The following is a 57,671-nucleotide window of genomic DNA, read 5'->3' as shown; positions in this document are numbered from 1 at the left end:
TTTCGGGCTGCTTTCAAAAGACTTCAGCGTTTTTTTAAATGAATCTACCAGGAAATCGCCCCTGCCTTTCAGTTTGGACACGGTCTGGGAAGAATCCAGTAAGATAAAAGGAGCTTTCATCCCTGCAAGATCACTCCATTGATTAGAGACCTGCACACCACCTTTTTTGATGATTTCAATATTGCCGGCTTTGACAAAATGCTGGTAACCACTGCCGATCATGATGTCTACCGGGTTCAGCGAAAAATCAGACGCAATTTCTGTCTGCATGCTTCTTTCCGGTCTGTGGGCATAAAAAGCAGCCGGGGTAGCGTCGGTAATGTCTCCTGCAGAAATCAGGGCGGTTTTCATGCCTTTGGGTCTGACGAGCGTGGTAATAGAAGGTACAGCGACGAGGTTGCTGTCTACCCCGATAGCCCTGTTACGGGTTTTCTTTCCTGTTGCGAATGCCGTGGCTCCGGCTGCCGAATCAGTGATGTAATTATCAGAAGAAGCTGTTTTCGAAAATCCGATATTTAAAAATCCCGACAGGTTCAGCCGGCCGTTATTGGCGGTCAGTCCCGAATAAATCTGGGCAAGACCCATACCATCACCGATCAGTAAAATGATGTTTTTTACTTTTCCTGTTTTGTCGTTGTTCAGATAGGTCGGCTGGTAAGGAAAATAAGATTCGTTGTTTTTATACTCCGCGTTTTTTCTTTTGCTGAGGTAAGCTCCAAGCTCGGTTACCTTATCTGTATTGATGTAATCAATGCCCATATTCATCATGACTTTCCAGGCATTGACCTCGTCAGGGGAGGCCCAGAGTCTCGCAGGTTTGCCTAAAGCATGTATTTTGCTGATCACTTCAACAAGGGCTTTTTTGTCTTTTTCGACGGGAATGCCTTTGCCGTTCCACTTCGAATACTTAGCAAACGCCTGGCTGATGAGTCCGACCCTTTCCAGTTGTTCTTTGGTATAATTTACCTCAGGTCTTCCGTCAAAAAAGATGTAGGCCGGGTATTTTGAGAAATTCTCCGGCTTGGGAGTATTCCCGCTGATCACGATTTTGACGTTGCCTTTCGGGGCCAGGAATTTTTCATAGGGAGCCAGTTCCCTGACCAGGGCTGTAAGAGAAGGATCAGCAGGTGTTTTCAGATCGATCAGAAACTGAAGCGGCTTGCTTTTGTCTTTATAAATGCTTCCGCCGTTTTTCTCACAAAGAGCCACAATGGGCTGCAGATACAGCTTGCTGAATGTCCTGTCCGATTGGATGTCCTTCCATTCGTGAGACACGAAAAGAGAGTCATTTCTGTAATATAAGTCAGCTTCTACAGAACCGAACCCTTGCTGATAGGCCAGCTGAAAAGGGATGCTCTGCTCGTAGTCGTTATGTGAGTGGGCGTTGGAAGTGCTGTACTTTATGACAGACTGAGCAAAAGAAACCTGGATGCCTAGTAAAAAAAGGATAAGATATTTCATAGAATGTTTTGTTGCTTCAATAGTTAGGAAGCGAACATACAAAGATTTTTAGAATATGAAAACAATTGGTGTCCGCTCTTTTGAAATCCGCTCAGAATGTTATTGTTTTTCTACGAGGAAAGCCTTTTTCTGAACAGTGGTTTTTCCAAACATATCGGTGGCTTTTACTTCAATGAAATGTTCACCTTCTGTGAGATTGGGAACAAAAGAACCTCTCCATAAATGCGTGCTTTTTACGGCATTGCTGGGTCTTCTTCCTGAAAGCAGCTTGTCGCTGGTGTCCCATTTGAAAAGCGAGTTGAGGTAGGTTGGATCCTCATCTTCAACAAAAGCCATCGGTTTCCACGGGGTCTCATCAATCCTGTATTCTACGACATTGCTTTTGTGGCCCATAAAGAAGTTGGCGAAAATACCTGCCGAAGTCCCCCTCTGAGACGGGATTACCTTTGGAGCAAAGATCTCCATCTGGTAGTCTGCGGGTTTGCCCACCACTTTATAGTCTATGGAATATTGGTTGCCTTTGATCTTAAGAAAAGCGTAGCCTTTCGGGGTTCCATCCCTCATGGTGGAAACCGGGACGCCCATTTCGTTCAGTTCGCCTGAATACCAGTCGCCCGAAGTGGTCCCGGCGTTGTACTCATGCAAAGGCTTTGCTCCTGCCCAACCGTGTTCGGCCGTGAAAAAGTTTTGTCTCTGCAAATGAGTATGGGCAGAAATCGTGAAAACGTTAGGAAAGTCCTTCAGGATATCGAATAATCTTTTGCGGTCTTCAAGGCGGTAAGATTCCCCTTCGGTTTCCAGGGGAATATGATAGGCCAGGATAACGAGCTGATCTTTGGAGACATGCTTAAGGTCGTTCTCCACGAAATCCAGCTGATCTTTTCTGAATCCTCCCCAGTAGCCTTTCTGGTCTCTCGGATCGGGATAAACAATATCATCCAGTATAATGAAGTGAGCTTTTCCGTAGTTAAAGGCATAGTTAGCCGGGCCGAAATGTGCTTCGTATGTGTCATCAGAAAGTGAATCAGATTTGGCATCGTAATCCATGTCATGATTGCCCATGAGGTTGTACCATGGTAATCCGATTTTCTTCACCGATTGAATATAGGGGAGGTGCAAATCCAGGTTGTCTCCTACCAGGTCGCCCAGGCTCAGGCCGAAGGCTATTTGTCTGATGCCTTCTACTTCTGAAACCACCCCTTTGGCAAAATGCTGAACTTCTGTTTCTGTATAAGGCTGAGGATCACCAAAAATGAGGGCGGTAAAATTGTCCTCTTCAGGCTGTGACTCCAGGGCAAAATCTATCGAAGCGGGCAATGGCCCGGTGGGTGCCACACCTTTGTATTTCAGGGCAGGAGAACCTTCCGGTTTATGAATGTAATAGTATTTCGGGAGATTGTTCTCGTCTGATTTTACCTTGTATCCGCCTGGTTTGATGACAAAGATGATGTTGTCTTTTCCAACGGGAAGCTGGTATAAACCGTTTTTGTCTGTTTTGGTGACAAGCACCCCGTTGCAGACGCAGACGTTTTCTATTCCCTTTTCAGAGGTGTCCTTTTTGCCGTTGCCGTTAGTGTCGTTAAAAACGTATCCTTTGGCGGATTGGGCATGAATACTGAACCCGGAAAGGATAAGACCGATGCAGAGAAGTGTATTTTTCATGTGATTTCGTTTATAAAAAGCACAAATTAAGCGAGAGGAGAAAGAAGTTCTTTCTGATGCGGATTAAGGTTTTGTTAATTCGGGGCGGAACAAAATAAAAACCGGCCCCCAATGTCAGGAAGCCGGTTTATTGGTTTTTAGTTGTTGATTTCTAAGCCAAATATTACTCACTTTTCCCGTACAAGACCGGGATGATTGTTTTTCAGAAATTGTATTTGTTTTCAGTAAGCATCGCATCTGCAATTCTCCTTCTTGTATCTTTGGTGTTCAAAGGTTCCACTTTTGTGAATCTTTTCAATCCCATCAGCATCACTCTCAGCTCATCACCTTCGGCAAATGACTGGATCGCTTCCCTTCCGGCTATCTGACAGGCGGCTACCGCATCCTGGAGATTAACCAAAGCCATGTCTTTTTGTAAAGAAACGGCCCCCTCACCCTTGATACTGATCAGTTTTTCAGCTCTTAAAAGGGCGGATTCAGCATTGTATATTTCGATGATCATGTCTGCCACGTTCATCAGGATTTCCTGCTCGTGCGAAAGTTTCATCATGAATTTCTGAACTGCCGCACCTGCAATCATCAGGGCAGCTTTTTTCAGGTTTTTCAACACTTTCTTTTCTGCTCCGAAAACAACATCGTCGTCGCTGCCGCCGAAATCAGGAATAGACATGATTTCTTTTCCTACGGCTGTTGCAGGACCCATCAGGTCAAGCTCGCCTTTCATGGCTCTTTTCAGATACATGTCCAGTACAAGCATCCTGTTGATCTCGTTGGTTCCTTCAAAGATCCTGTTGATTCTCGAATCCCTGTAAGCTCTTTCCATCGGAGCATCGGCTGAGTAGCCCATACCGCCATAGATCTGAACACCTTCATCAGCTACCAGGTCAAGCACCTCAGAACCATACACTTTCATGATGGCACATTCGATGGCAAATTGTTCCAGGGCTTTTAACTTGGCTTCGGCGTCTGTCAGGCCTTCGCCTTTCAGGGTGTCTATCAGGTCGTCTATGTTTTGTCCGGCCCTGTAATTGGCAGATTCACAAACCCAGATTTTAGTGGCCATCTGGGCCAGTTTATGTTTGATGGCTCCGAATCTTCCGATCGAGATGCCGAATTGTTTGCGTTCGTTGGCGTAGTTAATCGCCTGGTTCAATACCCCTTTTGATCCACCCACTGCTGCGGAGGCCAGTTTGATACGACCGATGTTAAGGATGTTAACCGCGATTTTGAAACCGTTTCCTCTGGCCGACAACATGTTTTCAACCGGAACAACACAGTCATTGAAGAAAACCTGGCGGGTGTCAGAACCTTTGATACCCAGTTTTTGCTCAGGCTCGTTCATGGTAATGCCACCGAACGATTTTTCGATGATGAATGCGGTCAGGTTTTTGTCGTCTTCGATTTTGGCGAATACGATAAAAATATCTGCAAAACCACCGTTGGTGATCCACATTTTCTGTCCGTTGATTTTATAGGTCTTGCCGTCTGCACTTAACTCAGCTTTGGTTTTGCCTGAGTTCGCATCTGATCCTGAATCCGGTTCTGTTAAGCAGTAAGCCGCTTTCCAGGCACCTGAGGCCAGGTTGGGCAGGTATTTGTTTTTTTGTTCTTCGTTACCGTAATATAAGATAGGTAAGGTGCCGATCCCGGTGTGGGCTGATTGAGCCACAGAAAAGGAGTGTCCTGCACCCAATACCTCTGCCACGAGCATAGAGGTATTAAAATTCATTCCGAACCCACCGTATTCTTCAGGAACAGCCGTACCTAATAAACCCAGTTCTCCGGCTTTGTCCATCAATGAAGACATCAGATCGGGAGATTTGGCTTTGTCAATTTCTTCCAGGCGGGGATGAATCTCTGTTTTCAAAAAATCCCTGCAAGTATCTGCAATCATTTGTTGTTCTTCCGAAAATTCTTCCGGAATAAAAACCTGGTGTGCTTCTGTTTCGCGGATCAAAAATTCGCCACCATTTAATGAAGTTTTTTCTGCTGTTGCTGACATTATCTTAAGGTATTTAATAAGTTCGGATAAATAGTATGCAAGCATACCATCACAAAATAAGGAAATAAAAAATTGTTATGCAAGCATACCAATACATTTTTTTTGACTGAACTGACTGAAAGGGCTTTAAATTTGAAATATCTGATGCGAATGGCATTAATAATTATAAAAAACCGACAGAAAATGATGCTGATTCCTTTAATTTTACGGCTGTTAATCAGAAAGAATTGAAAATAGACAAGGGTTCAGAAGGCATTGTTTACATGGTCATTGCCGCATTTTGTTTTTCTGTTTCCGGAGCCTGTACCAGGGTTTTGGGAAAAGACATCAGCTCTGTGGAACTGGTGTTTTTCAGGAATTGCATCGGAGTGATTTTCATCTTTTATTCGGTCAACCAACGGCCGCTGGTCCAGATCGGAGGAAAGCCTTTTTTGCTGATCTTCAGGGGGATTACCGGGACGCTTGCCCTTTATACTTTCTTTTACAGCATCACCAAAATCGGGCTTGGAGTGGCCATCACTTACCAGCAATCTTACCCGGTTTTCCTGGCAGTCTTTTCGGCGGTGTATCTTAAGGAAAAAATGAAACCCAAGGAATGGATAGCTGTGATCATCGGCTTTGCAGGGATATGCCTTATTTTTCTGCCACAGATTTCAATTGATATCTTTTCACTAAAAAACCATAGCATCGGCCTTCTGAATGCGGTATTAACGGCACTCGCCTATCTCAGCATCAAAGGACTCAGTAAAATCTACGATTCTAGGTCTATTGTTCTTTCTTTTATGTTGTCGGGCATTCTGTTGCCGGTTTTCTCTTTGATGGCCGGGTATTATATTGAATCTGATTACCTGGGATTCCTGGTCGGGAAATTCACGATGCCTGACGGGATACAATGGGTCTGGATATGGGCCCTCAGCATTTCGGCCCTGATCGGACAAATCTATCTGACCAAGGCTTTCACCTATGGAAAAGTAGGGCCGGTTTCGGCGATGGGCTACAGCAATATTGTCTTCTCGGTCTTTTTCGGGGTGCTTTTGGGCGACGCCATTCCTCACCTGACCAGTTTTATGGGCATTGCCCTCATCATTTTTTGCGGGGTGGTCATCGCGTATTCGGGTAGTAAGGTGAAGGAAGGGTGATGGGAGACAGGAACAAGGAGTATGGAAAATGGAGCCGTTGATGAAATAAAGCCACAGGATTTATAAACACACTTCTCATTGTGACGATTCTGAGAAATTACAGAATTTTTCCTACTTTTGACGGGAATATTTTAATCACAATGATCATGAAAAGAACCATCCTGTTTTGTATTGCCCTTGCGATTTCAATGAGCGGATTTGCTCAATCTCCACAACTTAACATCCCGGCTCCCAATGCCCACAAGAACAAAACGTATTGTAATCCCATGGACATTAATTACCAATATAACTGGGAGCAGGTCAACGACAAGATTTCTTACCGGTCCGGAGCTGACCCCGTGATCGTGAATCATAAAGGGGAATATTATTTGTTTCATACCATCCAGGGAGGGTACTGGCATTCGAAAGATTTGTCAGACTGGAGATACATTACCCCGAGCCGCTGGCCGATGGAAGACATGTGTGCCCCGGCCGCCTGGTCAAAAGACGATACGCTTTTTCTGTTTCAGTCGACTTTTCAGCAAAGACCGATCTTTTATACCACTACTCCTGAAAACGGCAAACTGCATTTTTATAACCGATGGCTGCCGCAATTGCCTAAAGATATCGGTCCGTGGGACCCGGCCTTGTTTTATGATGAAGAGTTAAAAGAATGGTATATGTACTGGGGCTCGTCCAATACCTATCCTTTATTCGGAGCTCAGCTGGACAAGAACAAAAAGCTGACCTATAAATCAGATTATAAACCCCTGATTTACCTTGATCCCAAAAACCATGGCTGGGAGAGGTTCGGGCAAGACCACAGGTCTGAAATCACGCCCTTTACGGAAGGAGCGTGGATGACCAAACACAATGGGAAATATTATCTGCAGTACGGAGCCCCCGGCACAGAATATAATGTATATGCCAACGGAACCTATGTCGGGGACAACCCCCTGGGGCCGTTTACTTATGCATCCTATAACCCGATTGCTTACAAACCCGGAGGCTTTATGCAGGGAATGGGCCATGGGTGCACTTTTAAGGATAACTACGGTAACTACTGGAACATGGGCACTCCCTGGATAGCAGTCAACTGGAATTTTGAAAGAAGAATCGATATGATTCCCGCCGGTTTTGATAAAGATGGCCAGATGTTCGGCAACAGCCGCTTCGCCGATTTTCCTCACCGACTTCCAACGAAGAAATGGACAGACAAAGATGAGTTGTTTACAGGCTGGATGTTGTTGTCTTATAAAAAACCAACAAAATCCTCTTCTCAGAAAGAAAGTAAATTTGAATCCGGCCTGATCACAGACGAAAACCCGAGGACATTCTGGGTAGCCGGAAGCAATAAAAGCGGCGAGTGGCTGAGTATCGATCTGGAAAAGAAATGCACGATCAATGCCCTCCAGATCAATTACACCGATTATAAATCAGACATTTATGACAGCAACCAGCCTAAGGTTTATATCCAGTTCAGGATTTACGGATCCAATGACCAGAAAACCTGGGTAAAAATTGCAGACAATACCAATGAGAAACGTGACCGTCCGAATGCTTACATTGAATTGCCGAAGCCTGTCAATTTCAGATACATCAAATTCGAAAACATACATGTGCCGATGCCAAACCTGGCTGTGAGTGATATCCGTATTTTCGGAAATGGTGGCGGGCTTGCACCGGCCACCCCTCAGAACCTGAAAGCCGTGAGGGATAAGGATGAAAGAAATGCCTTTATCAAATGGGATAAGGTGGAGGGGGCTACCGGCTACAACATCCTTTGGGGTGTGGCACCTGATAAATTGTATCAGACCTACCAGATCTGGGGTGATGAGCCGAATGAAAAAGAGGTCAGGGCACTGAATCTTGGGGTTAAATATTACTTTGCGATTGAGGCATTTAACGAAAATGGCGTGAGCAAGGCCACGGGCGTTGCCGGGGCTATCTGAAAAGTATTGTTTTTGATGAATTTTGCGAAAAAAAAGAATTAATCGTGGTTCTTTTTTGAAACCTTCGTAATTTTGCAGCCGGATTTGAAAAATCAGTAAATGATGTTGATTTTCAAGGCCTTAAGAATTGGGGAACAAAAATAACAATTAACAAAAAATTCAGATGTCTGCAGTTGTTGAAACCGCGAGTTTACTCGCCGACAGAATTAACGCGTTGGAAGAATCAGCCACGCTGGCCATGTCGAAAAAATCAAGGGAGATTGCTGCCCAGGGCCACAAAGTTATCAATTTATCTATTGGGGAGCCTGATTTCAAGACCCCGAAGCACATTTGTGATGCGGCTAAGGATGCTATTGATGCCGGATTCCATTCTTACACACCGGTTGCCGGGATTCCAGAGTTGCGTAAAGCTATTGCAGACAAGTTTAAACGTGACAATAATATAGATTGGAAACCTGAAAACGTAATTGTTTCTACCGGAGCCAAACATTCACTGGCTAATGCGATCCAGGTGCTGATCAACCCGGGTGACGAAGTGATCATTTTTGCTCCGTACTGGGTTTCTTACTCAGAAATGGTGAAACTGGCTGATGGTAAAGCGGTGGTTCTGGAAGGTGCTTTTGACAATGATTTCAAAGTTACCCCGGAGCAATTTGAAGCGGCCATCACTGACCGTACCAAAATGATCATGTATGCTTCACCAAATAACCCGACGGGATCGGTTTACAGCGAAGCTGAACTGAGAGCGATTGCAGCGGTTGTGGAAAAACACGAAAACATTTTCGTCCTAGCGGATGAAATTTACGAATATATCAACTTCAGAGAAGAAGGACATTTCAGCATGGGCTCTATCCCTGCTATCAAAGACCGCGTAATTACCGTAAACGGTATGGCGAAAGGTTTTGCCATGACCGGCTGGAGAATCGGATTTATTGGTGCTGCTAAATGGATTGTTGACGGTATCGACAAATTACAGGGTCAGGTGACTTCAGGAACCAACCACATTGCCCAGAGAGCTTCTGTGGTAGCGTGGGATGACCTTACAGCCGCTGAAACCATGAAAAGAGCTTACCTGGTAAGAAGGGACTTAGTGATCGGCTTGCTGAAAGAAATCCCTGGTTTCAAAGTAAATGTACCTGAAGGAGCGTTTTATGCCTTCCCTGATGTAAGTTACTATTTCGGAAAATCAGACGGAGAGGTCACCATCAAAGACAGCGATGACTTGTCGATGTGGTTATTGGAGAAAGCTTATGTTGCTACTGTAGCGGGATCAGGTTTCGGAGCTCCGAACTGTATCCGTATCTCTACTGCGGCCTCTGACGAAGCTTTGAAAGAAGCGGTAGCCAGAATCAAAGCGGCTGTTGAGACGTTGAAGTAATCGATTCGTTCTATAAAATTAAAGACGCCTTTCCTGGGATCCGGGGAGGCGTCTTTGTTTATCCGGAATGAGGTGTTTACAGACATGACTTGAGAAGCAAAAAAAGAAAATTAATTTCCTAAAATTTTAGGAAATACGAAAATGATTATTACATTTGTATCATGAATTACAAAGAAGCGAAAGAAGAGTTTATTCAATTGTGGGGAAGCCTCGGGACCAACTGGGGGATCAACAAAGCCATGGCTCAGATACATGCCTTGCTGATGGCCAGTGAAAACCCGATGACCACCGATGAAATAATGGAAGAACTTCAGATTTCAAGGAGTAATTCAAATCTCAACATCAGGGCGTTGCTTGATTGGGGATTAGTTTATAAAAAGCATGTTCCTGGTGACCGTAAAGAGTATTTTATAGCAGAAAAAGATATTTGGGAAGTGGCTGTGAAGATCATCAGGGAAAGAAGAAGAAGAGAGGTTGATCCTGTAATCAAAGAGCTTAAAAGCCTTTCTAAATTTGATGCGGTAACTTATGAAGAGAAGAACTTCAAAAAGCTACTTGAGCAGACATCGGAACTTTCTGAAAAAATGAACAATATCGGGGGTATGGTAGAGAAAACAGATAAGTTGAAATTTTTTAAATGGATCATCAAAGGGTTCTGATTTTTTTAAATTTAATTTCCTAAAATTTTCGTAAATACAAGAAATATGGTTCTGTATATTGTAGTCAGCGGCATTATTATTTTCCTTTTGGGAAGGTTCCTTTTCAGGCAAGGATCACGGTGGACCTATGAGTTTATAGAGTCTGTTGAAAACGCCAGAAGTGTTAACAAGCTCCTGCTGTTGCTTTATTATTTATTCAACGCCGGTCTTCTGTTATACTCTGTGTTCATCTGGGAAAACGCCCCCGATTTTCTGGATCGCATTATTTATTCGTGTCGCAGGATCGGTCTGGCGGTGGCGATTCTCGGGGTACTTCACTATCAGAACCTTGTTATTATTCTTTTAATTTTTCACTTCAAATCAATCAAATCATGGAAAATCTGAATTTCGTTGCCTACTGGATTTATTTATTCTTTGTGATCGCCCTTACCCTTATTGTTGCTCATATACTATTCAGAAACAGCTTGAATTTTATGAATGAGATTTTTCAGACGAGACCGCATCTGGCAGAATCTACCAACCGTTTATTCCGGGTTGGCTTTTTCCTGCTAGCCTTTGGGATTGGGTTATGGTATTTAAAAATAAATACCACCATGGTGACAAAAGAAGTCTTATTTGAAATACTCAGTGTCAAAGTAGGGGCATTTACATTATTTCTTGGCGGACTTCTATTCGGAAATCTGTACCTCTTTTTCAGAGGCATGAGAGCCAGCCGGAAAAACCGTGTCATGGAGCCGAAAGTTTAATTGCCAGAAAGCCCTTTTCTAGATATAAAACAAGAACAAAAATGAAAATGATTATAGCCGGCGGCACAGGGTTTCTGGGAGAAGCACTTACTGCCTTTTTTGAAAAAGAAAACTATCACGTTGTTGTATTAACCCGTAATCCTCAATTGCCCCATCATGTATTCTGGGATGCCAGAACAGAAGGACCCTGGGAAAACGAAATAGATGGAGCGGATGTCCTGATCAACCTTGCAGGAAAATCGGTGGACTGCCGGTATAATCAGAAAAACAAGGCAGAGATATATGCTTCAAGAATAGAAAGCACGAATGTCCTCCAAAAAGTGGTGGCACAATGCCAGAATCCTCCCAGGGTTTGGTTAAATTCCAGTAGTGCCACCATTTACATGCATGCTGAAAATGCCCTCATGAAAGAGGCAGACGGAATAACCGGAGATGACTTTTCAATGAATATCTGTAAATCATGGGAGGGTGCTTTTTTTAATAAAACAAATGAAACAACACGGAAAGTGGCCCTGAGAACCTCTATAGTACTAGGCAACTCTGGAGGAGCCTATCCAAAGTTAAAACTGATAACCAGGTTAGGTTTGGGGGGTATGCAGGGCCGGGGAAATCAAAAATTCAGCTGGATTCACTTGGATGATTTTTGCAGTGCTCTTGATTTTATCATCAAAAATGAAAACATTGAAGGCGTTGTTAATATCACCTCTCCCGAACCGGTAAGAAACGAAAATCTGATGGCCATCATGCGGCGTACGTTAGGTATTCCTTTCGGGCTGAATGCTCCGAAATTTATACTTGAACTGGCCGCCGTTTTTATGCAAACAGAAACAGAGCTTCTCCTGAAAAGCAGGAATGTTTTTCCTGAAATTTTGTTAAAGAACGGTTTTGAATTCAGGTACAGAAATATTGCCGAAGCCTTAAGGCATTTATCTTAGGAGCTCAAAGTATCTTACACACAGATTTCTTAGTATCGAAGACCCCCTTCAACAGAAATAAAACCATTTAAGGAACACTTTTCCAGGAAATTGATTTATTTGCCTGATCGTTTTACGTTCAACAGATAGCAACAAAAATCGGATCGCAAATGAAAATCCTTATTATCGGTACCGGGAAAATCGGAGGATATGCAGCATACAGTCTGCTGAAAAACGACAGAGTTGAAAAGCTTGTCATTGCGGGGAGTAACCTGCTCAAAACCTCTGGTATCTGCCAGGATTTAAGAGATGCATATCCAAAGCGGAATATTGAAACTGTCCAGCTAAGCCAGGTTAATGAAACGTTCGATCTGACCATCCTCTCCTTTTCCACTTTGAAATGGAACCCAGGCATTGATATAAATGACCGGCTGATTGAGGCGAAGGCAAACATCGGAGTTCTTGATGAAATCAATAAGGATATCGGTTTTGAGCGATTAGGGACGATCGTTGTGGTGAGCAATCCTGTGGATATCCTGACCACCTATATAGCTTCCAAGTGGGAGAAGGCGAACGTCATAGGCTTTGGTCTGTCGATTGACGAAAAGAGAATCACCAGGGTGGTGAATGACCTCTTCAAAAAGGATTACTCAAGGGTTCCCTGCATCGGAGAACACGGCGTCAGCATCATTCCCTTACTGAGTCAGCTTCAGATGGATTGTGAAGAAGCCATGTATGATAAAATTAAAAAACGGAGTTTTGAAGCCACTTCCACCATCATCAGGAATGTTTCAATTCCGGTTTATGGCCCTTTATCCGAAATCGAGGTTCTTCTTGAAACCATCATTAACGAAGAAAGTAAAGTAATATCGGCCGGTTATTTTCTGAATGATCCCCTTTTCGGAGAATCGGGGGTTGCTATAGGGTTGCCGGTAAGATTTGATAAGGGTAAAATAGCAGGACATGATCTGCCTGAGATTTCAATGACAGAAACGCAGTTATTTAAAAAATCGGTTAATCATATAAAGCAAAATTATAATACACTTGTCGGTTAACACCTTTATCAAACAAGCCATCGGGATATGCAGCGGCCTTAAAAAAAGCTTTTCCGGCAACAAAAAATTGACTTATTTGCCTGACAATTAAAATCTGAATTCAGATGAACAAAAATATTGAGAAGCTATACAGTATTGCTGAAAAAGAGGAGAGGATCATTATCGGCTTGATGTCAGGAACATCCATGGACGGCCTTGATGTGGCTTTATGCCGTTTCAGAGGAAGTGGCCCGGATACCGAAGTGAGGGTGCTGAACTTTGAAACCGTGAGCTTTGATGAAAGTGTAAAAGAAGAAATCCGGAAGGTATTTGCAAAGCCGGTTATTGAGTTTGAGCAACTTTGTTTGTTGAATCCATGGATTGGCAATATGCATGGGGATATTGTGAATCAATGTCTTAAAACATGGGGTATTGCTCCTGAGGAAGTCGATTGCATTGCCAGTCATGGGCAAACGGTTTTTCATTCGCCTAAAATTCTGCACAAGAGGGAGAAATTCCCGAACGCTACTTTGCAGATTGGAGACGGAGACCACATGGCGGTCAGAACACAGATCATCACCCTTTCTGATTTCAGGCAGAAACACTGTGCGGCTGGTGGGGAAGGAGCCCCGCTGGCAGTGTACGGCGATTACCTGATTTTATCTAAAAAAGGAGAAGATCGCATTCTTCTGAACATGGGTGGCATCTCCAATTTTACGATTCTGTATGGCGATCTTGACCCGAATAAAGTGTTTGCAACGGATACAGGAACGGGAAATACCTTGCTGGATGCCTTTGTAAATCATCATTATCATATCGCTTACGACAAAGACGCAAGCTTGTCGAAACAGGGAGAAGTGAATGCCGGTTTGCTCAGGGAATTAAAAAAGGATGATTTCTTTGAAAAGCCATTTCCCAAAACCACCGGACCTGAGCTTTTCAATCTCGGCTATCTTGAAAATGCACAAAAAAGAAGTAAAACGGAAGATATCCGGAAAGAAGACATTCTGGCGACCCTTTGCCGGTTTTCTGCTGAAACCATTGCCGAAGCTTTGAAAAAGACAGTGGAAATTACGGAGAATACCAGGATTTATATGAGCGGGGGCGGCATGCACAATCCGCTTTTAGTTCAATTTTTGAAAGAGCTTCTGCCGGCGGCGACATTCTCGGCCTCTGATGAAATCGGGGTGTTGGGCGATGCCAAAGAAGCCGTGCTTTTTGCCACCCTGGCTAACGAAGCCCTGGCCGGAGGAACTACCAATTTTGGCAGCAGAAGAGGTGTGCCGAGCGTCTCTATGGGTAAAGTTTCTTTCCCTGATTGAAAAAATGATTCCATTTCTAAGGATTTTTGTGTAGATTTAGGTCAATTTTCTTTAACATGACAACAATCAGCAGAAGAGAAATATTAACAACTTTTCTCCCGACAATCACAACAAATCGTCAGGAAGTCTCCTTAAGCCTTGACCCGTTCGAGGAACCGCTTACGCTTATTCAGGTTTACCATTTACTCAGGAGGGCTACTTTCGGCGTTTCTCATGATGTTGCTATGAGCTTCGTCGGAAAGAAAGCCTCAGAGGTAGTGGATCGTCTTTTAAGCAATGCGGAAGCAAAAAAAAGCCCGGCAGCACCCTACTGGGCCAATACAACCATCAGAGATTCCGAATCAGATAAACTGGCTAAGTACCAGTATGAGTATAATGAGGATCTGATGCAATGGTGGATAAAACTGATGAGTAAAGACTCAGACAGCATCCTTGAAAAGATGGTTTTATTCTGGCATGGTCATTTTGTGTCGCAATATGACATTTGCAATATCATCATAGCCCCGATCATGTATCGTCAGAATGATCTTTTCAGAAAAATGTACCTTGGCAGCTTTGCGACATTCCTGGAAAAAATCACAATTGACGGAGCAATGCTTTTGTATCTCAATGGCAACAGCAATATAAAGGATGCCCCCAATGAAAATTATGCCAGGGAGCTGATGGAGTTGTTTTCAATGGGTATAGGAAATTATACAGAAGACGATGTTAGAGAGGCCGCAAAAATACTTACAGGCTGGAAAATCGTGATTTACAGCAACCAGGGAGAGGCTTATCTGCCCACTTTTGATGTCAATAAATTTGACACTGGTACCAAAACTTTTTTCGGAGAGAAATTCGAAGTGAATTATCCTGTCAACAAGGAAAATGTTTATAAGAACTCTATTCAGCAGCTGATCGCCGTGATCCTCAAAAAGAAAGGCAAGGAAGTGGCCAATTTCATGTGCAATAAGTTGTACAGGGCATTGGTCTATTCAAATCCTGAGAAGGTTGATCAGCAGGTAATTACCAATCTTGCCAATATATTTGTTTCTTCCAATTTCGATCTTAAGGCTGTTGTTTCTGCCATTTTGAAAAGCAAGCACTTCTTTGACCCGCAAAACATGGGGGTACAGATCAAATCACCCGCAGAAACCGTAGTCGGATTTGCCAAAAACTTTGTGGTGGAGGAGCTGTTTCAGAGGCAGATGATGACACAAATGGGCATGCAGCTACTGAGTCCGCCTAATGTGGCCGGATGGAAAGGCTACAGAAGCTGGATGACCACCAAAACATATCCTTATGCCATTAAATATCTGACAGAAATCATCAACAACCAGTCGAATAACTACCTGGCAGACTGGGCCAGAAAATTCGGCACTTTTGATGATCCGTACAAACTGACGATTTCAATGGCTACTTTCTTTCTGGGCAAAGTTCCTGATGACAAAAGGATGACCAGATTCACGCAGATATTGCTGGCCGGAGCTCCGGATTATGAGTGGTTTCAGCTTTCAAAAAACAGCGACACCGCAGGATTTAAACTGAAAGGTTTGTTGAAAGAAATTGTTAAAGCCCCGGACTTTTATCTTTGTTAATATATGGACAGAAGGAAATTTATACAACAATCGTCACTCGGACTTGGGGTCATCTCCAATTTTAAGGTAGACAAAATGGAGGTTTCCGCTTTTCAGCCGGAAGTCACCGCCACAGAAAATGATAATGTACTGGTAGTCATACAACTATTCGGAGGCAATGACGGGATCAACACCATCACACCTTACGAATGGGACAGATATTATAATGATTTCAGGCCGCAACTCCATATTCCGCAGAGTGCAGTTACGCCGATCAGTAAAGAAAAGGGACTGGCCATGCACCCCTCTTTAAAAGTTGGGGTAAATGAAGGAATCCTGGGTCTGCACAAAGCCGGTAAACTTTCCATTATCCAGGGGGTAGGATATGATATTCCCAGCTATTCCCACTTCAGGTCAACCGACATCTGGTTTAGCGGGATTGTCCCTGCCAATGACGGCCAGTTATTAAGAACAGGGTGGATGGGCCGTTATTTTGACCGCTACGATAACCAGGAACTCCCTGAGAGTCCGTATTGTATCCACATCGGCAAAAACCCTTCTCTGATGTTCCAGGGGGATAAATCAGAAAAAGCAATCCTGGTAGAAGACCCGGAAGAGTTTTTTAACCAGGGGAAGGTCATAGATGACCATGAAATAGAAAATCAGAACGCCTCGTATTTTTCAAGCGAGTTTGACTACATTAATAATATTGGTGTCCAGGTCAATCACTATTCCAAGAGTATTAAAAAGGCCTTTGATGCCGGTAAAAATATTGAGAGCTACGTAGATAAGTCTTTATCTAACCAGATGAAACTGGTAGCGAGGCTGATTGACGGAGGGCTTAAGACCAAAGTATTCTTCGTTGAGCTTTTCGGATTTGATACGCATGCAGGTCAGGGTGGCCTGGATGGTGTTCACTCCCGCCTTCTGGCAGAAGTAAGTGAGGCCATCGGATCATTTCAGTCGGATATCGAGAAGCTTGGATTTTCGAAAAAAGTAATCGGCATCACCGTTTCAGAGTTCGGAAGAAGACCATATGAAAACGGGAGCATGGGGACCGACCACGGCACCTCCAATGTCATGTTTGCTTTTGGTGATGAGGTAAAAGGGGAGATTTTCGGATCACATATGGCTTTTGTGCCCTTTAGGGATCATGAAAACCTTTATTTCAGATATGATTACCGGAGTATTTACTGGGAAATTCTCCGTACCTGGTTTGGAGCCACGTCTGAATATGCCGAGAAGGTGCTGGGAGGAAAATTCGCCCTGGTGGACGAAAAAGGATTTATTGGTAAAACAGTCATTGACAAAACGCTTCCGCCGCCGCCTATTGTGCCTGTGGCTAATAATAATGACCCCAAATCGCCCAACAATCCTAATAACCCGGCTAATATAACGGAACAGGATTATTTCCAGATGTTCCCTAACCCGGTGGTGGACAACAAGGGGGTATTAAGTATGGTTTTGTATGCCGGGGGAAGTGTAACGATTACGCAGAATCATATTTCAGGGCAAGGCCTCGGAGAGATACATGTTAAAAACTACAGACCAGGATCATATGTGCTGCCGATAGAACTGAGAGGCGGGCCCGGCATGTATATCCTGCACATCAGGGTAACGAACAGAAACCACTTCCTGAAGATACTGAAGATATAGCAAAAGAGGCCCGGAGGCCTCTTTTTTATTGATGTTTTTTGAGCTTGTCTTTGAAGACTTTCTGAAACTTGTCCACTTTGGGTTTTACCACCAGCTGGCAGTAAGGCTGTTCGCCGTTTTCATTGAAATAATTCTGGTGATAATCCTCAGCCACGTAAAATACGTGATAAGGTTCAAGCGTAGTCACAATTTTGCTATTGTACGCTCCGGAAGCGTCTACCGCCTTGATAATTCTTTCTGCCGTTTCTTTCTGCTGCTCATTGTGATAGAAAATGGACGAGCGGTATTGTGTACCCACATCAGCACCCTGTCTGTTCAGTGTGGTAGGGTCATGGGTTTTGAAGAAAACTTCCAGCAAACCCTCAAAGTTGATTTTGGTCGTGTCGTAAGTTACCTGGATCACTTCCGCATGACCTGTCTCGCCTGTACAAACCTGCTTATAGGTCGGGTTTTTTACTTCCCCGCCTGAGTAACCAGACTCTACTTTAATAACACCCTCAAGTTGCTGAAAAATAGCTTCAACACACCAGAAACAACCTGCTCCCAGTGTAGCTACCTCGGTTCCCGGCTTCAATTCGATTTTTGTATCCATTTCTTTTGTTTTCTTATTTTTGTTTTGTGCACATGACATAAAGCTGTTGCCGAACACTAATATTGCCGAAAATAACAAAAAAGCCTGTTTCATATTTTTATTGTTTTCAAGATAAACGTTTTTTTGAGACAAAAAGATGAAATTTTAAGCAAAACCTTGTGCTTGAATGGCATCAACACTTTAACTTTCATACTTCAAATAAAGTTTCAACCATTAATACATTCATGGCATGCTGAAGATGAAATGTCTTATCGTGCCACAAACAAACTAAAATAATGCGTAAAATCTTTCTTTTAATTTTCATTACCCACCTGGCTTTTGCCCAGCAGGAAAAGATTCTGGTGAGCGACCTTACGAAAATCAAACAGGTTGTATCCATCAATGCGTCACCTGATGGTAAAAAAGTAGTTTATTCATTGAAGACCTCGGAGGCGAATGCTGACAAACCCTTTGAATTTGATTATCAGACACACCTGTTCCTGATTGATCTTGCGGATGCTAATAATCACAAGACACTGACCAGGGGCAAAGAAAGTGCTTCACAGCCGGTTTTTGCTCCGGACGGCAAGAGCATCGCCTTTGTGAGAACCGTGAAGGAAAAATCACAGATTTTTATCATGCCGCTGGATGGTGGTGAAGCCTGGCAGCTGACCAACTCAAAGTACGGAGCCGGAAGCCCGGCCTTTTCTCCGGACGGTAAAAAGGTGTTATTTTCATCAGGGGTGTCTTTTGCTGAATTGTATAAGGACTCACTGCTGAACCCTTCCAAAGCAGGTCCTAAGTGGAGCATGGAAAAACCCGGGTTTGCGAAGAATGAATTCCTCGTTAAAGACAAAAATGTAAAAGCCAATCCGGACGGGGACCTGGCCCAGATCAGGGCTTACCTTGACAAGGATGTGGAGGATAAAAAGGCCAAGGTGATCAACAGGCTTAATTTTCACGGAGAGGCCAGTGTGGAGCCTGAGCTGAGATTCTCACATGTGTATGTGGTGGACGTAAAAGAAAATGCGGTAGAGAAACCACTGACCGGAGGATTCTGGTCTTATAATGGAGCACAGTGGACGCCTGATGGCAAGAAGATCATATTGACAAAGGGAAAAGATGAAACCGAACATCCTGACCGTGAACAGGAAATCGTGGTGATCAGCATGGATGCAGATGGTAAAAATGCCAAAGTGATTGCATCCGAAGACGGCAAGAGTTTCGGCGGCGTAGCCATTTCTCCTGATGGAAAAAGGCTGGCAATGATCATGAATTCACCTAACCTGCTTTCTTTCGGACAATTGTGTGTGGCCAATGTGGACGGTTCAGGGCGTCAGCTGGTTGATTTTGACAGAGTGCCTTCAGGAATGACCTGGGCACATGATAACAATGCTGTTTATTTCACTGCGGCATCCAACGGTGGTTTCCCGGTGTTTAAACTGGACGCCAATACCCGCAAGATCGAAAGACTGAGCGATTATGACTCGGGAATCTCAGGTTTTGACCTGACCGGAACACAGATCATATTTGCAAAAAATGACATAAAGACACTTTATGAACTTCACCTGGCGGACCTGAAAATGCAGAACGCCCGTAAAATCAGTTCTATCAATGAAGATTGGCTGAAAGGCAAAAAGCTGAGTTATCCTGAAAAAAGATCCTATAAAAACAGCCTGGGGCAGCAGGTGGATTACTGGATCATGAAGCCGACTTTCGCAGAGCCAGGTAAAAAATATCCTTTGGTACTTCAGCTTCACGGCGGACCTACGGCCATGTGGGGGCCTGGCGAAACATCGATGTGGCACGAGTTTCAATATTTCTGTGCACAGGGTTACGGGGTTGTTTACCCTAATCCCCGCGGTTCGGGAGGATATGGGAAAGACTTCCAGTTTGCCAACTACCGTGACTGGGGCACAGGCCCGCAGGAAGATGCTCTGGCAGCCTGCACGGATGCTGCAAAAGAAGCCTGGGTGGATACCGCCAGGCAGGTCATTACCGGTGGATCTTACGCTGGTTACCTGACTGCCTGGATCATTTCGCATGACAACAGGTTTAAGGCAGCTTTTGCACAAAGAGGAGTATACGATCTGACGACCTTTATGGGCGAAGCCAATGCCTGGAGACTGACCCCTAACTATTTCGGCCTGCCATGGGAAGATGATAAAGTGACCAAAATTCACGAGAATTCACCGTATTCCTATGTGAGCAAGATCAACACACCGTTCCTGATCAAACACGGGGAAAGTGACCTGAGAACAGGTGTTTCACAGTCTGAAATGATGTTCAGAAGTCTGAAATACCTGGGCAGAGACGTTGAATACGTCAGAATGCCGGGAGCAACACATGAGTTGTCAAGGTCGGGGAATGTCAGGCAGAGAATTGACAGAATCCTGAGAATTTATGAGTTCTTTGAGCGGTTTGTAAGTACACCAAAATAAGTGAAAAGAGCTGCCGGTAACCCGGCAGCTCTTTTGTTATTACAGGCCTGGTGGTTTAATTCCTCCGTGTTCATTTTCATACTTTTAATTTATGAAGTTTTTTGGTAGTACTTGCGTTTTACCCAATCCCCCCTATAAAACTGCCGCTTATATAAATTTGATAGCTACTATTATATATCGTGTCGTAAAATTGCAATCTCAATTTACTCTAAACGATTATGATAAAAGCTCGTTACTATTTTTTGATGATCATGTTAGGTATGGGGTTTTCCGGGTATTCCCAGACCAGGGTTTCCGGAGCTGACGACGGAAACGCCCCTTATTCATTGCTTGACTGTATTCAATATGCTTTAAAAAACAACGTGTCGCTCCGCCAGGCTGAAACCCAGGTGGAATCAGGCCATGTTCAGTTGCAACAATCAAGATGGGCCAAGTACCCGACTGTTAACGGGCAGTTTAATGCCAACGGTAATGCCGGCCGTAACGTCGATCCTTTTTCCAACAGCATCGTTACCCAGGCCATCGGAACCAACAATGTGGGGATAGGGGCTAACGTCACGGTGTTCGATGGTTTCAGGATGAAAAATACAGTGGTCAGAAATTCACTGAGCCTGGAAGCCACCAAACTGGATGTTGAAGCCTCTAAAAATGATATTTCACTTCAGGTTTCACTGGCTTATCTGAACGTGTTGTCGACAGAAGACCTCATCGAAGTAGCCAAAAAACAATTGGAAGTCACCAAATTCCAGCTGGAAAGAACACAAAAGCTGGTGGATGCCGGATCATTGCCTGAAACCAACCTGTTTGATCTTACTGCCCAGCAAGCCAACGACGAGCTTCAGCTGATCAACGCTGAGAACAACCATGAATCAGCCATTTTATCCCTGAAACAAGCGATGAATGCTCCCATTGAAAAAGTGGTGAGGGTTTCGAGAATGGATGTGCCGGATCCCGGAATGCAGGTTTATCCTCAGAGATCAAATGAAATATACAATACAGCGATAGGTTTTCTTCCACAGGTAAGAGCCAATGATTTCAGGATCAAAGCCGCTGATAAAAACATAGAAATTGCCAAATCAGTAGGTCTTCCGACCGTAACGGCCAGTGCGAGCTGGGGATCTGCCTACTCTACGGTGGCCAAAGAACTGATTGATAAAGGAACCGTCTATAATCCGATTTCGGTTTCTGCGGAATTTGAAGGCCAGACCATTCCTTTTGTGGTCAATTTCCCTTCGCAAAGCTATGATCAGAAAAATATTGCTTATTTTAACCAGATTAATAATAACCAGAACCTGAACATGGGGGTATCGGTAAGGATACCGATTTTTAACGGGTACAATCAGAAATTCCAGACCCAGCTGGCCAAAGTTCAGAAAGTTCAGGCCGAACTTCAGGATGAAGGGGTTAAACTTACCATCAGACAGAACATCGACCAGGCTTATATCGATATGCTGAACGCACGCAAAAGATACAGTGCCACCCTGGTGCAGGTGCAGGCCCTGGAGCTTTCGTTTAAAGCCGCCGACTCAAGATACAATGCAGGAGCAAGCAATTATGTAGATTACAACCTGGCCAAGACCAATCTTGACAGAGCCAAATCCAACCTGATCGTGTCTAAATATGACTATATATTCAGAACCAAGATTCTTGATTTTTACCAAAATAAACCTATAGAGTTTTAAAATTCCTTAAATAATGAAAAAGAGATCAAACAGAATATGGTGGATTTTGCTCGGTGCACTAGTGGCCATTGCAATCCTTGTTGTTGTCGCTAAAAAGGCCGGCTGGATTGGCAAAGAAAAACCGACGGAAGTAGAATTTACAAAAGTATCAAAATCCAACCTGACAGAAACCGTTTCTGCCTCCGGTAAAATACAACCGGAAGTGGAGGTTAAAATTTCTCCGGACGTTCCGGGTGAGATCATCGCCCTTTATGTAAAGGAAGGCGATTCTGTTAAAAAAGGGCAGTTGCTCCTGAAAATACAGCCTGAAAACTATGTTTCGGTAGTGGAGAGATTCAAAGCGGGTGTTAACCAGGCACAGGCAGGAGCCGAGCAATCTAAATCAGCTATTGCAAGAGCTGAATCCCAGATGCTTCGTTCGCAGATGGAGTTTGCCCGTCAGAAAAAATTATATGAAGATAAGGTTACTTCAAAATCTGATTTTGAAACCGCTGAAACCAACCTGAAGATCGCTAAGCAGGACCTGGAAGCCGCGAAATCGAGCTACGAAGCTTCAAAATTTGGTATCAGAAGTGCTGAAGCCAGCTTGAAAGATGCTTCGGAAAACCTTAGAAAAACCAATATTTATGCTCCTATGAACGGAATCGTGTCTAAACTTTCCGTTGAGCTGGGAGAACGTGTGGTAGGTACTTCGCAAATGGCCGGTACCGAGATCATGAGAATTGCAAACCTGAACAACATGGAAGTAAGGGTGAATGTCAACGAGAATGATATCGTCAGGGTAAGCATGTATGACACGGTTATCGTGGACGTGGATGCGTACAGTCTGAGCGGCAAGAAATTCAAAGGCGTGGTGACCCAGGTAGCTAATACGGCCATCGGTTCTACCAGTTCTTCCCTGACTTCTGCGAGCAGCAACTCAACAGAAGCGGTTACTGAGTTTGAAGTAAGGATAAAGATTCTACCTTCCTCCTACAGCGACCTGGTAAATGGTGCCCAGGGAAAGAAATATCCTTTCAAGCCGGGTATGACGGCTACGGTGGAGATCGTTACGGAGAAGAAAAACCAGGCCCTTACTGTTCCGATTGCGGCGGTAACGACCAGGCTTCCTGAAGGCGAAGGAGAAAAACCAAAAGAGAATAATGACGGAGACGACATGGAGCTGGGTGCAGTAAAAGAAGCCCCGGCCGGTAAAAAAGATAAACCAAAAGAGATCGTTTTTGTTAATGATAACGGGAAGGCAAAAATGAGAGAAGTGAAAACCGGTATTACCGACACTTCAGCAGGGACAATAGAAATTATTGAAGGTTTAAAAGCTGGAGATGAGATTATTTCAGGACCATTCATCGAAGTATCGAAGAGACTTAAAGAAGGATCGCTGGTAGCCAAGAAGGTTGTGGTAGTTGAAAAGAAAAAATAATTTTAGCAGAAAGTTTAGGGTTAAGTTTAAAAGACAGTCGGATTTCGGCTGTCTTTTTTTGTTTTCCGGGCAGCATTTTTTAATGGAGGGACGAATAGAAGGCTGGTGTTTTTACCAAAAATAACCCGTATATTAACCAGACAGCATCGTGAATGTTAATATTTGTAAAGTATTGAATAATATCCGTGTGGACATTCATTCATAATAATGGTATTTTTGGTGGTATTACGGTGAAACTCAAATGATTCATTTTCAGATTACTGCGATTCAATATTAAAAGTATTCTGATATAAGATGCTGATTGAAAAGATTTAAACTTTGAATAGATGAATACCCCCCTTCTTCGAAACCTGGTCATTTTTATGTTTCTGGTGACCATATCAGTTAAGGCACAACCTTCAGGTTCCGGGCTGAAAATGTCATATGTGGTTTCAATGGCCAATCCGGCTTCTAAAACTTACCAGGTGGTCTTGAAATGTGACGGGCTGTCTGAAAAAACAACCGACTTTAAAATCCCTGCCTGGATGCCCGGATACTACCAGATCCTGAAGTATGCCGACTTTATCCATCATTTTAAGGTTACTGATTCACAAGGCGGGGATATCAAATGGGAAAAAGCCAATCATAATACCTGGAGGGTATCTAACGGGGCACTGTCATCATTAGTGATTACGTATGATGTGGAAGCCAAAAGGTCTTTTGTGGCTACTAATTATCTTGACGAAGAACGGGGTTTTATTGCTCCTACGGGTATGTTTTTGCATATCGCCGGAAAAATAAAACAGCCTGTCACCATAGCCATAGAACCGTATAAAGGCTGGAACAGGGTGGCTACCGGCCTGGAACCTGTTAAAGGGAAGCCGTTTACCTATACTGCCACGGATTTTGATGTGCTTTATGACAGCCCCTTGCTGGTAGGAGCCCTTGACGAACTGCCTTCCTTTACGGTCAGAAATGTACCGCATTATTTTATAGGATATAAGCTCGGAACATTTGAAAGAGAGGCTTTTATCGGAGACCTTAAAAAAGTGGTGGAGGCGGCCGTCGATGTGATCGGAGAGATTCCTTTTTCTGATTATACTTTTATTGGTACGGGGCCGGGAGCCGGAGGGATTGAGCATTTGAACTCTACAGCGGTGTCGTTCAGCGGAGGACCGGCATTGAATACTCCGCAAGGCAGAAAAGGAGTCCTTTCTTTCCTGGGCCATGAATATTTCCATCACTACAACGCCAAGCGGATCAGGCCTGTAGAGCTGGGGCCGTTTGACTATGACAATGGCAGCAGAACCCGCATGTTGTGGGTGGCGGAAGGGGTCACGTCCTATTACGACGACATGATCCTGAGATGGGCCGGCCTGGTGTCAGGCGATGATATCCTGAAGACATTCCAGAATGGTATCCGAAGCTACGAGACTTCGCCGGGGAGGTTGTTTCAGTCGGTGACGCAGGCCAGTTACGACACCTGGTCTGACGGACCGTTCGGCCGTAAGAATGACGAGGTAAACAAGACGGTTTCATATTATGAAAAAGGCCCGGTGCTGGCCCTGATGCTTGATTTTAAGATCCGCCACGAGACCCGGAATAAGAAGTCGCTGGACGATGTTATGAGAACGCTCTATTTTGATTTTTATAAGAAAAAGAACAGGGGATATACCGAAGCGGAATTCAGAGCAGTCTGTGAAGCCGCCGCCGGGGTGAGCCTGGAAGAATTTTTTAATTATGTGTACACTGTTCAGGAGCCGGACTATAAAAAGTATTTTGCGTATGCAGGCCTTGAAATAGATACAGAAGAGAAAACAGAGAAAGAAGCCTGGCTGGGCATCAAGGCCAAAGTGCAGAACGACAGCTTGCTGATTACCAATGTCGACTGGGAGTCTCCGGCCTGGCAGGAAGGGGTCAGACGGCAGCAGGTGCTGCTCAGTATCAACGGAGAGAAAGCCGACCTGAAAACATTGGAAGAATTGGGTCAGAAGTTAAAACCGGGAGATTTGGTGAAAATTGGGGTGGTTCAGAACGGCAAGACGGTGATTATCCCGATGCTGTTGTCGCAGAAAACCTCAAAATCTTTTGAAATAAAGCGTAAAAGCAATCCGGCTGAGCTGGAAAAAACCATGCTAAAAAGCTGGCTTAAAGAATGAAAGTAGTTCAGTTTACCATACCGGTTTCTGATAAAAGCAGTATTGTAGTACAGGAGGACGTTGCCCCCCATTTTTACAATCACCTGCATCGTCATGCTGAGGTCCAGATCATGTGGATCCTCAAAGGCGAAGGAATGCTGGTGACCGGCAATTATATGCAGAGATTCCAGTCGGGGGAGATCTACCTCATCGGCCCGAACCAGGCACATGTGTTTAAAAGCGACAGTGTTTATTTTGAACCTGGCCATACTCATGAGGTACACTCTGTGTCTTTCTTTTTTAACCCGGACCATCACTTTGGCCGGATTCTGAGCCTGCCTGAACTGAGCCAGGTCCGTAAATTCATGGATTATATTACCAATGGATTACAATTAAAAGAAGAACACTATGAAGAGTCTGTGGTGTTGCTGAAAAAAATAATGGCCGCCAAAGAAAGTCTGCGGGTTGCCACTTTTATCGAAATCCTTCATTATTTTTCTACTTTGAAGGATTGGAAACCACTTTCGTCCGGAGGAAATGAACAGTTGATGTCTGAGGTGGAAGGCATCCGGATGGACCAGGTTTTTCAGTATGTCGTCAATCAATACAAGAGACAGATTTCATTATCAGAGATTTCAGATATTGCCAGCCTGACTCCCCAGGCATTTTGCCGCTACTTCAAAAAACATACCGGTAAGACATTCGTGAATTTTCTTAACGAGGTCCGGGTCAATGAGGCGTGTAAGATCATCGTTTCCGGGAAATACAACAGCATTTCTGACATTGCCTATGAAACCGGATTTGATAATGTGACCAACTTTAACAGGGTTTTTAAGAAAATCCTGGGGCAGTCGCCGAGAGAGTACAACCGTCAGTATCATTACCAATGGGTTTGATGATAATATCTGGCAACCATGTGTCAAATAACAGGAATTTCTGAAAAGACCAATACACTAATTTTACTTATCCCTGTCATATCCTGCCGCAACTCCATTAAAATTATTTATTCAAACCTGATCATCATGATGAAAAAGTACTTGTGTGTTTTATTACTTGGACTGGGCACTGCCGGATTTGCCCAAAAGAAACCTGTTACTGCATACCGGCCCACGGAAAAAGAGATCTCAGACGCCTACAAAAATATGGAAAGGCTGGATTCGGTGGCTAAAAACAAAGTGTACAAAGCCACTGTGCTGCCTCACTGGCAGCCGGACGGACAGTCGTTCTGGTACAGGAATATCCTGAAAGACAGCGTAGCGGAATACCTGCTTGTGGACATCGGCACCCAAAAAAAGAACAAGGCTTTTGATCACGAAAAAATGGCGGCATCGCTGGGTAAAATTACCGGAAAGGCCATGAATGCCTCAAAACTCAAAATAGATGAGTTTTACGGAGGGAAGGCCCTGGTTGTTAAATCCGGTGAAAACTGGTACAGCATCAATGCCGAAACCTATGAAGCAGAAAAGATAGACAAACCGGGAGTTTCTGCACCCAAAGAAGTAGGATGGACCAGACAGAGGCCCCGCTGGATGCAGGTCAGAACGGACAGTTTCTCCACAGATAAAAAACAAAAAGCATACATCCGCAGCGGGAATGTTTACATCAGCGATGCCAAAGGAAACAAGCCTGTCCAGGTCACTTTTGACGGAAACCTCCAGAAATATTACGGAGAGCTCAGCTGGTCTCCGGACAACCGTTTTATTGTGGTGTATAAGATATCGCCGCAGCAGGATAAAACCGTTGGATTTTTCCTGACGTCTTTACCTAACACCACCCGCGGGGAAGCGAGGATAAGGCCTTATTCCCAGCCAGGGGATGAAAATCCGACCTATGAGATGTTTATCATCAAAACCGCAGACAAGAGCATTTCAAAGGTCAATACAGAGATTATTGACTTTTTCGAAAATCCGGTGATCAGATGGAGAGATGACAACCGGCATTTTACTTTCGAGAAAGTGGACCGGGGGCATCAGCGTTTCAGGGTCATTGAGGCGGATGCCGAAACCGGTAAAACCGGAGACATCATCGATGAGAAGACCGACACGTTCATTTATGAGCAAAAAATATATACTTACTACATCCCGGATAAAAAAGAGATTATCTGGGTATCGGAGAAAGACGGCTGGAGGCACATGTACCTGGTAGATGAGTTGTCGGGGAAAGCTAATCCGATTACGAAAGGAGACTGGGTAGTCAGGGGCATCGACAGCGTTAATGTCAAAAGCAGGGAGATCTGGTTTCAGGCCAGCGGTATGAATCCGTCAGAAGATCCGTACCATATACATTATTACAGAATCGGGTTTGATGGAAAAAACCTGGTCAAACTGACGCACGCGAACGCCACCCACAGACTTACTTTTACGCCCGACAGAGTGTACTATCTCGATACCTACTCCAGGATGGATACCCCACCGGTAACGGAACTGAGAAAAACATCGGACGGCTCGCTGGTCATGGAACTCGAAAAAGCGGACATTTCAGATTACCTGGCTACGGGATTAAAACTACCGGAAATATTTACTGCGAAAGCCAGGGATGGAAAAACGGACCTCTGGGGAATCGTTTACCGCCCGAGCAAATTTGATCCGAAAAAGAAATATCCTGTCATCGAAAATATCTATGCAGGGCCGCAGGATTCGTTTGTGCCCAAGGCGTTCTTCAGTTACGGAGAAATGCAAAGCATGGCTGAGCTTGGGTTTATCGTAGTGCAGGTGGACGGCATGGGGACCTTTAACCGCTCCAAGGCGTTTCACGATGTTTGCTGGAAAAACCTGGCAGATGCCGGTCTGCCTGACAGGATCATGTGGATCAAACAGCTGGCTGATAAATATCCGCAGATAGATACCGCCAGAGTGGGTTTGTACGGCACCTCCGCCGGAGGTCAGAACTCTCTCGGGGCTCTCCTTTTCCATCCTGATTTTTATAAAGCGGCGGTTTCTGCCTGTGGCTGTCATGACAACCGGGTAGACAAACAATGGTGGAATGAGCAGTGGATGGGGTACCCTGTCGGAAAACATTATGAAGAACAATCCAATGTAACCAACGCTCACAAACTGAAAGGCGACCTGTTGCTGATCGTGGGCGAAGCCGACACCAATGTACCACCGGAGTCTACCTACCGTGTGGCAGATGCTTTGATCAAGGCCAATAAAGAATTTGAACTCCTGACAATCCCCGGAATGGGGCATAGCGACGGGGGCTTGTATGGCCGCCGTAAAAAGAGGGACTTTTTTGTGAAAAGCTTACTGGGCGTTAAACCACCTAACCGCAATAAATAATCATGAACATGAAATATATTTTAACTCTTTTATGGGTAACCGGCCTGCTTTGGAGCTCCGTGCCGGCAGTAAAGGCCCAAAGTAATCTGTACCTGCAGTCCAGTGATGTGCACGACCTTATGACCCAGTACAGGGCAGACATGGGCAGCCTGAGGCGTTTCTATTTTGTTGATAATTCGCCGGAAGCCCGGGAGAGATTCAGGAGCGTTACCGCGGATTATCTGAAAAAGATGGAGGCTCTTAATTTCAACAAGATGAATGAGGGCAGCAGGGTAGACTATATTCTGTTTAACCGAGACCTGAAAGAAGGCCTGAGAGAACTGGAGGTGGAAGAGAAGGAAATGAACCAGCTGAAACCCTGGTTTGGGTTTTCAGACCAGATTTATGCGATCGAAAAGACCAGGAGAAGAGGAACCGCGTTGAACGGCCCACGGACAGCCCTGGATCTTAACGAAGTGAACAAACAGATCATTCTCTCGAAAAAGAATGTGGCAGACCAGGAGCTTGACCAGAACCTGATAGCGAGGGCAATTCAAACCACTTCAGGATTGAGAAAAGCCCTCAAAAGTGTTCATGATTTTTATAATGAATATGACCCTGAATATACCTGGTGGATGGCATTACCCTATCAGAAAACAGACAGCCTGTTAAAGAACCTGGAGATTTTTTATCAGAAAAAAGGAGATGCGGTAAAGTCCAACGCCAAAGACGACAGCGGAATAAAGGGCAAACCCGTAGGCAGAGAGGAGCTCATCCGCCAGCTGCAGTATGAAATGATTCCTTATACGCCTGAAGAACTCATTGACCTGGCCAACAAGGAATTTGCCTGGTGTGACCGTGAGATGCTGAAGGCCAGTCGTGAAATGGGCTTTGGTGACGATTGGAAAAAAGCGATGGAGAAAGTAAAAAACACCTATGTGCCCGCCGGAAAACAACCGGAAATGATCATGGGTCTTTATGACGAAGCGATCGCTTTCCTGAAAAAGAAAGACCTGATTACCATTCCGCCCATAGCCGATGAAACCTGGAGAATGATCATGATGACGCCAAAGCGGCAGCTGGTCAACCCGTTTTTTACAGGCGGAGAAGTACTCAGTATCTCCTATCCGACCCTGGGCATGGAGCATGAGGATAAAATGATGAGCATGAGGGGCAACAACCCTCACTTTTCAAAGGCCACTGTACACCACGAGCTGATAGCCGGACATCACCTGCAGGGATTCATGAACAATCGCTATAAAACCTACAGGAACTTCCGGACGCCGTTCTGGACAGAGGGCTGGGCCTTGTACTGGGAATTCATCCTGTGGGACCTTGATTTCCCCAAATCACCTGAAGACAAAATCGGGATGCTTTTCTGGAGGTCACACCGCTGTGCCAGGATCATCTTCTCTTTAAATTATCACCTGGGTAAATGGACACCTCAACAATGCATCGATTTCCTGGTAGACCGGGTGGGCCATGAGAGGGCCAATGCCGAGGGTGAAGTGAGAAGATCGTTTGCCGGAGGATACGGACAACTATACCAACTCGCCTACATGATGGGCGGGCTGCAGTTTTATGCCCTTAAGAAAGAGCTGGTTGACAGTGGTAAAATGACTTATAAGCAATATCATGATGCCGTTATGCAGGAAAACTCGATGCCTGTAGAGATGCTCCGGGCTATTATTACCAAACAATCATTGCCAAAAGACTATAAAACCTCCTGGAAATTTTACAAATGACTTTCTGAGGATAAGCCTTAAAATAAGAAAACAGCGATAGCAGATATGTGGAAAACATGTCTGCTATTTTTGTTAAAACAGGGTCTTATTAAGCCTATGTTGTTCATTTTCAGTGGGTTTAGGCACTGTTCCGCATGAGGTCAGCCTGATAGCTCAATCCCCTTTCTCCTTTCATCCCTTTTTCTTTCCCCGTACAAACATTAAATATATTTTCTGCGGGAATGCTTTGGCATTCTTTTTGTCCGTTTTTATACGAAAACATTGTTTATTATACGAATGTTGTTTTCAAAGTTTTTCTAATAAATAAACGCTAAAAACAATGAAAAGAGTTGTCCAAAAATTATCTCTCGCTTTCTCCTGTCTGGTTGGTTTAGGTTTAACCACTTCGTTTGCACAGGACACCAATACCGATAATCATACGGTAACCATTACTATCCCTGAGGTCGCTCTTCTTGATCTTGAAACAACAGGAAGCAAAAGCTTTACTATGGCTTTTGTGGCCCCGGATGAAGCCGGTAGCAAGATTACGGCCCCTACTGCCACCACTACGACCTGGTTAAACTATTCATCCATTGTGGCAATCGGCACGACACGTACCGTGACAGTTGCGGCAGATGTACTTGTTGGCGGAGTAGATATCAAGGTTTCAGCTGCAGCCCCGGCGGGTGGTGGCGGAGCTTTGGGAGGGGCGGCAGGTCCACTGACATTAACGACCACTGCCACCGCTTTAATTACTTCGATTGGCAGCTGCTGGACGGGCACAGGAAACACCAGCGGACATCAGCTGACTTATGAACTGGCCTTAAAATCAGATTATGAATCGTTGAAACATGGTGCTAAACCTGTGGTTGTTACTTACACCCTGACAGACGACCTTTGATTACAGAGGGAGGGTCATGTGCTGACTCTCCTCTGGTTTTCTTTTACGCCCGGCCTTTTCTGCCGGCTTAAATTTCTTTCCTATGAAATCACTACTCGTATCCCTGCTGATAGTTTTCTATATTCCGTCTTTTGCCGGCGTTGTTATTTTGAATGGCCTGACCCATATGCACACTGTAACAGGTGGGGTAAGCATCTCCGGAAAAATTAAAGTCCAGAATAATGGAAACAAGGAAGCTAAAATCATGATCTATGAAGAAGACCTGCTGATCTCCTGTGATAAACCGGCAGATTACAGCAAAACAGCGAAACATGAACGTTCACTTGGAGACTGGATGAAAGCAAACATCGAAGAGAAGGTCCTGCAGCCCAATGAAGTTTATGATATCGACTATACCATAGCTGTTTCTAAAGAAGCCGTGGGGTCTTACTGGTCTATGCTGATGATCGAAGCCGCAGATCCTTTTAAAGAAGAGGTGAATCAGGGCGTCAAGATTGACTCTAAAATCCGGTATGCTGTCCTGATCATAGCCAATGCCGGAACCATGGAGAATTCAAAAATAGGGTTTGAACAAATGAAGATCACACTCCAGGAAAACCTTTCTCAATTGCTGAATGTCAAACTTAAAAATACCGGAATTTTCGTTGCCCCGACAAAGCTTACTGTTGAAATTTATGATGAAAAAGGAAATAAGGTAAAGACCGTCGGAACAAATGTAAAAAAGGTTTACCCTGAAAAATGTACAGATTTTGAGTTAGTTATCAAGGATTTACCCAAGGGGAAGTATGACGGCGTGCTTATCGCAGACAACGGCAAAGATCTTTTCGGAGCCAATATTAACCTGGAAATAAATGAGTAAGTCCTGAAATCGCTGAGCCCCGGATGTTTTCTCCCGCAAACCTGGCTTTCCTTTATTTTGAAAAACATAATATGGTTCATATTGACACTCTTTATCCTTTCTGCCGGGAATAGCCATTGCCAGGAGGCAATGAAAGTAAAAGTGCTGTCTTTACCTCAGAAGATCAAGCCGGGAGGACACTTTACCTTTTTCTTCGAAACCAGGGCCGGATCAGGTTTCCAGACTTCCGCAGAAACATCACTTGAACTACCCCGGGACTGGCAGATCATCGTCATGCGTAAAACAGAGCAGGCTAATCATACAGCAAGATATATGTATACCGTCAGTACCCCTTCTACGGTGCTGGCGGGATCTTATCAGGTCATCATCGTGGTCAGGTTGGGAGATAAAGAGATCCGTGAAAAGACAGAAACAGAGGTGGTTACAATAAGGAGGGTAGAGGTTGTTCCACTGACATCTTATGAGTACGTTCAGGAAGGAGACAGCCTGAAACTTAACTACCTCGTTCAGAACCTCGGTAACCACATTGAAAAAATCAAACTCAGCACCAGCAGAGGCAAGATTGAGGTAAAGAATGATTCCCTCACACTTTATCCGCACAAAAGCATTCATGTCCTGGTAAGTCAGAAAGTCCCTGAAACACAGAGTAATTTCTGGGAAATGTCAAATGATCTTTTTGTTTCTCTTACCGACTCTTCCGATATGGTTTCAGGGTTTATCAATATCCCTGTTTATTCCAGTAAAAACAAAAAAAGCGACCCCTATCTCAGGTATTCGCTTGAAGGGGGTGGCTGGTACAGTCATTTTAACCTCAATCACAAAGCGAGGTCATCTTTTCAATATGACATCAGGGGATCAGGATTTCTGGACTTTAAACAAAGGCATTTTATGGATTTTACGGTTCATGGGCCAAACCAGATCAATTTACCCGCAGTAGGGAGCTTCGATTTGTATTCGTTGAGCTATTCTTATAAAAAAAGGACTAATGTGTCGCTGGGAGACTACCCGCTGAGGGTTAATAACCTGATGGAGTTCGGGCGATTCGGAAGGGGGCTGTGGTTTGATCAGAAGATAGGGAAAACCGGAATAAGTGTTTTTTATAACCAGCCCCGGTTTTATCCTTACCAAAAAGATACCTACGGAGGGCGATTTTACTATATCCCGAAAGAAAACCTGATGTTTTCTTTCGATGCACTTTCAAAAAGAGTCAGATTTAAAGACGAGTGGTTCAATACGCAAATGTACGGAGTAACCGCCCAATACCGCACCCCTGTTTTGTCTTTCATTACCGAGCTGGCCGCTTCCCGGGCTCATGGAAAGTTGGATGCCGGTTTTTTTAACAGGATTAATTTTCAGGTAAAGAAATTCCAGGTCAGCAGTGACCAGGTGTATGCAGGTAAGAACTTTTACGGTTCATACCACAACAGCTGGCAGGCGGTCAACTCGTTTTATTATTTATTGTTTAAAAAATTAAATGTCGGCCTGCAGTCTAATATTACCAGGCTTAATCCAAGGTTTGATACCTATATCCTGAATACTTCGCCTTATTATACCAATAACAGTTTATTGCTGAACTACAACGTCGCACGTGGACACCGGCTGATGCTGAGTTATAACCAGGAAGAAAAAGAGGACCGTCAGGAAATAAAACAGTTTTATTTTAAAGAAAAATATGGCAGACTGGTCTATATGGCCGGCACAGAAAAGTTACAGGTATGGTTTGAAAACCGTTATGGTCTTGCAAGGAATTTACTGGCCGCAGGAGACGACATCAGGTATTCCACCAGTATACGGTCGGTTTTACAACCCCAGGTCAGGATTTTCAGATGGTTTTGGCTCGGTGGTTTCGGTGAGTTTCAACGCAATGCCAAATTCTCTGAGAATACCAGTCTTCAGAATTACTATTACTACGGAGGAAGCGGCCGGGCGATTGTGAATAATGTATTCAATGCCTCATTTTCTTACCGTAATAATTATGCTCCGGATGAGTTGATACAAACGAGGAGTTATATGGATTTATCGGTCGAATGGAATACCAGACATAACCGGATAAGCATCCTGGGTGGCCGGATGTTTCTGCCTTACCATTCGGCGTTAAATGAAAGCAGCCTGTTTTTTGTGGTAAAATATACCCTGAAACTTAATGTTCCGATTGCCAAAAACAAGAACCTGGGGTCTGTAAAAGGAACAATCACCGGAAGTGACCAGATGCCGAAATCAGGGATACTTGTTAATCTCCAGGATAAGAAATTCCTGACAGATGCTTCCGGCAACTTCTATTTCAATGACCTGACGCCGGATAAGTATTACCTGACCCTGGATAAATCGACGATGGGTAACGGAATAATTGCGGAAACCCGAACACCCCTGGAGGTAAATGTGGAGGCGAGAAGCGTCAGGGAAGTAACTGTGCCCCTGGTGGTATCTGGAGGTATTGAGGGGAAAATAACCCTCAAGGCAGCTAACCAGCAAACAGACACAAAACCACCCGTGATCCTGGTTAAAATATCAAATGAAAAGGAGAGTTTTCTGACCAGGCCAAATGACAACGGCTTGTTCAGCTTTAAGGAAATACAGCCGGGAAAGTGGCGGATCGAAGTATCTGTCCAGGGGAATGCCGGTCAGTATGAGATAGAAAATCCGGTACAGAGCGTCGTGGTTGAGCCGGGGGCACTTAAAGAGGTTGTTTTTACGATTCAACTGAAAGAAAGGAAGATTTATTTTTCAAACAAAAGTTTCCAACTGATTTCCAAAAAATGAGATTCCTGCTGTTTATTCTTTTATACCCGGCGATGAGCCTTACTTACGGACAGATGTCTTCTTCTGTTTCCGCAGGTGTGACCTTGCCTTCTGTGGCTTTACTGGATATTGAACCCTCAGGTTCTGTTTCTTTAAATTTCACATCGCCATCGGAGGCCGGAAATATCCTGGGGAGCAGCTCCACCAATAATTCGAAATGGATCAACATAACATCAGCAGTGGCGTCAGGCGTGACCAGGAAAATAACCGCCCGGATATCAGGCACGGCACCCGCCGGGGTCAGACTGAGGGTGTCTGCTGCTTCGGTGGCCGGTAGCGGGGCCGGAACCAGGGGTACGCCAGGTTCTGCTTTATTTCTGACCACATCTGACCAGATCCTTATCAATGGAATTGGCGGCGGATACACCGGAACGGGAAACACGAATGGCTTTAATCTGACTTATTCGCTCGATATCCAGACTTACAACCTCCTGAAAAGCGGAGCTTATACATTTTCGGTCGTTTATACCCTAGCTGATAACTGATGAAATTAAAACCAGAGATATTGAAATGGATTATTTTAGCCTTAATACTTACGTTTTGTAACGCATTAAGGGCCCAGAGCATATCAGCTTCAGGTTCGTGGACTCCTTCGGTAACGGCCATCACAGAGGCAGGAAACAATTACGCTTCCAGTACCCTGGAGAGTGCTGCGAACCAAACGCTGATATCCGTCTCTATGCCTCCGCAGGATCTTCTTTTTATCATTTCATTTGCAAACAACTACCAGGTTTGGGTCAAAAGAACAGATTCCGGTCCAAACTGGAATACTGCCGGATTACAGCTTTTCGTAAAAAGGACAGGTAGCGGTACAGGTGGGGGTACCAGCCTGCTATTAGTGCCAAGTGCTATCAATAACGGCCTGACCTATCAGCAAATAACAACATCTGATGTTCAGTTTTTTGATGGATACAACTTCGGGAACAGCACCAGGTCCGGCATCCCGATACAATACCAGATCACAGGGGTTTCCGTCCTGGTGCCGGCGGCAACCTATTCTACCACCATCACCTACACGCTGGTCGACAACTGAGAATATTTTTTGCTGAACTTAAAACCCGCCTTCAGGGCCTTTCGCGGAAGTGTCTGACAGAAAGCATGTGACCTTTTATTATTCCTTAAGAATTGGCCTCCACAAGATTCAAATTATCATTCTTCAATCTTCCTTCTCTCCTTTTCTTATTCGTAACCTTCATTTTGTCAAGAAGTTATAAGCCTGAAAGTCTTGCGTTTCATTTTTGTTTTTCTGCATTTCCGGCCCTCTGAACAGCGTCAAAAAAGACCTGGAAAAAGAGCGGCAATAATTTTTTTTCAAAGATGTGACTTTTTTTAAAATGAAAGTCTAAAACATACACAAGGTGTAAGTTTTTAAAAAACAATTAAATTAAAAAACCAAAAATGAAAAGAGTCTTTCAAAAATTATCTTTTGCACTTGTTTGCTTTATAGGCTTAGGACTTGGTTCTTCTTTCGGACAGGATACCAAGACGGATAACCACACGGTGTCCATCACCATTCCGGAAGTCGCGATTCTGGATCTTGAGCTGTCAACAAGTAAAAACCTGACGATGAACTTCGTCGCTCCTACCGAGGCGGGAAATCCGATCACTGCCCCCGTAAATAATACGACCCTTTGGTTAAACTATTCTTCGATTGTTGAGCCGACAGGTGTTGATGCGTCCCGTACCGTATCGGTTAAAACAAGTGCCCTTATTCCCGGTGTGGATATCAAAGTGACAGCCGGTGCGGATGCCGGTGCCGGAGCAGGTACCAAGGGTGTGCCTGTTGCAGCCGGAGTGACGCTGACTACCACAGACCAAAACCTGATCACAGGTGTGGGCAGCAGCTGGACAGATACCGGGGTGAGTAAAGGACATCAATTGACTTATGCGGTCAGCTTAACTTCTGCTGCCACCTACAGCAGCCTTGTAAGCGGAACGTCGACGGTTACAGTAACTTACACTTTGTCTGCAAATTAAACCGGCATAAGGGGAGCGAAGGATTAACCCTTTGATCCCCTGTGTTTTAAATACTTTGCTTAATCTTTCAAAATGACGGTATGAGATTGTCAGGACTTATATTAGTGCTTATGTCATGCTTTCCTTCTTTTGCGGGGATAGTGATTTTAAATGGCTTGAGTCATACCCACGAAAATGCCGGAGGGGTGGTTGTCAGCGGTAAAATCAAAGTGCAGAATAATGGAAAAAAAGAAGCCAGGATTATGATCTATCATGAAGACCTGATGGTTTCCTGTGATAAACCCATTGATTATGCTAAGGTAAACAGCCATGACCGTTCATTGGGAACCTGGATAAAAACCAACATTGACGAGAAGGTTTTGGAAGGCAATGAGATATATGATATAGCCTACACCATCACTCTTCCGAAAGACCTTAAAGGATCCTACTGGTCGGTCATCATGATTGAAGGGGCAGACCCCATTAAGGAGGATGTTGAAAACGGAGTCAAAATTGACTCCAAGGTGAGGTATGCTATCCTGGTGGTGGCTCATGCCGGAACCCTTGAAAATCCGAAGATAGGTTTTGAACAGATGAAAATCGTTCCGAAAGACAGCGTCTCCCAGACGTTACATGTCAAGCTCAAAAACAACGGCATTTTTGTGGCTCCTGCCAAACTGAGCATCGAGATTTACGATGCCGGCGGGAAAAAGATCAAAACTGCAGAAACGATTCTCCGGAGGATTTACCCTGAAAAATGCACGGAGTTTGAGCTGGTGGTCAAAGACCTGGCTAAAGGAAAATACGAAGGGGTTTTGATTGCCGACAATGGCAAAGACCTGTACGGGGCCAACATAAACCTGGATATCAATTAAAAAAGAACTGTATCCGGACAGTAAAAAACAGGACTCTACCCCAAAATTTTAAAATTAACATACACAGCATCTGTTTTGAAGATTGCCACAATTTTCATATTGACCCTCATTACTTTTTGTTTTACCCGGAGCTACGGCCAGAAGGAACTCAACATAAAAGTATTAAACCCTCCGCAGAATGTTAAACCGGGAGGGCATTTCACCCTGTTTTTTGAAGTTGAAAAGCAGGGCTTATCCCTTGAACATATCACAGCGTCTCTGCAGGTTCCTGAAAACTGGCAAATTATCCTTTCCCGTAAATATGAAGTGGATAATGCCTCATTAAGATATGTTTACACCATTGCTACACCTCTAAATGCCATTTCAGAAGACTACCCGCTTACTTTTAAAATCTCTGACGGTGGTGCTTTACAGGGGATTAAAACAACCGGGATAAAAGTCACAACCGTCCGCAAGGTAGAAATCATCCCTTTGTCTTCTTACGAGTATGTCAGAGAGGGTGACAGCCTGCATTTGAATTACCTCATCCAAAACCTGGGGAACAAGCCGGAGAAAATCATGGTCAATACCAGCAAGGGCAAAATCCGGTTAAAAAATGATTCCCTGCTACTGGAACCCCTCAAAAGTATCCAGGTCAGGGTCAGCCAGGTGGTGCCCAGAACCCAAAGCAATTACTGGCTGATGTCGAATGATTTGTTTGTGGTTCTTAAAGATTCTGCCAACCCGGTTTCGAATTTTCTTTCTGTTCCTGTTTATTCCAGTAACAACAAGAAAAGTGACCCGTATCTGCGTTTTCCGGTGGAGGCCGGGATGTGGTACAGCCATTTCAACATAAGGCAAAAAGCCAGTTCTTCTGTCCAGTATGATTTCAGGGGGCACGGATTCCTGGATTTTAAACAAAAGCATTACCTTGATTTTACCGTGCATGGCCCGAACCAGATCAACCTGCCAGCCATCGGTAGTTATGATCAGTACTCTCTTAATTATTCTTTTAAAAAGAGCACCCAGATTTCCGTCGGCGATTATTTGCTGGCCTTTAACAACCTGATGGAATTCGGGAGATACGGGAGAGGCTTTCGGATTGACCAGAAAATAGCAAAAACAGGCCTGAGTGCTTTTTATCTCCAACCCAGGTTTTATCCCAATCAGAAAGGTACTTACGGAGGCCGGTTCTATTTTAAACCGAAAGATAACCTCATGTTTTCGGCAGATTTTCTTTCAAAGAATGTAAAGTTCAATGGTCAGTGGTTTGATGCAAAAATGGTGGGTTTGTCAACGCTGTTTAGAAACAGGGCATTCATGATCAATACCGAATTAGCAACTTCCCATGCCAACCGGAAAAGTGATTGGGGTGTTTTTAACCGGGTTTACCTTCACCACAAAAGAATCCAGCTTACCAGCGACCTGGTTTATGCCGGGAAGAATTTCTATGGGTTTTATCACAACAGCTGGCAGGCGGTCAACACACTCAATTACTATGTTTTCAAAAAAGTGAGTCTTGGTGTTCAGAGCAATTTTACCAGGGTCAATCCCAGTTTTGACACCTATGCTTTAAATACGTCGCCGTATTATTCGAGCAACAGCTTTTTGCTGAATTATGACATGGCCACCTATCACCGGCTCATCTTAAGTTACCATATTGAAGAGAAAGAAGACCGGCAGGAAATAAAACAATTCTATTATAAGGAAAAGCATGGCCGGCTGGCCTACCTGGTCACAGCAGAGAGGTTTCAGCTCTGGGCTGAAAACCGTTATGGAATCGCCCGCAATTTATTGTCGGTCAATGATGATGTAAAATACACACAGAGCATAAGGTCGGTTATCCAGCCCCAGGTCAGAACCTTCAGATGGCTTTGGATAGGAGGCTTTTTTGAGTACCAGAGAAACGCCAAATTCAGCAACAACACGCAGCTGACCAACTATTATTATTACGGAGGCACAAGCCGGATGCAGATATCGAATGTCTTCAATGCCAATTTTTCTTACCGGAACAACTATGCTCCGGATGAGCTGATTCAAAGGAGAAGCTACCTGGATCTGACGGCAGAACTTAACCTGAAACATCACCGGCTCAGTGTAGCAGCCGGGAGGGTATTTCTGCCCAACTATATCCAGGGCAACGAAAACACATTGTATTTCATGGTTAAATATGCTTTGAAACTGAATCTACCCCTGGCAAAAAACAAAAACCTCGGCTCAATCCGGGGAAGCATATCAGGAAATGCAGACATGAGAAAATCAGGAATCCTGGTCATCCTTGGAGATAAGAAGTTTCTGACTGATGCCAATGGGAACTTCTATTTTAATGACCTTCCTCCGGATAAATACTATGTAACCATCGATAAGTCGACGGTCAATACCGGAACCATCACCGCAGTGAAGACCCCGATGGAAGTGGCGGCTAAAAATGTCAATGATATTTCTATTCCGTTGGTTGTGGCAGGTGGCGTTACGGGGAAAGTCTTGTTTCAAACCGGGGACAGTATGACCGTCGGCCATCAGAAAACCATAGTGCTGGTCAGGTTATTCAATGAGCATGAAAGCTTCATGACACAGGTCAATGACAAGGGCGTGTTTTCATTCAAGGAAATGCAACCGGGGCAATGGCAGGTGCAGGTCTCTGTTCACGGGCACCAAAACCAGTTTGAAGTCAGAAACCCCTTGCAGAATGTTGTCATAGAGTCGGGAAAACTTAACTCCCTCAGTTTCACGGTGTATCCCAAAGAGCGTAAAATATATTTTTCAGATGAAAGTTTTCAAATAAGCTTAAAAAAATGAGATACTGTCTTTTTGTGTGCTTATGCCTTTTCTCTTTTTTGGTCTGCGGCCAGTCGGCTTCAGTTTCTGTGGGTATCAACCTGCCTGCTGTGGCTTTGCTGGATGTTGAACCGGCAGGATCGGTAGCCTTGAATTTCACGGCTCCTGCAGAAGCCGGCAATATCCTGGGAAGCAGTTCCACCAATAATTCGAAATGGATCAACATAAGCTCCGCGGTTACGACAGGGCTTACCAGGCGGGTAACTGCCCAGATTTCAGGAACGGTGCCCGCCGGAGTCAGATTGAGACTGGCCACAGCCACGGTATCTGGAGGGTCCGGGGCCAGGGGAACACCCGTCACGCCTTTGTTTCTCAGTACAACGGCCCAGACCATTATCAATGGCATCGGCGGCGGATATACCGGCTCAGGCTCGGGTTTCGGATTTAATCTTACGTATTCGCTTGATATTCAGACGTACAATCTTCTGAAAAGCGGCACCTATACCTTTTCGGTTTTATATACCCTGGCCGATAACTGAGACGATCTATGAGAAAATTCATTTTAATAATTTTGCTGATTTCCTCTTTTGGAGGCCAGGCTCAGACGATTACCGCCACAGGCTCCTGGACTCCGGTTGTTTCTGTCATTACAGAAGCGGGGAATAATTATGCGTCGACTACAATTCAAAGTGTGGCTAATCAGACTTTGGTGAGCGTTTCGATCCCCAGTGTTATTCTGGGCTTATTCGCCAACCATTATACCGTATATGTCAGGAGGACGGATTCTGGACCTAACTGGAATACAGCAGGTCTGGAATTATGGGTCCGCAGGACAGGCGATGGTGCCGGCGGAGGGTCAAGTTTATTAGGAGTAAGCAATATTTTCGGAGGGGATGCCTTTCTGCAAATTACGGCAGGAGATCAGTATTTTTTTGAAGGCAACAATTTCGGTACTACTCCCCGGACAGGCATTCCGCTACAGTATCAGATCACGGGTGTTTCAGTGGAGGTGCCGGTGGCCAATTACACCACCACCATTACCTACACCCTGGCAGATGATTAGGATTTACAAACCATATATACCGGCAGGCAGGTTCTGCTTTACCTGATTTTTGATATCTTCCGTCTTTTTTGATTTGTGCTTTCTGCGGGCTAGGTGTTAGTAATTCCATAATGTTTTCCATATTTTTGCTTCATAGAGATTAATAATTTCTGTTTTCATAATTCAGCAAACATGAGCATAACAGTCATAGGAGGAGGAAGCTGGGCAACAGCCATCATCAAGATTTTGAGTGAAAAAAATGTCAAAATAAAATGGTGGCTCCGTGACCAGGCAGATGTGGATCACATTAAAAAACACCACCATAACCCGCAATACCTGAGCAGCGTGGAGTTGCATCCGTCTAAGGTTAAGCCCTATCATAACCTTAAAGAAGCACTTAAAAATACAGAATGGGTTATTCTGGCGGTCCCTTCCGCTTTTATCCAGGATGCCTTGAAAACCATTGATGCCAGCCATCTCAAAAACAAGAAGGTGGTATCTGCCATAAAGGGGATGATACCCGAAAAACACCAGCTCGTTACAGACTGGATGGAAACGGTTTTTGAAGTAGCTCCGCAAAACATCGGGGCCATAGCCGGGCCTTGCCATGCAGAAGAAGTGGCCCTGGAAAAACAATCTTACCTGACCATTGCCTCTCCGGGGAACGAATTGTCGAAGACTTTTGCGGAAATGATGAAATGCCGTTTCGTCAGGACCTCGGCTCTCAACGACCTCGTGGGGGTGGAATATTCTGCGGTCATGAAAAACATCGTGGCATTGGCCTGCGGTATCACGCATGGGTTGGGGGCGGGCGATAACTTCCAGGCGGTCATGGTATCTAACGCCATGCTCGAAATCGAGCGTTTTCTCACCAAAATTGCCCCGCTCGAAAGGTCTGTGAATGCGTCTGCTTACCTGGGTGATCTGCTGGTGACAGCCTACTCTCAGTTTAGCCGTAACCGGACGTTCGGTAACATGATAGGCAGGGGCTACAGCATCAAAACCGCCCAGATAGAAATGAATATGATAGCAGAAGGGTATTATGCTGTAAAATCCATTTTTGAGATCAATAAAAAACTCAAAGTAGATATGCCGATTACCAATTTTGCCTACCAGATCCTATACAATAACCAGCCTTTGCACAAAGAGTTTGAAATACTCAAAAAGGAGCTGAAATAGACACGGGTGGCCTAAAGGTTGGCTTTTATCTTTTCCGCGATCTCAGATAGTTCTTCCGGACTCATTTTTATCTTCGAGTTGAAGTTCATATCGGCCATGCTATTCATCGGGATAAGGTGCACATGGGCATGCGGAACCTCCAGGCCGATCACGGCAACCCCTACTCTCTTACAAGGCACGGCTTTTCTGATCGCAGGTTCAATTTTTTTGGCAAAAGCCATCAGTCCGGCATAATGCTCGTCGTCCAGATCGAACAGATAATCAATTTCCTGTTTGGGAATAACCATGGTGTGGCCCGGTGCACAGGGAAATACATCCAGGAAAGCGAAGAATCTTTCATCTTCCGCGATTTTATAGGACGGAATCTCTCCGTTAACTATTTTAGTGAATATTGATGCCATTTTTTTCGAAGGTGTTTTGCTATCCCAAAGATAGAAAGGAAAAGCACACGGGGGAGAATCCGGGGCTCTTTTTTAGAAGAGCCGTGCGAATTTAAATTCTGCAGCCGGATGGAATTATCAAGAACATTTTTTAATTTTTTTAATAAGTAAAAAATAAAATCTCTACTTTTATTAAAGTAACCAATCAAGCCCCCATTATGCAAAAAAAACGGTTGATTTCCCTTGATGTTTTCAGGGGACTGACAATCATTCTGATGACCATTGTTAATAATCCCGGAGACTGGGGCAGTGTTTACCCGCCATTGCTCCATGCAGAATGGCACGGATGTACACCCACCGACCTGGTTTTCCCGTTTTTCATATTCATTGTCGGAGTGTCTGTTTCTTTTGCCATTCCTGAAAAAATATGGAATGCCGGTACTTTTGAAAAAATACTCGTACGGTCATTAAGGATATTTTGCCTCGGTCTGTTTCTCAACTTCTTTTCGAAAATCAACCTTTTCGGATGGGAAGGGATTCCGTTTGCTGTAGTCAGACTACTCATTACCATCGCCGTGAGCTATGCCCTGATGGCCGATTTTAAAGGCAGAACAAAATTGTACCTTGTGCTTCTTATTTTCTTCTGCCTGCTGTTGCTGGCCTTTGGCGGTTTTGAAGATTTTAAAAATGTGAGAATTCCCGGCGTATTGCAACGCATCGGTATTGTTTATTTTATCACTTCTGTTTTGTATTTGCTGACCGGTTTCAGAGGGCAGGTAGCTGCAGCGGCTTTGCTGCTGATATTCTATTGGATACTGATGACCCAGGTGCAGATTCCGGGATTCGGAGCTCCAAACCTCAACAAAGCCACCAATATGGCCGCCTGGGTAGATAACGCCCTGCTGGAAGGGCACATGTATGTCGTTTCCAAGACCTGGGATCCGGAAGGCATCCTGAGTACCATTCCCGCGATCGCTTCCTGTATCATAGGATTACTGATCGGGCAGCTGCTCAACAGCAACGTTCCGAAACTAAAAAAACTGCAGTACATGGCCGGGCTGGGGGTGGTTTTGCTACTGGCCGGTATCCTGTGGGACAAGAGCTTCCCGATCAACAAACCCTTGTGGACAAGTTCTTATGTGCTGTTTGTTTCCGGTCTAGCCATTCTCTGTTTAAATGTACTTTACTGGCTCATTGAAGTCCTGAATCTGAACAAATGGACCCCTTTCTTTGTGATCTGGGGGGTTAACCCGATGATCGTATTTTTCTATTCGGGTGTTATTCCCCGTGTTTTGGGCATGATCAAACTGACTAATCCGGAGGACGCCACCGGCCAGATCAACTTACAGGCCTATCTTTATCAATACGGGATTGCCCGGTTTTTTGAAAATCCGATGAATGCCTCTCTCGCCGGGGCTCTGACCTATGTTTTGATTTGGACTTTAATTCTTTGGATTTTTTATAAGAATAAACTAATTTTCAAAGTTTAATAAAGGCGGCTCTGTAAGGGCTTATGAATGTGTATTTTTAATCGTTTATCAAACATAATATATTCAACCTGATGAAAAAATTTATAATTGTTCTGACCATGCTGACCTCTTCTTTTGCCTTCGGACAAAAAGGCAAATGGGTTAACATTTTTGACGGGAAATCAACCGCCGGATGGCATTCATGGAAAAGCAAGGAAGTAAAAGGATGGACCGTAGAAAACGGTATCCTGACCACTAAAGGCAAAAACGGAGACCTGCTGACCGACAAGGAATACGAAAACTATATCCTGGAATTTGAATTTAAAGTACAACCTAAGGGTAACAGCGGCTTGATCTACAAAGTAATTGAGGACCCTGAAAACAAAGAGCTTTTTGCCCCTTATGCCTCAGGACCTGAGTTTCAGATCATCGACGATGTCAATTATCCTGAAAAGATACAGGACAAGCAAAAGACCGGTGCTAACTATGACATTTACCCACCTAAAGACCTGACGGCCACCAAACCTGCGGGCGAATGGAACAAAGGTAAGCTGATCATCAAAAACGATCATATTGAACACTGGCTGAACGGTAAGAAAGTAGCAGACTATGAATACGGAAGCGAGATCTGGAAAAATGACCTGGCGGGAAGCAAGTTTGCGAAGTGGCCTTATGCAAAAGCTCATGCGAAGGGCCGTATTTCATTGCAGGATCACGGAGATTCAGTGTCTTTTAAAACGATAAGAATTAAGGAACTGTAATTGAAAAGATAAGGATGAAACGGGTTAACAGTGAAAATGGCTGTTAACCCGTTTTATTTTATGCTTCACCCATCTGTCCTCCGAAATTCATCGGAAAAGGAATCGGGTCGTTGCTTTGTCTGATTTCACCGAAATTATTCTCGTATTTGCTGATATTGTCCTGAAGAGCCATCAGGAGTCTTTGTGCGTGCTCAGGCGTCAGAATAATTCTTGCTTTCACTTTTGCTTTAGGCACACCGGGCATCAGCCTGATAAAATCCACTACAAATTCAGAGTTCGAATGAGCAATCATTGCAAGATTGGCATAAACACCTTCTGCCATCTCTTCAGACAGCTCAATGTTGATCTGGTTTTCATTCTCCTCTTCTTCTATTTCCTGCTTTTTTGCCATCGTATTAATTTTTTGTAATTGGGAAATGCATTTTATAAATCAAACTTACTAAATGTTTTATAATTAACATTTTTATTTGAACAGAATCTTATTAAACGGAAAAGAATGTTTTTGGTTTCCTATTTCATTCAAAAATAAGAAACTCGGGCCTTAATAATTTAATAAAGCTATAAAAATTTCATTATCAGGTTTTTTTTTGTAATTTTGCACCCCAAATTCAAAATGTAATTTCTGAAAATATTCTGGTTTGGGTACGAAACATTTACCCTTCGGGATGTGAAATTGAAAAAACTGTAAACAAATTATATTAATGGCTCGCGATTTAAAATTTACAAGAAACATTGGGATTGCCGCCCACATCGATGCCGGTAAAACCACCACTACGGAGCGTATTCTATATTACGCAGGTGTCAGCCACAAGATTGGTGAAGTTCACGATGGTGCTGCTACAATGGACTGGATGGAGCAGGAACAGGAAAGAGGTATCACAATTACTTCTGCTGCTACTACAGTAGGCTGGAAATACAGAGATGAAAACTACCATATTAACATTATTGATACTCCGGGTCACGTGGATTTTACTGTTGAGGTAAACCGTTCCCTAAGGGTATTGGATGGCTTGGTATTCCTTTTCAGTGCTGTTGATGGCGTTGAACCACAATCTGAAACTAACTGGCGTCTGGCTAACAACTATCATGTTGCCCGTATTGGTTTCGTAAATAAAATGGACCGTTCTGGAGCAGACTTCCTTAATGTTTGTAAGCAGGTAAAAGAAATGCTTGGCTCTTACGCTGTGCCTCTTCAATTGCCTATCGGAGCTGAAGAAAACTTCAAAGGAGTAGTTGACCTGGTTAACTTCCGTGGTATCGAATGGAACGAAGAAGACAAAGGTATGACTTTCAGAGAAGTGCCGATTCCTGACGATATGCTTGAAGAAGCTACTGAATGGAGAGAGAAATTGCTTGAAGCAGTAGCTGAATTTGACGAAACGCTGATGGAGAAATATTTCGAAGATCCGAATTCTATCTCTGAAGATGAAATTCTTGCTGCTCTTCGTCAGGCTACCATCACGATGAAAATCGTTCCTATGCTTTGTGGTTCTTCTTTCAAAAACAAAGGAGTTCAGACCATGCTTGATTACGTAATGGCTATCCTTCCTTCGCCGATGGACAGACCGGGTATCAAAGGAACAGATCCAAGAACCGGTGATGAAATCTTAAGAGAGCCGGATGTAAAACAACCATTTGCAGGTTTGGCCTTCAAAATTGCAACTGACCCGTTTGTAGGTCGTTTGTGTTTTGTAAGAGCTTACTCAGGCGTATTGCCTTCAGGTTCTTATGTATTGAACAACCGTTCCGGAAACAAAGAACGTATTTCTAGAATTTTCCAGATGCATGCTAACAAGCAAAATCAGATCGATGCCCTTGAGGCCGGTGATATTGCTGCGGTAGTAGGCTTTAAAGATATCAAAACAGGAGATACACTTTCTGATGAAAAACACCCGATCGAACTGGAATCAATGGTATTCCCTGATCCGGTTATCGGTTATGCGATCGAGCCTAAGAAAACAGCCGATCAGGATAAATTCTCTACTGCGATCACTAAACTGATCGAAGAAGATCCGACCCTTAAAGTTGAATCTAACGAGGAAACAGGCCAAACCATCATCAGAGGTATGGGTGAGCTTCACCTTGAAATCATCATCGACCGTATGCGTCGTGAATTCAAAGTAGAAGTAAACCAGGGTGCCCCTCAGGTAGCCTTCAAAGAATGTTTCACCAAGACCGTTGAACACCGTGAAGTTTACAAGAAACAAACCGGTGGTCGTGGTAAATTCGCTGACGTGGTATTCGAATTCGGTCCGCGTGATGACGATGAGGAAGGAAAAGAAAAGAAAATGGGTCTTCAGTTTGTGAACAACATCGTGGGTGGTGTTATTCCTCGTGAATTTATCCCTTCTATTCAGAAAGGTTTTGAAGAAGCGATGAAAACAGGACCTCTTGCAGGTTTCCCTGTTGATGCCTTCAAAGTAAGAATCTTCCACGGTTCGTATCACGATGTCGATTCAGATGCCTTCTCATTTGAAATGGCAGGTAGATTAGGTTTCCGTGAAGCTGGTAAACTGGCCGGACCTAAATTACTTGAACCGATCATGGCTGTTGAAGTACTTACTCCTGAAGAATATACAGGACCTATCACAGGTGACCTTAACCGTCGTCGTGGTATGATGAAAGGTATGGATACCAAATCAGGCTCACAAGTGATCAAAGCTGATGTGCCTCTTTCTGAACTGTTCGGTTATGTAACTGACTTGAGAACGATGTCTTCAGGTCGTGCTACAGCTAACCTTACTTTCTCTCACTACGATTTTGTACCTAACAACATCGCTGAAGAGGTTATCAAGAAAGAAAAAGGAAACTAAGAAAAGAGGTTTTCTTACATATATAAAAGCAGCTCCGTCTACACGGAGCTGCTTTTTTTATGCAATGTCACTGATCTTCGGAAGAGGACGGTTAAAGCTTATGGCTAAACAGCCGGCCAACAAAAAAGCCCTGGAAAATTCCAGGGCCTCTTGTTTCGGTATATTTTGTAACAAATAGTATTTTTATGAATACGAATTCAGCATGACCGGCATAACCAGCATCAGCATGTCTTCGTTTTCTTCTTTGTCTTTAGGAATAAGCAAACCTGCCCTGTTAGGCTGAGACATCTCAAAAGTAAGAATGTCTGTGTTCAGGTTACTCAGCATTTCTGCCAGGAATTTGGCGTTGAATCCGATCTCCATGTCGTCTCCTACAAACTCACAGCTCAGTTTTTCCGTCGCTTCGTTTGAGTAATCCAGATCTTCCGCAGAAATCGTTAGTTCGTCCGCTGTAATCTTCAGACGGATCTGGTGAGTTGTTTTGTTGGAGTAGATGGCGATCCTTTTCAGGGAGCTCAGGAACTTGGCTCTTTCAATCGTCATCTGGTTCGGATTGTTTTTAGGGATAACGTTTTCGTAATCCGGGAAACGCTCGTCGATCAGACGACAGATCATTTTGATATTTCCAAAGCTGAAAAAGGCGTTGGAATTACTGAATTCTGTTTTTACAGGAACCACATCAGATGGCAAAGACGATCTCAGCAAAGTAAGGGCTTTGCGTGGAAGGATCATGGTCGTCGGAGTAGTCGATGTCACGTCTTCTCTTCTGTAACGGATCAGACGGTGACCGTCGGTAGCTACAAAAGTGGTATATTCTTCAGTCAGTTCAACAAAAACACCGGTCATGGCAGGTCTCAGGTCGTCTGTGCTGGTAGCAAAGATGGTATTGGAGATAGCCGCACCCAGGATATGAGAATCAAGCTCAATGCTGAAATTACGGTTTACCTGCGGAGGTCTCGGAAAGTCAAGAGGATTTTCACCGGCCAGTTTAAATCTACCGTTGCTGGTTACGATCTCCGTTCCAAAAGTTTCTTCATTAATATTAACAGTTACCGGTTGCTCAGGCAAACTACGAAGGGTATCCATCAGTAATTTCGCCGGAACAGCAACAGAACCTGAATCCGATGAGTCAACAAGGGCCTCAGTGATGATCACGGTTTGCATGTCAGATGCGGTGATCGTCAGGGTAGTATTATCAAGCTGCAATAAAAAATTTTCAAGTATCGGAACAAGTGGATTGCTGGCTATTACACCGCTGATGGTTGAGAGTTGTTTTAAAAGCTCTGATGACGAAACGACAAACTTCATATTGCTTTGTTTTGAGTATGTTTTTTATTAATCCACAAAAATAGTCAAATGTTGGCAAAACGAGGTGTTTTGGCCTGGTATTTTTTTAGTAAAGTATCATAAATCCTGGTATTATTTTCAGGAATTATATTTCTTTCTCCACATATAAGCTCTGAAAAAACCGAAAATTAATAAAACAGCCAGAGGTAAAACCATGTTGACAATCTGCCACCTGGTTCGCTCGTCGCGGGTTTTCAGGGTATCCAGCAGACGGATTTTGATCTCCTTTTGTCTGGCCAGAATAATGCCTTCATTTTCAACAAGATAACTGATGGAGTTCATCAGGAAATCCTTGTTTCCAAAAGTATGTTTGGTAAATTTATCATAACCCAGGGCCAGGGGCTCCCCGGTTTTGCGGTCCACGTCGTTAACGATGATGTCTCCGTCCGAACAAATGATGATTTTTGATGATTCTCCTTCTGCTTTGAAAGGTACAGCTGCCGTTTTTGAGTGGATCATCCGGTTTTTATACAAGGATGTAAACTTACCTTCGAGCAAATACGCAATGCTTTTTATGCCTCCCTGGTACTCTTTCTGGTCGGTGTCGGTGCGGGCCTCGTTATAGGTCACCAGGGCAGGGGCGTTGAGGATTTTGGTATATGGCGAAGTCATTAGTAAAGGTGTTTTCTGGATGCCTCTTTCCGCCGTCGTATCGATGTCTGAGGTAAACCGGGTATACACCATATCCAGGTTTTTCGTGATCAGGCTGTTGCCGAAATTGTTGATCAGCGGGAAATACCTGTACGGCACCGGCTGGATATTGGGTTTGTCGCCGGTGTTGCCCACCACAAGGGGAATAACGGCACAGTTGAGACCGTCTTTGACCATATTCTTGTTGATTCTTACGCCATAGTTAAAAAACAGGTCGTCAAGATTAACATCAAGCGGCTGGGCGAAAGTACCTTCAAGGCCAACAGAGTCAACCTTCAGTCCATCCACAAAAAACAGGGCTTTACCACCATACATGATGTATTGGTCAATCTTGTATTTTGTGCTGTCGTCTACAGGAAAATCAGGTTTGGGGATGATCAGTGCATCGAGCCCCTGGAATGTGGGAGAGGCTTTCGAATCGATGATAAATACGTCATAGTATTCCTGCAGGGTATTGATCATGCCAGCAAAATTCACGGGTTGAAGTTTCGTGAATTCGGTCAGCAGCCCGATCTTCTTTTTCTGTTTCAGCGTCAGTTTATGAATGGCATTCGCCAGTTCAAATTCCACGTTTTCGTAGGACTGATTCAGCTTGGTCTGGGCGTCCATGGCCTGGTTGCCTTTCAATAGCAATACCACAGACTCCTTATTCTGATACCAGACCGTGGCATAAGGAAAGATCAGGTTTTCTGTTTTCCGGCCGTCTTTTTTATCAAAGATCGTGGTCGGTTGCATGCCTTTGGATATCAGTTCATTGAACAGCTTGTCTCTTGCCGGACCTTCTGAAAGAGCATTGAAATCAATAAACTGATAATCAATTTGTTTGCCCGCATAATTTTTAAATTCTTCCAGGGTCTGATCAATCGCTCTTTTCAGCCGCTCAAAACCACCGGGAAGGGCCTGTCCGTCCAGGTAGACTTTTATAACCACCTGGTCGTCAATGTTATTTAAAATTCCTTCTGTAGTTTTTGAAATAGAATACCTTTTCTCTTCAGTAAGGTCAGCCCTGAAAAAAAACCAGGCCGACAGTATATTGACAGCAATGACAATGGCCAGAATAATCCCAAACTTTTTTTGCTTACCGTTCATGAATGTGTTTTACAATCCTAAATTTGCCCGAAAAATACACTAATTTTATCAGAAAATTAAATCTTTTAATGAATACAGCCACATATTGGGTCGAAAAGCTGCAACTCCGGAAACACCCGGAAGGTGGTTTTTTTGCTGAAACTTACCGTTCAGAAGAGTCCGTCCCTCAGGCAGGTTTACCTGCCCGTTTCTCCGGGCCGAGGCGTTTCGGAACGGCCATTTTGTATCTGCTGGAGGAAAGTGACTTTTCGGCTTTTCATAAGATTAAATCCGACGAAATCTGGCATTTTTATAACGGAGATCCGCTGAATATATTCTATTTCGACACGAATGGAAATCTCGAAAAAATTGTTCTTGGAAATAATCCCGGAAACGGAGAAGTTTTTCAGGCCGTTGTGCCGGCGGGTTGCTGGTTTGGAAGTATTCCGGCTGCCGGTAGTAAATATGCTTTGGTGGGTTGTACGGTAGCCCCGGGTTTTGATTTTGATGATTTTGAAATGGCCGAGAGGGCGGTTTTATCGGAGAAGTATCCGCAGCACAGGGAAATTATTCAGACATTGACAAGGTCATAAATATCAAAAAAACAGGATTTAGGTAGTAAAAACTTTCAAATAGTATAATTTTGCAAATCATTTACAACGTATAGAAAATGTTACAAAGAATTCAGTCTTTATTGTTATTAGTTGCTGCGATCAGCATGGGTGTTTTTTTGGGTACCAATTCATTCACAAAGCAAATAAGCCCTGATGAAGCGGTCATTGTTAATCCATACCACGTTCTGCATACAAAAGGTAGCCTGGCTGCGATGGATAAACCCATTTATTATGTTGCCTTGTTAGGTGTTTTGGCTCTCGGCCTTTCTCTTTTCTCTATATTTCAATACAGGAACCGCGTCAGACAAATGCTTTTTGTAGCCCTTAATTCATTATTTATGGGTTTATCACTGGGCTTAAGTGTTTATCATATTCAGAATGACGCCGTCAAAATAGGGGCCGATTCCATCCAGGGAGTTTACGGCATCGGAATTTACGCTGCATTTTTAGCATTGGCATGTAACTGGGTCGCTAACCGTTTCATCAGGAAAGATGAGAAAATGGTGAAAGACGCAGACAGAATGAGGTAAACCCTCTCAGTAATTTTCATGAACCCAGGTCAGGATCTTTGACACTTCGTTACGTACTTTCGAAACGGGGTGGGTAAAGTTGTTATTCATAAAACTGAATATCAGGGTCTTCCCGGACTTTGTTTTAAGATACCCGCTCAGGTTATATACGCCGCTCATAGAGCCCGACTTGGCAAAAATGAAAGGATCGCCCGACTTATAGGCGGTCTTTATGGTACCGGACTGTCCTCCTGCCGGAAATAACGAAAATAACCTTTTATGAGGCGTTTTGGCATACATTTTATCCAGTAATCTGACCAGGCTTTGAGGGGTAAAAAGATTGTACCTGGACAAGCCCGAACCGTCCACCCATTTGGCCGGATCCGGCAGGTCATCAAGAAACCTGCTTCTAACGGCTTCAATGCTGGAAGAAGTGCTGATGGTGTCGGAATAGGTATTTCCGGCCAGCAGCAGCAATTGCTCGGCCAGCATATTGTCACTTACTACCATCATCCTCCTGTAAACTGTATCTGTAGCAAATGAATAGATCGTTTTAGCATCGTGCGGCATCGTGTACCGGGATAATTCCACAACCCTGTTTAAGGTATCCGATAAAAGGCCGGCGGTTAATCCGTCAGACGTTTTAAAAGGAATGTCCTGTTTATAATTTTTAGCCTCTTTTACCTTTTTAGAAATCGTAAAATGGTTGTCATCCATATGCCTTTTTATATATCCCTGCTGGGCATTTTCGCTGTCGATGAAAGAGGACTGGAAAATGGCCGGGTTTATTTTAATACTTCCGGCTTTAATACCAACCCTTACGATGTTACCATAAACAGGCAGGGAGGTTATTTCAGGTTGGTAATCATCATTATAATCGTCCCAGGCCCATCCCGCACCATAGTGGGGGTTGTTAAAGTTGGAGGTTGAGAAGAATAGTTTTTTGTCAGGATAAGCTTTGAAAAAATCCAGGGTTTTGGAAGGAGCAAAGTCCGGATGAAGGAAAGTCGGATCGGCCGTTCCCCAAAAGATCAGGGAATCTCCTTTCACGATATATCTTAAGGCAGGGATGGAATCCCCCAAGGTATTGAGACAGGCGAACAGGGAAAATATCTTGGTATTGGATGCCGGGGCAAAATAAATGCCGGCGTTTTTGGCAAAAACATTTGCGGACGTTGCCGGGTCATAAAGAACCAGACCCGAGAGACTGTTTCTTAAAACAGAAGAAGTATCCAGGCTTAACCTGAGGCCAATTTCCGGGCTGGTTTTTCCGGTTTTCTGGACCGCACATGAGGAAATAAAAACGCTTAAAACAATAACGGATAAAAGTGCAGGAAAAAGTCTCATTTCGCTTAGTTTATGATGATTCAGAATACGGCAGTAAATATAAGAACCGGGCGGACATTTTTAAACATTTTCAAGACGGATACCGATTTTTCGAAGTATTTTTGAGTGAAAGTCCCTGGTTTTCAAATTAAATAAAAAAAGATACTGGTTATCGGAAAATAATCCGTAGCTTTGCGTGGCAAATAAGAAAACTGAATTATTTGCCATATGTTAGACTCATCTAAGCTTCTTTACGAAGCACTCACCTACGACGACGTTCTCCTTGTTCCTGCTTATTCTGAGGTTTTACCGAAAAATACTTCAACAAAAACGAAACTTAGCCGAAACATTTCGCTGAATATTCCATTGATTTCTGCGGCGATGGATACTGTTACAGAATACGAAATGGCCGTTGCCGTTGCCCAGGAAGGGGGCATCGGAATCATACATAAAAATATGAGCATCGAAGCTCAGGCTGATCAGGTCAGAAAAGTAAAAAGATCTGAAAGCGGTATGATCATTGATCCGATTACATTAAACACCAATGCCGTTGTCGGAGATGCTCTTCGCATCATGAAGGAATTTTCAGTAGGAGGAATTCCTGTCATTACTGAAAATGGCGTACTGGCCGGAATCGTTACCAACCGTGACCTCAGATTCCAGACGGACATGTCAAAACCGATCCTGGAAGTAATGACCATCGAAAAACTGATTACTTCTGTAGAAGGTGTAGGCCTGGATGAAGCAGAGAAGATTCTGATGGTACACAAGATAGAGAAACTTCCGATCATCAATAAAGACAACATACTCGTTGGTCTGATCACCTATAAGGATATCCTGAAAAAGAAAAACAGACCGAATGCTGCCAAAGACAGACTGGGAAGACTGATTGTCGGAGCGGCAGTTGGCGTTACCGCTGACATTGAAAAAAGAGTAGAGGCTCTTGCCAAAGCCGGAGTGGATGTCATCAGCATAGATACAGCCCACGGGCACTCCAGAGGGGTTATCGACGCCCTGAGACAAATCAAAAATGCTTTCCCGAAAGTAGATGTTATATGTGGTAACATCGCTACAGGAGAAGCCGCCAAAGCCCTGGTAGATGCCGGAGCAGATGCCGTTAAAGTGGGAGTAGGACCGGGAAGTATCTGTACTACCCGTATCATTGCAGGTATCGGGATGCCTCAGCTTTCTGCCGTGCACCTTTCTGCCAAAGCCATCGAAGGTTCAGGAGTTCCGGTGATTGCAGATGGTGGTATCCGTTTCTCAGGGGATATCGTTAAAGCCATTGCCGGTGGTGCAAGTTCAGTAATGATCGGTTCATTACTGGCCGGGACAGAAGAAGCCCCGGGCGAAATGGTCATCAATGAAGGACGTAAGTTCAAAACCTACCGTGGTATGGGATCAGTTGAAGCCATGGAAGACGGCTCTAAAGACCGTTATTTCCAGGATGCTGAAGACGACGTTAAAAAACTGGTTCCTGAAGGTATTGTAGGACGTGTGCCTTTCAAAGGTCTGGTAAGAGAAGTTTTGTACCAGATGACCGGAGGCTTAAAGGCAGGTATGGGTTATTGCGGAGCAGGAACCATCGAAGACCTGCAGAAAGCTAAATTTGTGAAAATTACAGCTTCAGGAATGAGAGAGTCACACCCTCATGATATCCAGATTACAAGAGAAGCTCCGAATTATTCGAGATAATATCATAATTAAGAGGATAAAAAAAGCCCGGCAGATGATTTTCATCCGGCCGGGCTTTTTGATTGATGTCTGTATTAAAACTGAAACTCTGTTCCCTGGTCTATCGTCAGGACTTCTTCATCCAGGAGTCTTTTTGACAACCCCGAGGTTTTCGGTAACTCATAATGATAAAAGAACTTCATCGTATGAATTTTACTTTCATAAAAACTCTTCAGGTCATCAGAAGCCGCTAGTTTTTTCTGTGCCGTCACCCCGATCTTTAACCATTGCCAGGCTATGGTTACGAGTCCGGACAGTTCCATATACAAAGTCGCATCAGAAAGGAAGCGTTCGGTGTCTCCCGTCGCTGCTACTGAAATCAGATGGCGGGTGATGGTACTCAGGTTTTTTATTTCTGCTGATAACTCATTGGCATATTTTTTCAGATGGTCATAAGCCATCGCTTCGTCGATGGTTTTCTGTATCTCTCCGGCCAATAATTTAAGGGCTGCACCATTTTCAGCGGCCACTTTTCGCCCGAGCAGGTCCTGTGACTGAATACCGGTGGTGCCTTCATAAATAGGCGTAATCCGGATATCCCTGTAGTATTGTTCAATCGGGAAGTCTTCTGTGAAGCCATACCCTCCGAAACATTGCAAGGCATCGCTGGTTACCCGGAGGCCTGACTCACAAGGATAGGTTTTGGCTATGGGTGTCAGAAGTTCCAACAGCAAATGGTATTTCTTTCTCTCTTCTTCAGACTCTGAATAATGAGACAGATCGAAATACTGAGCCACTTCTGTGAGTAATGACAAAGAGCCTTCTACTGCCGCTTTTTGAAACAAAAGCATTCTCCTGATGTCGGGATGCTGGATGATCGCCACCTGCGGGGAGTCCAGGGCATTCTTTTTATTCAGTCTCCTGCTCTGAGGTCTTTCTTTGGTGTACTCAACAGCCGCATGATAGGCCGCTGAAGAGATGGACGCTCCTGTAAATCCTACTCCGATACGGGCTTCGTTCATCATCTGAAACATGTAGTTCAGGCCTTTATTCGGTTCGCCCAGCAAATATCCCCTGCATTGATCCCCAAAGCCGAGATGCATGGCCGGAACGCCTTTTTGACCCAGTTTGTGATAAATACCCATGTTGGTGATGTCATTTTTTGAGCCGTCCTCAAAATACTTGGGAACTACAAATAATGAAATTCCCTTTGTCCCCAAAGGAGCACCTTTGATCCTGGCCAGCACAAGGTGAACCACATTCCGGCATGCATCATGATCACCGGCGGAAATAAAGATCTTCTGACCGCTCACCAGGAACTCGTTTTCCCCGGCGGATTCGGCACTACATACAATATCCGATAGAGAAGAGCCTGCCTGGGGCTCTGTCAGGCACATGGTACCCTGCCAGTTGCCGTTAAGCATATCCGGGATATATTTTTGTTTGAGCTCTTCAGATCCGAAACTGGCGATCAGTCTTGCCGCTCCGGTAGTAAGCCCGGTATACATCATACCATTGTTGGCAGCCATCAGGATATGGCCCACCATGCTTGAAATAGAGAAGGGCAATTGTGCCCCGCCGTCTTCATAGGTGAAGTCGGCTCCGATGATCCCCGAATCTCCCAGGGCTTTGAGGTAATCTTTCAGGCAGGGATGGACTTTCACTTCCCCGTCTACCAGCTCGGGCTGATTGCGGTCAACAGACAAAAGATTGGGAAACATGATGTTATCGGCAATGAGCGTGGCGGCATCAAGCGTCATTTCAAAGGTTTCCCTGCTATGGTCAGAAAAAAAAGGAAGCTGACATGCTTTTTCTACTTCATGGACATCATAAAGCAAAAAATTAATGGTTGGTCTGTCATGATATTGGGTAGCCATAGATGGAAGAGGTTACATTAAACCCAATAATTTTGCATATTTCATCATAGCTGCCGGGTTTGAGATCTTAAGTTTACCCATCATCATGGCCATCATCGGGTTGGTTTCACCTGAAGCTACTTTGGCAAAATCATCCGGTTTT

The 57,671-nt window shown here is 44.2% G+C and carries 46 protein-coding genes (2 of these 46 running past the window's edge); 35 read left to right on the top strand and 11 right to left on the bottom strand.

Translation table 11 applies throughout. The features are described 5' to 3' along the window. From GVN16_RS16345 to GVN16_RS16335, 3 genes are all read right to left on the bottom strand, one after another. Window positions 1-1,461, bottom strand: the 5' portion of a protein-coding gene (locus tag GVN16_RS16345) for an alkaline phosphatase (protein WP_166564988.1). 363 nt of this gene lie to the left of the window's left edge; only the first 1,461 of its 1,824 coding nucleotides appear in the window; its start codon is at window positions 1,459-1,461; its stop codon lies off the left edge, out of view. Between the two features lie 99 nt (window positions 1,462-1,560). Continuing rightward, window positions 1,561-3,123 carry a calcineurin-like phosphoesterase C-terminal domain-containing protein gene (locus GVN16_RS16340; RefSeq protein ID WP_166564987.1) on the bottom strand — a complete coding sequence of 521 codons (1,563 nt, stop codon included), beginning with the start codon at window positions 3,121-3,123 and terminating at the stop codon, window positions 1,561-1,563. 202 nt (window positions 3,124-3,325) lie between these two features. Beyond that, the gene (locus tag GVN16_RS16335) at window positions 3,326-5,125 is read right to left on the bottom strand and encodes an acyl-CoA dehydrogenase family protein (protein WP_166564986.1); all 1,800 of its coding nucleotides are present in this window, start codon (window positions 5,123-5,125) and stop codon (window positions 3,326-3,328) included. Window positions 5,126-5,352: 227 nt separating this feature from the next. On the opposite strand from GVN16_RS16335, the gene GVN16_RS16330 reads away from it, so the two are divergent. The 11 genes from GVN16_RS16330 to GVN16_RS16280 all read left to right on the top strand — a co-directional run bounded on the left by GVN16_RS16330 (window position 5,353) and on the right by GVN16_RS16280 (window position 17,460). After that, on the top strand, window positions 5,353-6,264 hold the full coding sequence (locus GVN16_RS16330) for a DMT family transporter (RefSeq protein WP_166564985.1): 912 nt from the start codon (window positions 5,353-5,355) through the stop codon (window positions 6,262-6,264). A gap of 146 nt (window positions 6,265-6,410) precedes the next feature. Then, window positions 6,411-8,195: a family 43 glycosylhydrolase gene (locus GVN16_RS16325; RefSeq protein WP_166564984.1), complete on the top strand. Its 1,785-nt coding sequence runs from the start codon at window positions 6,411-6,413 to the stop codon at window positions 8,193-8,195. Window positions 8,196-8,358: 163 nt separating this feature from the next. Continuing rightward, window positions 8,359-9,573, top strand: coding sequence for a pyridoxal phosphate-dependent aminotransferase (locus GVN16_RS16320; RefSeq protein WP_166564983.1), 1,215 nt, complete (start codon window positions 8,359-8,361; stop codon window positions 9,571-9,573). A gap of 161 nt (window positions 9,574-9,734) precedes the next feature. After that, window positions 9,735-10,232, top strand: coding sequence for a GbsR/MarR family transcriptional regulator (locus tag GVN16_RS16315; protein WP_166564982.1), 498 nt, complete (start codon window positions 9,735-9,737; stop codon window positions 10,230-10,232). 45 nt (window positions 10,233-10,277) lie between these two features. Beyond that, complete coding sequence (locus tag GVN16_RS16310) at window positions 10,278-10,616, top strand: hypothetical protein (RefSeq protein WP_166564981.1); 339 nt, start codon at window positions 10,278-10,280, stop codon at window positions 10,614-10,616. Continuing rightward, window positions 10,604-10,978, top strand: a complete 375-nt coding sequence (locus GVN16_RS16305; RefSeq protein ID WP_166564980.1) for a hypothetical protein — start codon at window positions 10,604-10,606, stop codon at window positions 10,976-10,978. Before GVN16_RS16310 ends, GVN16_RS16305 begins: the two co-directional genes overlap by 13 nt. 41 nt (window positions 10,979-11,019) lie before the next feature. Next, the gene (locus GVN16_RS16300; RefSeq protein WP_166564979.1) at window positions 11,020-11,913 is read left to right on the top strand and encodes a TIGR01777 family oxidoreductase; all 894 of its coding nucleotides are present in this window, start codon (window positions 11,020-11,022) and stop codon (window positions 11,911-11,913) included. 149 nt (window positions 11,914-12,062) lie between these two features. After that, on the top strand, window positions 12,063-12,947 hold the full coding sequence (locus tag GVN16_RS16295; protein ID WP_166564978.1) for a lactate/malate family dehydrogenase: 885 nt from the start codon (window positions 12,063-12,065) through the stop codon (window positions 12,945-12,947). Window positions 12,948-13,051: 104 nt separating this feature from the next. Further along, on the top strand, window positions 13,052-14,248 hold the full coding sequence (locus tag GVN16_RS16290) for an anhydro-N-acetylmuramic acid kinase (RefSeq protein ID WP_166564977.1): 1,197 nt from the start codon (window positions 13,052-13,054) through the stop codon (window positions 14,246-14,248). A 56-nt stretch (window positions 14,249-14,304) separates the two neighbouring features. Then, a complete protein-coding gene (locus tag GVN16_RS16285) occupies window positions 14,305-15,825 on the top strand; it encodes a DUF1800 family protein (RefSeq protein WP_166564976.1) in 1,521 nt (506 codons plus the stop codon). Window positions 15,826-15,828: 3 nt separating this feature from the next. Next, a complete protein-coding gene (locus GVN16_RS16280) occupies window positions 15,829-17,460 on the top strand; it encodes a DUF1501 domain-containing protein (RefSeq protein WP_166564975.1) in 1,632 nt (543 codons plus the stop codon). A gap of 25 nt (window positions 17,461-17,485) precedes the next feature. On the opposite strand, the gene msrA is transcribed toward GVN16_RS16280, so the two are convergent. Then, a complete protein-coding gene (gene msrA, locus GVN16_RS16275) occupies window positions 17,486-18,052 on the bottom strand; it encodes a peptide-methionine (S)-S-oxide reductase MsrA (RefSeq protein ID WP_229244202.1) in 567 nt (188 codons plus the stop codon). Between the two features lie 275 nt (window positions 18,053-18,327). Here msrA and GVN16_RS16270 point away from each other — a divergent pair, with 275 nt between their 5' ends. The 18 genes from GVN16_RS16270 to GVN16_RS16185 all read left to right on the top strand — a co-directional run bounded on the left by GVN16_RS16270 (window position 18,328) and on the right by GVN16_RS16185 (window position 43,040). Continuing rightward, window positions 18,328-20,472 (top strand): prolyl oligopeptidase family serine peptidase, encoded by a 2,145-nt coding sequence (locus GVN16_RS16270; protein WP_166564973.1) that lies wholly within the window; start codon window positions 18,328-18,330, stop codon window positions 20,470-20,472. 218 nt (window positions 20,473-20,690) lie between these two features. Then, on the top strand, window positions 20,691-22,154 hold the full coding sequence (locus GVN16_RS16265) for a TolC family protein (RefSeq protein WP_166564972.1): 1,464 nt from the start codon (window positions 20,691-20,693) through the stop codon (window positions 22,152-22,154). A 13-nt stretch (window positions 22,155-22,167) separates the two neighbouring features. Then, window positions 22,168-23,574 (top strand): efflux RND transporter periplasmic adaptor subunit, encoded by a 1,407-nt coding sequence (locus GVN16_RS16260; RefSeq protein WP_166564971.1) that lies wholly within the window; start codon window positions 22,168-22,170, stop codon window positions 23,572-23,574. 326 nt (window positions 23,575-23,900) lie between these two features. Beyond that, window positions 23,901-25,712 carry a M61 family metallopeptidase gene (locus GVN16_RS16255; protein WP_166564970.1) on the top strand — a complete coding sequence of 604 codons (1,812 nt, stop codon included), beginning with the start codon at window positions 23,901-23,903 and terminating at the stop codon, window positions 25,710-25,712. Next, window positions 25,709-26,587: an AraC family transcriptional regulator gene (locus tag GVN16_RS16250; RefSeq protein ID WP_166564969.1), complete on the top strand. Its 879-nt coding sequence runs from the start codon at window positions 25,709-25,711 to the stop codon at window positions 26,585-26,587. The genes GVN16_RS16255 and GVN16_RS16250 overlap by 4 nt, the downstream gene beginning before the upstream one ends. Before the next feature lie 126 nt (window positions 26,588-26,713). After that, on the top strand, window positions 26,714-28,969 hold the full coding sequence (locus GVN16_RS16245; protein WP_166564968.1) for a S9 family peptidase: 2,256 nt from the start codon (window positions 26,714-26,716) through the stop codon (window positions 28,967-28,969). Window positions 28,970-28,971: 2 nt separating this feature from the next. Beyond that, window positions 28,972-30,693, top strand: coding sequence for a DUF885 family protein (locus tag GVN16_RS16240; protein ID WP_409013175.1), 1,722 nt, complete (start codon window positions 28,972-28,974; stop codon window positions 30,691-30,693). Window positions 30,694-31,012: 319 nt separating this feature from the next. Then, window positions 31,013-31,573 carry a hypothetical protein gene (locus tag GVN16_RS16235; protein WP_229244201.1) on the top strand — a complete coding sequence of 187 codons (561 nt, stop codon included), beginning with the start codon at window positions 31,013-31,015 and terminating at the stop codon, window positions 31,571-31,573. A gap of 82 nt (window positions 31,574-31,655) precedes the next feature. Continuing rightward, window positions 31,656-32,432 carry a hypothetical protein gene (locus GVN16_RS16230; protein WP_166564966.1) on the top strand — a complete coding sequence of 259 codons (777 nt, stop codon included), beginning with the start codon at window positions 31,656-31,658 and terminating at the stop codon, window positions 32,430-32,432. An 81-nt stretch (window positions 32,433-32,513) separates the two neighbouring features. Next, a complete protein-coding gene (locus GVN16_RS16225; protein ID WP_166564965.1) occupies window positions 32,514-35,192 on the top strand; it encodes a carboxypeptidase-like regulatory domain-containing protein in 2,679 nt (892 codons plus the stop codon). Further along, the gene (locus tag GVN16_RS16220; RefSeq protein WP_166564964.1) at window positions 35,189-35,716 is read left to right on the top strand and encodes a hypothetical protein; all 528 of its coding nucleotides are present in this window, start codon (window positions 35,189-35,191) and stop codon (window positions 35,714-35,716) included. Before GVN16_RS16225 ends, GVN16_RS16220 begins: the two co-directional genes overlap by 4 nt. Continuing rightward, window positions 35,716-36,264: a hypothetical protein gene (locus GVN16_RS16215; protein ID WP_166564963.1), complete on the top strand. Its 549-nt coding sequence runs from the start codon at window positions 35,716-35,718 to the stop codon at window positions 36,262-36,264. The genes GVN16_RS16220 and GVN16_RS16215 overlap by 1 nt, the downstream gene beginning before the upstream one ends. Window positions 36,265-36,629: 365 nt before the next feature. Beyond that, window positions 36,630-37,208, top strand: coding sequence for a hypothetical protein (locus tag GVN16_RS16210; protein WP_166564962.1), 579 nt, complete (start codon window positions 36,630-36,632; stop codon window positions 37,206-37,208). 155 nt (window positions 37,209-37,363) lie between these two features. Next, the gene (locus GVN16_RS16205) at window positions 37,364-38,062 is read left to right on the top strand and encodes a hypothetical protein (protein WP_166564961.1); all 699 of its coding nucleotides are present in this window, start codon (window positions 37,364-37,366) and stop codon (window positions 38,060-38,062) included. Between the two features lie 75 nt (window positions 38,063-38,137). Further along, window positions 38,138-40,840: a carboxypeptidase-like regulatory domain-containing protein gene (locus GVN16_RS16200; RefSeq protein WP_166564960.1), complete on the top strand. Its 2,703-nt coding sequence runs from the start codon at window positions 38,138-38,140 to the stop codon at window positions 40,838-40,840. Then, window positions 40,837-41,358, top strand: a complete 522-nt coding sequence (locus GVN16_RS16195; protein ID WP_166564959.1) for a hypothetical protein — start codon at window positions 40,837-40,839, stop codon at window positions 41,356-41,358. The genes GVN16_RS16200 and GVN16_RS16195 overlap by 4 nt, the downstream gene beginning before the upstream one ends. Before the next feature lie 8 nt (window positions 41,359-41,366). Then, window positions 41,367-41,882 (top strand): hypothetical protein, encoded by a 516-nt coding sequence (locus GVN16_RS16190; protein ID WP_166564958.1) that lies wholly within the window; start codon window positions 41,367-41,369, stop codon window positions 41,880-41,882. Between the two features lie 171 nt (window positions 41,883-42,053). After that, complete coding sequence (locus GVN16_RS16185; protein WP_166564957.1) at window positions 42,054-43,040, top strand: NAD(P)H-dependent glycerol-3-phosphate dehydrogenase; 987 nt, start codon at window positions 42,054-42,056, stop codon at window positions 43,038-43,040. Between the two features lie 11 nt (window positions 43,041-43,051). Here the strand turns inward: GVN16_RS16185 and GVN16_RS16180 are convergent, their stop codons facing one another. Next, a complete protein-coding gene (locus tag GVN16_RS16180; RefSeq protein ID WP_166564956.1) occupies window positions 43,052-43,441 on the bottom strand; it encodes an HIT family protein in 390 nt (129 codons plus the stop codon). Between the two features lie 197 nt (window positions 43,442-43,638). On the opposite strand from GVN16_RS16180, the gene GVN16_RS16175 reads away from it, so the two are divergent. Together GVN16_RS16175 and GVN16_RS16170 are read left to right on the top strand one after the other, a co-directional pair. After that, window positions 43,639-44,910: an acyltransferase family protein gene (locus tag GVN16_RS16175; protein ID WP_166564955.1), complete on the top strand. Its 1,272-nt coding sequence runs from the start codon at window positions 43,639-43,641 to the stop codon at window positions 44,908-44,910. A 71-nt stretch (window positions 44,911-44,981) separates the two neighbouring features. Beyond that, a complete protein-coding gene (locus GVN16_RS16170) occupies window positions 44,982-45,650 on the top strand; it encodes a DUF1080 domain-containing protein (protein ID WP_166564954.1) in 669 nt (222 codons plus the stop codon). A 58-nt stretch (window positions 45,651-45,708) separates the two neighbouring features. Here GVN16_RS16170 and GVN16_RS16165 read toward each other — a convergent pair whose 3' ends face one another. Then, on the bottom strand, window positions 45,709-46,041 hold the full coding sequence (locus tag GVN16_RS16165; RefSeq protein WP_166564953.1) for a DUF3467 domain-containing protein: 333 nt from the start codon (window positions 46,039-46,041) through the stop codon (window positions 45,709-45,711). A 310-nt stretch (window positions 46,042-46,351) separates the two neighbouring features. Here GVN16_RS16165 and fusA point away from each other — a divergent pair, with 310 nt between their 5' ends. Further along, entirely contained in the window at window positions 46,352-48,463 is a 2,112-nt protein-coding gene (gene fusA, locus GVN16_RS16160; protein WP_166564952.1) for an elongation factor G, read from the top strand. Window positions 48,464-48,646: 183 nt separating this feature from the next. Here the strand turns inward: fusA and dnaN are convergent, their stop codons facing one another. After that, window positions 48,647-49,771, bottom strand: a complete 1,125-nt coding sequence (gene dnaN, locus GVN16_RS16155; RefSeq protein WP_166564951.1) for a DNA polymerase III subunit beta — start codon at window positions 49,769-49,771, stop codon at window positions 48,647-48,649. Between the two features lie 117 nt (window positions 49,772-49,888). Further along, window positions 49,889-51,550 carry a gliding motility-associated ABC transporter substrate-binding protein GldG gene (gene gldG / locus GVN16_RS16150; RefSeq protein ID WP_166564950.1) on the bottom strand — a complete coding sequence of 554 codons (1,662 nt, stop codon included), beginning with the start codon at window positions 51,548-51,550 and terminating at the stop codon, window positions 49,889-49,891. Between the two features lie 68 nt (window positions 51,551-51,618). Here gldG and GVN16_RS16145 point away from each other — a divergent pair, with 68 nt between their 5' ends. Both GVN16_RS16145 and GVN16_RS16140 read left to right on the top strand, forming a co-directional pair. Further along, the gene (locus tag GVN16_RS16145) at window positions 51,619-52,122 is read left to right on the top strand and encodes a cupin domain-containing protein (RefSeq protein WP_166564949.1); all 504 of its coding nucleotides are present in this window, start codon (window positions 51,619-51,621) and stop codon (window positions 52,120-52,122) included. Between the two features lie 77 nt (window positions 52,123-52,199). Further along, the gene (locus GVN16_RS16140; protein ID WP_166564948.1) at window positions 52,200-52,673 is read left to right on the top strand and encodes a DUF4293 domain-containing protein; all 474 of its coding nucleotides are present in this window, start codon (window positions 52,200-52,202) and stop codon (window positions 52,671-52,673) included. Between the two features lie 6 nt (window positions 52,674-52,679). On the opposite strand, the gene GVN16_RS16135 is transcribed toward GVN16_RS16140, so the two are convergent. Continuing rightward, window positions 52,680-53,999 (bottom strand): D-alanyl-D-alanine carboxypeptidase/D-alanyl-D-alanine-endopeptidase, encoded by a 1,320-nt coding sequence (locus GVN16_RS16135; RefSeq protein WP_166564947.1) that lies wholly within the window; start codon window positions 53,997-53,999, stop codon window positions 52,680-52,682. A gap of 207 nt (window positions 54,000-54,206) precedes the next feature. Between GVN16_RS16135 and guaB the strand changes: the two genes are divergently transcribed. Further along, the gene (gene guaB, locus GVN16_RS16130) at window positions 54,207-55,673 is read left to right on the top strand and encodes an IMP dehydrogenase (protein WP_166564946.1); all 1,467 of its coding nucleotides are present in this window, start codon (window positions 54,207-54,209) and stop codon (window positions 55,671-55,673) included. A 74-nt stretch (window positions 55,674-55,747) separates the two neighbouring features. Here the strand turns inward: guaB and GVN16_RS16125 are convergent, their stop codons facing one another. Together GVN16_RS16125 and GVN16_RS16120 are read right to left on the bottom strand one after the other, a co-directional pair. Continuing rightward, window positions 55,748-57,529, bottom strand: coding sequence for an acyl-CoA dehydrogenase (locus GVN16_RS16125; protein ID WP_166564945.1), 1,782 nt, complete (start codon window positions 57,527-57,529; stop codon window positions 55,748-55,750). 12 nt (window positions 57,530-57,541) lie between these two features. Continuing rightward, window positions 57,542-57,671, bottom strand: the 3' end of a protein-coding gene (locus GVN16_RS16120) for an SCP2 sterol-binding domain-containing protein (protein WP_166564944.1). 179 nt of this gene lie beyond the right edge of the window; only the last 130 of its 309 coding nucleotides appear in the window; the start codon falls outside the window, past its right edge — the gene reads right to left on this strand; its stop codon occupies window positions 57,542-57,544.

It is taken from the genome of Emticicia sp. CRIBPO (genome assembly GCF_009905725.1).
GTDB lineage: Bacteria > Bacteroidota > Bacteroidia > Cytophagales > Spirosomataceae > Leadbetterella.
The sequence above is the reverse complement of the archived record's forward strand: the minus strand, read 5'-3'. Positions and strand labels throughout refer to the sequence as shown.

Excerpts from the sequence above, each read along its gene's own strand:
- GVN16_RS16340 (WP_166564987.1), bottom strand. The coding sequence starts at position 3,123 with ATGAAAAATACACTTCTCTGCATCGGTCTTATCCTTTCCGGGTTCAGT.
- GVN16_RS16335 (WP_166564986.1), bottom strand. The coding sequence starts at position 5,125 with ATGTCAGCAACAGCAGAAAAAACTTCATTAAATGGTGGCGAATTTTTG.
- GVN16_RS16325 (WP_166564984.1), top strand. The coding sequence starts at position 6,411 with ATGAAAAGAACCATCCTGTTTTGTATTGCCCTTGCGATTTCAATGAGC.
- GVN16_RS16320 (WP_166564983.1), top strand. The coding sequence starts at position 8,359 with ATGTCTGCAGTTGTTGAAACCGCGAGTTTACTCGCCGACAGAATTAAC.
- GVN16_RS16315 (WP_166564982.1), top strand. The coding sequence starts at position 9,735 with ATGAATTACAAAGAAGCGAAAGAAGAGTTTATTCAATTGTGGGGAAGC.
- GVN16_RS16310 (WP_166564981.1), top strand. The coding sequence starts at position 10,278 with ATGGTTCTGTATATTGTAGTCAGCGGCATTATTATTTTCCTTTTGGGA.
- GVN16_RS16305 (WP_166564980.1), top strand. The coding sequence starts at position 10,604 with ATGGAAAATCTGAATTTCGTTGCCTACTGGATTTATTTATTCTTTGTG.
- GVN16_RS16300 (WP_166564979.1), top strand. The coding sequence starts at position 11,020 with ATGAAAATGATTATAGCCGGCGGCACAGGGTTTCTGGGAGAAGCACTT.
- GVN16_RS16295 (WP_166564978.1), top strand. The coding sequence starts at position 12,063 with ATGAAAATCCTTATTATCGGTACCGGGAAAATCGGAGGATATGCAGCA.
- GVN16_RS16290 (WP_166564977.1), top strand. The coding sequence starts at position 13,052 with ATGAACAAAAATATTGAGAAGCTATACAGTATTGCTGAAAAAGAGGAG.
- GVN16_RS16285 (WP_166564976.1), top strand. The coding sequence starts at position 14,305 with ATGACAACAATCAGCAGAAGAGAAATATTAACAACTTTTCTCCCGACA.
- GVN16_RS16280 (WP_166564975.1), top strand. The coding sequence starts at position 15,829 with ATGGACAGAAGGAAATTTATACAACAATCGTCACTCGGACTTGGGGTC.
- msrA (WP_229244202.1), bottom strand. The coding sequence starts at position 18,052 with ATGGATACAAAAATCGAATTGAAGCCGGGAACCGAGGTAGCTACACTG.
- GVN16_RS16270 (WP_166564973.1), top strand. The coding sequence starts at position 18,328 with ATGCGTAAAATCTTTCTTTTAATTTTCATTACCCACCTGGCTTTTGCC.
- GVN16_RS16265 (WP_166564972.1), top strand. The coding sequence starts at position 20,691 with ATGATAAAAGCTCGTTACTATTTTTTGATGATCATGTTAGGTATGGGG.
- GVN16_RS16260 (WP_166564971.1), top strand. The coding sequence starts at position 22,168 with ATGAAAAAGAGATCAAACAGAATATGGTGGATTTTGCTCGGTGCACTA.
- GVN16_RS16255 (WP_166564970.1), top strand. The coding sequence starts at position 23,901 with ATGAATACCCCCCTTCTTCGAAACCTGGTCATTTTTATGTTTCTGGTG.
- GVN16_RS16250 (WP_166564969.1), top strand. The coding sequence starts at position 25,709 with ATGAAAGTAGTTCAGTTTACCATACCGGTTTCTGATAAAAGCAGTATT.
- GVN16_RS16245 (WP_166564968.1), top strand. The coding sequence starts at position 26,714 with ATGATGAAAAAGTACTTGTGTGTTTTATTACTTGGACTGGGCACTGCC.
- GVN16_RS16240 (WP_409013175.1), top strand. The coding sequence starts at position 28,972 with ATGAACATGAAATATATTTTAACTCTTTTATGGGTAACCGGCCTGCTT.
- GVN16_RS16235 (WP_229244201.1), top strand. The coding sequence starts at position 31,013 with ATGAAAAGAGTTGTCCAAAAATTATCTCTCGCTTTCTCCTGTCTGGTT.
- GVN16_RS16230 (WP_166564966.1), top strand. The coding sequence starts at position 31,656 with ATGAAATCACTACTCGTATCCCTGCTGATAGTTTTCTATATTCCGTCT.
- GVN16_RS16220 (WP_166564964.1), top strand. The coding sequence starts at position 35,189 with ATGAGATTCCTGCTGTTTATTCTTTTATACCCGGCGATGAGCCTTACT.
- GVN16_RS16215 (WP_166564963.1), top strand. The coding sequence starts at position 35,716 with ATGAAATTAAAACCAGAGATATTGAAATGGATTATTTTAGCCTTAATA.
- GVN16_RS16210 (WP_166564962.1), top strand. The coding sequence starts at position 36,630 with ATGAAAAGAGTCTTTCAAAAATTATCTTTTGCACTTGTTTGCTTTATA.
- GVN16_RS16195 (WP_166564959.1), top strand. The coding sequence starts at position 40,837 with ATGAGATACTGTCTTTTTGTGTGCTTATGCCTTTTCTCTTTTTTGGTC.
- GVN16_RS16190 (WP_166564958.1), top strand. The coding sequence starts at position 41,367 with ATGAGAAAATTCATTTTAATAATTTTGCTGATTTCCTCTTTTGGAGGC.
- GVN16_RS16185 (WP_166564957.1), top strand. The coding sequence starts at position 42,054 with ATGAGCATAACAGTCATAGGAGGAGGAAGCTGGGCAACAGCCATCATC.
- GVN16_RS16180 (WP_166564956.1), bottom strand. The coding sequence starts at position 43,441 with ATGGCATCAATATTCACTAAAATAGTTAACGGAGAGATTCCGTCCTAT.
- GVN16_RS16175 (WP_166564955.1), top strand. The coding sequence starts at position 43,639 with ATGCAAAAAAAACGGTTGATTTCCCTTGATGTTTTCAGGGGACTGACA.
- GVN16_RS16170 (WP_166564954.1), top strand. The coding sequence starts at position 44,982 with ATGAAAAAATTTATAATTGTTCTGACCATGCTGACCTCTTCTTTTGCC.
- GVN16_RS16165 (WP_166564953.1), bottom strand. The coding sequence starts at position 46,041 with ATGGCAAAAAAGCAGGAAATAGAAGAAGAGGAGAATGAAAACCAGATC.
- fusA (WP_166564952.1), top strand. The coding sequence starts at position 46,352 with ATGGCTCGCGATTTAAAATTTACAAGAAACATTGGGATTGCCGCCCAC.
- dnaN (WP_166564951.1), bottom strand. The coding sequence starts at position 49,771 with ATGAAGTTTGTCGTTTCGTCATCAGAGCTTTTAAAACAACTCTCAACC.
- gldG (WP_166564950.1), bottom strand. The coding sequence starts at position 51,550 with ATGAACGGTAAGCAAAAAAAGTTTGGGATTATTCTGGCCATTGTCATT.
- GVN16_RS16145 (WP_166564949.1), top strand. The coding sequence starts at position 51,619 with ATGAATACAGCCACATATTGGGTCGAAAAGCTGCAACTCCGGAAACAC.
- GVN16_RS16140 (WP_166564948.1), top strand. The coding sequence starts at position 52,200 with ATGTTACAAAGAATTCAGTCTTTATTGTTATTAGTTGCTGCGATCAGC.
- GVN16_RS16135 (WP_166564947.1), bottom strand. The coding sequence starts at position 53,999 with ATGAGACTTTTTCCTGCACTTTTATCCGTTATTGTTTTAAGCGTTTTT.
- guaB (WP_166564946.1), top strand. The coding sequence starts at position 54,207 with ATGTTAGACTCATCTAAGCTTCTTTACGAAGCACTCACCTACGACGAC.
- GVN16_RS16125 (WP_166564945.1), bottom strand. The coding sequence starts at position 57,529 with ATGGCTACCCAATATCATGACAGACCAACCATTAATTTTTTGCTTTAT.